Here is a 50,574-nt window from a genome sequence, read left to right as displayed (position 1 = left end):
CGGCATCAACTTTGCCTTGCCATAGAAGCGCTTCAGCTTGGTTAAGGCGCTTAATCGAGCCGCCGACTTTATGCAGATTTTCCACCAAGTGATACCAGTCGAGCACCTCGCGACGCGCGGGGTCCGTTCCCATCTGGGCGATCAGATTCCAGACCCCATCATGCCCGTCGCCTAGGCAAGTTAAAGGCGTTGCGAGAGGCTGTTGATTGACCCACTCGGCCAGCTCATCATTCTGTTGATAGCGGGCGACCATCGCCACTTCGCTGGCAACCGCTTTGTAGTCTTTCCACTGGCAGGGTTCGCCCAAAGGTGTCCGCAACCGCACCTTCCCCCCATCCACGCTCACTTCCTTTAGCTCAGCCAACTGAGGCTCGGCGAAGTCATGGGACTGCACTAGACGTTGCTGGGTCTTGGCCGGGACGCGCATCCCCGTCAAGTAGCTGACATCGTTGCAGGCTTGCGCGTAGGACACGTTGGCGCTGATGCGCAGACAGCAATTCTCTAAATGGGGACTAATCTGACGGTAAGCCCCAACCGATAAGTGTTTGGCCTGAGCGCTGGTCAACACTAACTCCCCTAGGGTGCTTTTGAGCTTTCGTTCTTTGCCGACTTGTGTGCCGCTAACTGAGCCGATAAAAAACGCCCCAGTTCTGGACTCACATGGGCTTGGATTTGCTCACGAACCCTCAGTTCAATAGCTTCGAGTGTCTGCATTGATGCCGGGTCACTGTCTTCATACAGGATTTTGGCAATCGCATCGAGGTGTAGTTGCAGTTGTGCTTTTTGCTCCGGGGTCATGGGGGCTACCAGGTGTCACGGTAGCTATATCCTCCATGCTCTAGCTTTATTCTGCAAACCTGACATGCTCCCTACCAGATCAGCCACCAGGGCAGATGTTCAAACAAGCCACCCAGCGAAATACCGAGCACAGAGAAAGTAACAGCAAGGGCAGCGGTATTTAGCGCAGTGATGGCTTGTCGTCTCGCTTTGCGATCGCCCATATGTGCCTAGATTAGTGCGAGCATTTGATTCGCGTTTTAATTCATACCCAAAATCAGCAATGCCAGCCTCAACACAGCAATGCCAGCCCCAACACCTAGTATGACAAACTAGGCGTTTGGTGCAGATAGGAGCGATCGCCTATCTGTCTGAGAATGAAGTCAGCCACGTCTGGCCGCGAGATTTTCAGCTTTGAGGTTTTGTCGCTGCCGGAAAAGCCATGGCGGTACTGACCCGTGCGATCGCCTGCGATAAAAGCCCCTGGCCGCACAATCGTCCAGTCTAAACCGCTCTGTCTCACCTGCTGCTCCTGCCGCTCATGATCGCTAAACACATGCCGCAAGATTAGCCCAAACATGATGTATTTCCAGTAAAAATTGAGGCTGTTCCAGCTATCGCCTGCTCCCAGCGTCGTTTGGCAAATGAGTCGTCGAATACCGGCTCGCTGCATTGCCTGAATGATGTTTTGAGTTCCCTGCGAGCGGACGGTTCCGGTGAGCTTTTGCCCAGAACCCAATGTGCAAACCACCGCATCTTGCCCCTGCACAGCTTGCTCCACAACGGCAAGATCTAGGACATCGCCCTGCCAGAATTTAAGATTGGCGTGCTGAAGATTCAGCTTGGCCGGATGACGCCCAAAAGCGGTAACGATATGCCCCTGCTCAAGCGCCTGCTCCACAACTTGACGACCGACGCTGCCAGTTGCTCCAAAAACCAGTAGCTTCATGATTGCCTTCTCCTTGATCTACAACACCCTCAGCTTAGGCAAGCGATCAATTCTCAACTATCTCGTTCTTGCGTTACTTGTACGATCTTGCAGCCAGTTGTTAATTCTTTTAGACTTAGGCGATCGCAGCTTTGACTATGATTGAGACAAGGCATATTTGGTTAGCCCTGTGCAAAATCCTGCTATCCCGCTGACTGAAACAGATTGCCCACCCCGCCCGTTTGACCCTGCGCAGCTTGGGGAGAACATTCGAGTTGCATACCTGCAAAATGCCGCTGGAGAAGGGCACTACCACGCCGAGGACGAGCATACGCTGTTCTTATCGCTAGCGCCGCGTCCGCTGCCCTATGTGCAAATTCAAGATGGCAAGACCTATACGGGGCTGTACCGCCGAGGCGACATACTGATCACGCCAGCGAATACACCGCTGTTTGTTCGCTGGGAAGGGGAAGAAAATTGCCTGCAGCTCCAGCTCAAGGCCGAGTTTTTGCAAAAGACTGCTAATGAAACCCTGAATCAGGGCAGCAATCGCTGTCAGCTATGGCCTGAATTTCAGGTTCGTAATGCCCAAATTGAAGCGATCGCGATGATGCTATTAGCAGAATCGCAACAGCCAGTCTGGGGAAACCAGCTTTATCTAAACTCCCTCGCCAATGTTTTAGCCGTCAGTCTTCTCCGGCATCATACGACGACAAAGCCGCCGTTGCCCCTGTATGAGGGCGGTTTGTCACCGCGCCAGTTGCAGCAAGTTTTAGACTATATTGAGGCTTATCTAGACCAGGATCTGAGGCTGGAGCAGCTAGCCCAACTGCTCGACATCAGCCAGTTCCATTTCAGTCGTCTCTTTAAACAGTCCCTCGGTTCATCTCCTCACCAGTATCTAATTCAGCAGCGAGTCGAGCGAGCCAAAAAATTATTGAAACAAACGGAGCAATCAATCACTGATATTGCCCTCATCTGTGGATTCAGCAGCCATAGCCATTTGAGCAAACAGTTTCGGCAAGTGACGGGGATGACCCCTAAAGCGTACCGAGCAAGCTAGGCCAACCATTCGGCTGAGAGGAGTATCCTAGCGAACTGCCGGAGGGATCTAAGCCAGCACGACAGTTGCTGTAGAGGTGGAGAGTTTGCTGCAGCCGTTGGACTTAGCTCGTCAATCCTGTCAAAAGTTAAAAATCTGGCAACTGCCAACATTAAAAGGTTTTAAGCTAGTCAGAATCGTAAGTTAATATCAGCCGCTTTAATAGCCGGGAACGCCTATGAAACTGTCTGCTCGAATCACCCAAGTCTCGCCGTCAATGACCTTGGCAATCTCTGCTAAAGCCAAAGCTATGAAAGCTGAAGGCTTGGATGTGTGTAGCTTCAGCGCGGGTGAACCCGACTTCCCTACCCCCGACCACATTTGTGCCGCTGCCAAGCAAGCTCTAGACGAGGGCAAAACTCGCTACGGCCCCGCTGCCGGGGAACCGGAACTGCGGCAGGCGATCGCCCAAAAACTGCAGACCGATAACGACCTTTGCTATGCCGCCGAGAATATCATCGTCACTAATGGCGGCAAACATTCTCTCTACAACCTAATCACGGTGCTGATTGACGCAGGCGACGAGGTAATTATCCCCGCTCCCTACTGGGTCAGCTATCCCGAAATGGTAAAGCTAGCCGGGGGCACGCCGGTGATCGTGCCCACCGATTTAGAGAGCGGCTTCAAGATTACGCCGGAGCAGCTCCGCAAAGCCATCACGCCCAAAACTCGCCTGTTTGTGATGAACTCACCTTCTAACCCGACGGGTATGGTCTATACGCCAGACGAGATTCGAGCGCTGGCTGAAGTCGTGGTGGAAGCTGACATTTGGGCGGTATCAGATGAAATCTACGAAAAGATTCTCTACGACGGGGCTGAGCATCTGAGTATTGGCGCGGCCAGTCCAGAAGCGTTTCAGCACAGCATTATTAGCAATGGGTTTGCCAAAGCCTATTCCATGACGGGCTGGCGTTTGGGTTATCTAGCTGGGCCTACGGAGCTAATTAAAGCCTGCAGCACGTTGCAAAGCCACAGCACCTCTAATGTGTGTACGTTTGCCCAGTATGGGGCGATCGCGGCTTTAAAGAGTTCACAAGCCTGCGTGGAGGAAATGCGGCAGGCTTTTGCCCAGCGGCGGCAGTATATTGTTGAGGCGATTCGGGCGATGCCGGGGCTGACCTGTCCCACACCGCAGGGGGCATTTTACGTGTTTGTGGATATTAGTCAGTTGGGCATGAAGTCTTTGGACTTTTGCAACGGTCTGCTAACCGAAAAGCATGTGGCGACTGTACCTGGCTTGGCTTTTGGCGCGGACGATTGTATTCGTATTTCCTATGCTACGGATCTAGATACGATTAAGCGGGGGATGGAGCGGATGGAGGCGTATATCAAGGCTAATCTGTAGGCTTTCGTGGGGTGGGTGACGGGGGCGGGTTTTGTTGATGAGTGGCGGTCGTAGCGATTGGTTACAGACTAAACCCGCCCTTACGGTGTGAGTTATGGCGATTAGTTATCGGCTAGCGTGTGCTTACGGTGTGGGTTTTGGTGAGCGGTTATTGGCTAGGCTCGTCTTGACGTTACTTTGAGCGTGGCGTTGAGCTGCGATCGCAAAGATTTCTTGCCATAAGCCATGTTTTGCGGCAGAGAGTACTTACCCAGCGAGCAGGCAATTGTTAATTCATGTTCTAACCGGATGGCAATGACTATAGCCCTTGGCAAATAGTTAATTTCTGCTGGTGGAGGAAAGCCAGTTGTAGTGGCTATGGGGAGAACTGGACCTCCGCAGAGAAGTTATACTAACCAAACGGCTCAGGATTTACGCACTTGACAAGATTTTGGCTAACTGCGAGATTTCCCGGCTGTCGCCATCCCCTCTATTCAAGGGGGCAAGAGAGATCCTGTCTCTACCATTGGTGTCTCCAATTTTGAACGGCGTAACTTCCACGGCTCTTTAAAAACGCACTTAGACCTCTCTTTAAATCCAGGAATTCAGACTTTTAATGACTGCCGCTCAGCTCAGTTCCCCGCCTGCCAGTTCCTCGCTGCATCGCTTTCGTCAAGCCGCGCAGGCGGGGCAGTTTTTGATTACGGCTGAGGTGATGCCGCCTAAAGGGGGGGATCCCAGTCACATGATTGAGATGGCCCGCTGCCTGCAGCCGCGAGTACATGGGGTCAATATTACCGATGGCAGTCGGGCAGTGATGCGGATGTCGTCTCTCGCGGCGGCGGCAATTCTGCTGCAGCAGGGAATTGAGCCAATCTGCCAGATGGCCTGCCGCGATCGCAATCGCATTGCCCTGCAGGCTGACCTCATGGGCGCCTATGCCTTGGGCATTCGTAACATCCTGGCCCTCACTGGCGACCCGGTCAAGGCAGGCGATCACCCCGAGGCTAAAAGCGTTTTCGATTTGGAGTCAGTGCGGCTGCTGAAGCTGATTTACCAGCTTAATCACGGCTTTGACATTAACGAAAAGCCCCTAACCGATCGGCCCACCGACCTGTTTGCCGGGGCGGCGGTAGACCCGCAGTCGCGGAGCTGGTCAGGGCTGCAGCGCCGATTTGAGCGCAAGCTGGAAGCCGGAGCGCAGTTTTTCCAAAGCCAGCTCATTTCCGACTTTGAGCGACTAGAGAAGTTTATGGATCAGGTAGCTGCAGGCTGCGATCGCCCGGTTTTGGCAGGTATTTTTCTGCTGAAGTCGGCTAAAAATGCCCAGTTTATCAATCGCTGCGTACCGGGAGTGCAGATTCCCCAAGCGACAATTGACCGCCTAGCTGCCGCTAGCGATCCGCTGCTAGAAGGGATGAAGATTGCCGCCGAACAGGTGCAGGCCGCCCGGCAGCTCTGTCAGGGCGTGCATCTAATGGCGGTGCGGCGAGAAGACCTAATTCCGCAAATTTTGGATTTAGCTGGAGTTGCCCCCATCAGAGCGATCGCTGAAACCGCGTCCTAACTAGGCGATCGCGTTGGGCCATCCCTTTCTATAATGGGAACTTGTCAAAATTCGTCAGGACTCTAATGGCCTCAGATCAATCGCGCTCGGCTGCCCAAAGTGCCTCTAGCCTAGAGGAAATTCGCGCTACCCGGCTGGAGAAAGCTCAGCAGCTCCGCGACCTGGGTTTTAATCCCTACCGCTACCGCTGGCAAACCACCCATACGGCCGCGGATTTGCAGACTAAGTTTGCCGATCTGCCCAATGGGGAAGAAGTGGATATAGAAGTGGCGATCGCCGGACGAATTTTGGCCCGCCGCGTCTTTGGCAAGCTAGCTTTTTTCAACCTGCAGGATGAAACCGGCACGATTCAGCTCTATCTCGATAAGAAAAAGATTCAGGCAGGTATGGCCGATACCGATGCCAGCGCCTTCACCCATCTCAAACAGCTCACTGACGTAGGCGACATTTTAGGCGTCAAAGGCAGCCTCCGCCGCACTGACAAAGGCGAACTCTCAGTTAGCGTTCAGGAATACGCCATTCTCACCAAAGCCCTGCTGCCGCTCCCTGACAAGTGGCACGGCCTCACCGACGTGGAAAAGCGTTACCGCCAGCGCTACGTCGATCTCATCGTCAATCCAGAGGTGCGCGAAACCTTTCGTCGCCGCGCTCTGATTACCACAGGCATTCGCCGCTACCTAGAACAGCGCGGCTTTTTGGAGATTGAAACGCCGGTGCTGCAGGGAGAAGCGGGCGGGGCGGAGGCGCGGCCCTTCGTGACCTATCACAACACCCTGGAGCGAGAGCTTTACCTGCGCATCGCCACCGAGCTGCACCTCAAGCGCATGATTGTCGGCGGCTTTGAAAAAGTATTTGAGATTGGCCGTATCTTTCGCAACGAGGGCATCTCCACCCGCCATAATCCTGAATTTACCAGCATCGAGTTCTATCAGGCTTACGCCGACTACCACGACTTTATGGCACTGACCGAAGCCATGATTGCGGAAGTGGCCCAGTCGGTGCTAGGCACAATGCAGATTACCTATCAGGGAGAAACCGTTGACCTGACGCCTCCTTGGCGCAAAGTAACCATGCACGAGCTGGTGCAGGAAAAGACCGGGCTAGATTTCGCCCAGTTTGAAACCCTAGATCAGGCTAAGACAGCGGCTGCCGCAGCCGGATTGACCCACTTAGAAGAAATAGACTCTATTGGCAAGCTGCTGAACGAGGCGTTTGAGCAAAAAGTAGAGGCGACGCTGATTCAGCCTACTTTTGTGATTGACTATCCGGTAGAAGTGTCCCCCTTAGCTAAGCCCCACCGCAGCCAGCCGGGCTTGGTTGAGCGTTTCGAGCTGTTCATTGTGGGCCGCGAAACTGCCAATGGCTTCTCAGAGCTGACCGATCCGGTCGATCAGCGGCAGCGCTTCGAGCTGCAGGCGGCCCGGAAGGCGGCTGGGGATTTGGAAGCGCCAGGCGTAGACGAAGATTTTCTCATGGCCCTAGAGTATGGGATGCCGCCCACCTGCGGCGAAGGCATCGGCATCGATCGCCTAGTGATGTTGCTCACCGATGCCGCGAGCATTCGCGATGTGATTGCCTTTCCGCTGCTGCGCCAGGAAAAAGCTGAGGTGGACGACTAGGAAGCTGTCAGCGATCGCGTAATTTTAATTTCCCGCTGCCGCATAGCTTGCTCAAACTGGGCCGTGGTCAGCGCCTGCTCCACTGGCCAAACGCCTGGCTGATCTAGTTCACCAGCGAGCATCATCTGCGCTACGCTGCCGGTGCCATAGCCTGCCGCAACCGCCGTATCTTCCTGCATCAGGGTTGAGACATAGTGAGTCGGCTGGCCGTCTTTTTGCCCTGCAATATCGGCGCGCATGGCAATGCCTGTGCCGCTAAAGCGATCGCTGAGCTGGGTCATCTGGTAGCTAGCTTTAGCTAACAGCTCAACTGTCTCTGGTCGGCGCAGCCAGTCTTTGGGCACGGCATGGGCCATCAGCCAGGTGAGATGGTTGTAAAAATTGGGCAGCGAACCGAACTTAGTGATCACGGTTTTGAGCGGAAAAGACTGGGGCAGCGTCATCGCTTCTACCGTGCTGAACCAGTAGACGCCGCAGCGGCCATAGGGAGCCGGAAAGTCTACCGTCTCGCGCTGGCTGTAGGGTTCAATCTCTTGCCACTGACCGTTCACCCAGGCCGGAAATAAATGCTGCAGCTCTAGAAACGTCGTGCGCATCACTGTGACGCCTGCCCCGCCTGAGCCAGCCACCACGTAGCTCAGCTTCACTTCATCAGCCTGATCAAGCTGCTCAACACCCTGACGCACCATACTGTTGGAGATGCCGGGGAACACGCCCGTACTGACAACTGCTGTGACGCCTGCCGCTGACGCCTGCGATCGCAGCGCTAGAGCTTCTCTGACATAAGGGGGATTATCGGCCACGTCTATATAGGGCTTGCCCAAGGCAATACAGAGCTGCAGCACCCGGTCGTCGCGATAGCTAAACGGCCCGGCACAGTGAATAGTTAAATCATGAGCCGCGATCGCCCCGCGCAGCGCCGCCTGATTGTCCAAATCAAGGCCAATGCTCTGCACCCGCTGGGGGCTTCGCTGCGCCAGATCTAACTGCGATCGCCCAGTGCGACCGCTGAGAGTCAGCTTGGCTTGGGTGTTTAAGAGCAGGTCTTGCGCCACGCTGCTGCCAATACGCCCTGTACCCCCCAAAATAAGAACGGATTGTGTCATTACGGCCCACCTAGCTAAGCGGACATCTTGTTGTCCCGTTGACTCAATAGTATAGGTAAGTTTACGGTCAAAAGCTGGGCTTTAACGTTAGAACGAAAGGGATGGCTATTTTGGCTCAATTTAATGGTTGCTGTGCCCCGCTGGGAATCGTCTGGGTTAACGCTTGCTAAATCCTGCATTTTAGGGTTCACTATCTTGGCGGTTGCTGGCTGCGATCGCCCGTCATCGCAGCTAGAAGCCCAAAGCGTTGTTCCTGTGGTACAGCCATTGCAGATGAGCCTAGAGAAGTCCACGCAGATGAACCAGCCCCTGCTATTTGATGCTGCCAGTGATTTTGAAAACGGCATGGCGGTTGTACGCCTGGGCGATCGCCTGGGCTATATTGACGCCACTGGCAGCCTGGTTATTAATGTCATTGACCCGAACATTACGCTGGTTTCAGCCTTTGCCGACAACCGGGCGATCGCTCAGGCCGGAGACTATTTTGGCTATATCGATCGCAGCGGTGACTGGGTGATTGATGTCCAGTTTCGGCAGGCCAAACCTTTTTCAGAAGGACTGGCGGCGGTGCAGGGCGGTACGAAATATGGCTACATTAACCCTCAGGGAGAGTGGCTGATTGAACCCCAGTTTGATTTAGCTGAGAACTTTTCGGAAGGGCTGGCGGTCGTGAAGCTGCAGAGCCAGTATGGCTATGTTGACCCCACCGGCAAGCTGGTGATTATGCCGCTGCTCCGGGATGCCTGGAGTTTTTCGGAGTCGCTAGCGGTGGCTAAAACAGGGGACAAATACGGCTATCTTGACCCGACAGGCGATATGGTGATTGAGCCGCAGTATGATGGCGCTTTCAGCTTTTCTGAGGGACTAGGACGGGTGCGGCAGGGAGATCAGTGGGGCTACGTTGATGCGGCAGGCGAAATGGCGATCGCCCCTGAGTTCGACTTTGCGGCTGATTTTGCCGAGGGCTACGCAGTGGTCTTGGTCAGTGGCAAGTGGGGTTATATCGACAAAACAGGTGAGCTGGTAATTGCGCCTCAGTTTGACTATGCGGCTGACTTCTCCGGCGATCGGGCTGTGATTCAGCAAGGGGGACGCTACGGCTACATTGACAAAACCGGCGAGATTGTAGTCGAGCCGAGCTTTGCCAGCGCCAGCAAATTTTCGGAGGGATTGGCGCGGGTGCAGGCGGGCGATCGCTGGGGCTACATCAATCCGGCAGGGAGTTTAATCACCGGCCAAACTAGCCGCTAGAGCGCTAGGATCCCCCCCTACCCCCCTAATTCAGGGGGCGACAGCCGCAAGGATCTTAGGAGCAGTTAAAGTCTTGTCAGGCGCGTAAGTCCTATTTAATTGAGTCTTTCGACTTAGCCCATCTGATCACAAAATCTTAGACCGATTTGTGAATGTCCTAGGCGTCGCGGCCAAACTGCTGCCAGTACTGATAGGCCGCATAGGCCATCGTTACAACACCCGTGACAATCGCTGACTCATCTACCTCAAACTGGGGATGGTGCAGGGGATAGTTGGGCTTGTTGGCAAAGCCGACCCCCAAGCGAAACATTGTCCCTGGTGCCTGGTCAAGATAAAGCGAAAAATCCTCAGCCCCTAGAGAAGGCTCCATCAAAATCTGGACGCGATCGCTGCCCCAAGCCTCCTGCGCCGCCATTTCCACAATTTGGGTCAGGGCCGGATCGTTCTGCACCGAAGGAACGCGCCGCTGATAGTTCACCTCATACTTAGCCCCAAACGGCTGACAGACAGCCGCTACAATCTGCTCAATCCAGTCGGGCAGTTCTTCGCTGGTTTCAGGATGCAGCGATCGCACCGTGCCCAGCAGCTTGACCTGATTGGCAATCACGTTGGGGGCCCGCCCCCCAGAAATTTGCCCAATCGTTAGCACCACCGGACGCAGCGGGTTGTGAGTCCGGCTGATGGCCTGCTGCAGCGTGGTGATTACCTGGGCCGCAATCCAGATGGCGTCAATCGCCTCATGGGGCCGGGCGCCATGCCCCGATTCCCCCAGAATGATAATTTCCAGATCGTCAGCGGCTGCCGTCAGTGCCCCATAGCGAATGCCCACATGACCGCCCAAAATAGTGGGGAACACATGCAGCCCCAAAATAGCGCTGACATCCGCCATCACATTATCTTCCAGCATCCAGCGGGCACCCTGGGCCGTTTCCTCCGCTGGCTGAAAGATAAAGCGTGTAGTGCCCGGCAGGGTTTCCCCTAGCTCTGCCAGCAGCATGGCCGTACCCAGGCCCACCGTTGTGTGTACGTCATGGCCGCAGGCGTGCATAATGCCGAGCTGACGGGAGGTGTGGGGCAGTTCGGTCTGCTCCGGAATGGGCAGAGCGTCCATATCGGTGCGTATCGCCAGCCTGGTCTGCTCTGGATTGGCCCCCTCGAGTTCTGCCACGACCCCTGTTTTGCCAACAAATTCCTGAACGTGGAGGCCGCAGGAAGAGACGACGCCAGAGACATAGGCTGCAGTCTGGTATTCTTGGCCGCTCAGTTCGGGGTGGCTGTGGAGATGACGGTAAATTTCAATTAGGCGAGGAGAAATCTTTTCAGCGATCGCTTTTATCCGGCTGAGCATGGAGAGTTATGAATCAGTTAAGGTTATTTTTATGATCATAAGGGCCAGCTATCGGGAGTTCCACGATCCCCCTATCTGACTGGGCTAAATTTCTTCTGAAGTCCCTTCCATGCCATCGGCAGCCGCGACGGCTTCAGCGCTTGTCAGCGGCAGCGGCTGGGGCAAAATGGTCACTGCGGTTTGCGATCGCAGCGGATTTTCCACCCACCGATCCAAAATATCTTTGATCAGCAGCTCCTGCAGCCAGATTTTGCTGACCACAGCGAGGGGCAAGGCCAGCAGCAGTCCCAAAAAGCCAAAGGCCGTAGCAAAGAAAATCTGCGCGGCTAGGGTTAAAGCAGGCAGGAGAGAAACCTGGTGTGCCATGACGGTGGGGGTCAGCCAGTAGCTTTCGATGTTTTGGATAACAATGTAGAGGCCAAAAACCGCGATCGCCTTCCAGGGGTCGGGGGAAAGCAGGGCCACCAAAATCGGCGAGCCGACGCTGAGCGTGGGGCCGATATTGGGAATAAAGTTTAGCAGTCCGGCTAGCAGCGCGTGGGCTAGAACCAGCTTGATGCCTAAAACTGATAGTCCCAAAAAGCTAAGGGCAAATACGAACACCGAGCTGATCAGAATTCCCCCCATCCAGTTGACTAAGGCAACCTCGCACTCATGCAGAATTTCGTCAGCCCGCCGCCGGTAGAAGGAGGGAATCAGCCGCAGTCCGGCCCCGCGATAGGCGCTGGGGTTGACCGCCAGCATGATTGAGAGAATCACCACTAGCAGCGTCTGCAGAAGAATCTGCAGCGTATTGTTGAAGAAAGAGAAGAAGTTGCGAAAAATTCCCAGTGTGGAGGCATTTTGAGCCGCTAACCAGTCTGTGACCATTGACAGGCTAGGCAGCTCAAAAGGTAGATTTCCCTGTAGCTGACGGATGAAGTTGGGCAGTCCCTCAAATCCGGCAATTAAGATCTCAATTAGCAAGCTGAACTGCTCGACGAAAGGCGGCACAATGCCCACAAAAAACAGGGCTGCCAGCACGAAGAAAGCGACAATCACAGCCGGTAAGGCAAACCGACGCGGCGTTCCTAGCTGCTCTACCCGCCGGGCCAGAGAATTAAGCGCGATCGCAATAATGACGGCAGTAAAGATCAGCAGCAGAATTTGCCGAATCTGCCACAAAATATAGAGAGAAATAATCAGGCAAATTAGCCCCAGCCACTGTCCCAGTTTCACGCAGGTTATCCTTTGGTTAAAGGCGAATCTGCCCAAGCAATCGCCATTATTAACGCTTCCACGGCAAAATCAGAGCCTTAATGGTTAATTCTACGCATCAATGGCAGCTTCAACCGCGTTTTGATCTGCCTAAAGATTGGCTATCGGTGGTGCTGCAGCAGAGCGGACTGGACCAGCCGCCTGAATACCTGGCTCAGCTTCTCTGGCAGCGCGGTTATCGCTCAGCCGAGCAGCTAGCGGGCTTTTTTAATCCCCAACAGTATCAGCCTGCTTCTCCTTTCGAGTTTGGCCCAGAGATGCCGCGAGCGGTTGAGCGGCTGCAGCAAGCCTATCAGCGGGCAGAGAAAGTAGCCATTTGGGGCGATTTTGACGCCGATGGCGTCACAGCAACGGCGGTTTTATGGGAAGGGTTGGGCCAGTTCTTTCCGTCTGAGCGGCTCACCTACGTGATTCCCAATCGGCTAAAGGAATCGCACGGGCTACAGGCGGAGGGACTAGAGCGGCTGGCTGCTGCGGGCTACACGTTAATTGTGACCTGTGACACGGGCAGCACTAACTTAGCGGAGCTAGACCTCTGCCAGCAACTAGGGCTAGACGTGATTATCACCGACCACCATACGCTTCCTGCGCAGCGACCGCCAGTTGAGGCCATCATCAATCCCCGCTATCTAGCCGCCGATCATCCCCTGGCTTCTCTCTCAGGCGTAGCGGTGGCCTACAAGCTGATAGAGGCGCTCTACCAAACCCTGCCCGCTGTCCCCCAGCAGCCTTTAGAGCAGCTCATCGATCTAGTAGCGATTGGCCTGATTGCTGACCTGGTTGAACTCAAAGGGGACTGTCGCTACCTAGCTCAAATGGGCATTCAAAAACTGCAGCAGCGATCGCAGCTAGCGCCTGACGAAACCGCCCATCGTCCCGGTGTTGTAGAGCTTTTATCGCTCTGCAAGCGCAGCGGCGATCGCCCCACAGATATCTCCTTTGGCATTGGCCCTCGCATCAACGCAGTCAGCCGCATTCATGGCGATGCCAGCTTTTGCGTCGAGCTGTTGACCAGTCATGACCCACAGCGCTGCCACCAGCTCGCCGTTGAAACCGAGCTAGCCAATACCCGCCGCAAAGCCCTACAGCGAGACTTACAGCAGCAGGTATCCCAGCAGCTTCAGCAGCTTGATCTCTCAACTACCCGCGTCATTGTGCTGGCGGATATGCAATGGCCCGTCGGCATCCTGGGTCTGGTAGCAGGCCAGATTGCCCAGCAGTATCACCGCCCCACCATTTTGCTCAGCCTTGATCCACCTAGCCCGGACGGTTCAACACCTCAGCTAGCTAGAGGCTCAGCCCGATCGCCTCAGCAGGTCGATCTCTATCAGCTTGTCCAGTCTCAGGCTCATTTACTCCGTAGCTTTGGCGGTCATCCCTACGCGGCGGGGCTGAGTTTACCCGCCGCCAACATTCCGCTGTTTACCGAAGCTATTAATCGTCAACTGCGAGAGCAGCAAAGTGCCACCGCGATCGCCGCCGCCGCCATTCTCACCGCTGACCTAGAAGTCACTGTGGCCGAACTGGGGCAGTCTCTTTTCAAACAGCTTAAGCAGCTAGAACCCTGCGGCATGGGCAATCCGGTGCCGCGCCTGCTGCTGCGCAACTGCTGGTTCAACAACGCCCGCAACTACAATATCCGCGATCAGCGAGGCGACAAAGTCCGCTACATCAAAACCGACTTCGACCTCTGCGACGCTACCGATAGTACTGGCTTTCCTGGTCACTGGTGGGAGCACTACCGCGATGATCTGCCAGCGGGTTCCTGCGATGTGATAGCTGAGCTGGATTTAAACCCCTATCAAAAACGCTATGAGGTACGACTACTAGCAGTTCGTCCTACAGCGGTTGTACAGGCGGCTGACGAGACGGCAAAGTGGCTGGTTGACCAGCGGACAGCGAACGCAGATACGCCAAGGTCAGCCCTTGTGCTGCAGCACTGCCCGACTCAGTGGCAGGATTTTCAGCCCTGGCTGCAGCAGGCCCTCCAGCAGCAGCAGGCTTTGACTTTGGCCTATACGCCTCCTGAGCAGCCTGCGCCCCAACAGATTGTAATGACCCTGCTGGGCATCGCCAAGTATCTTTACCGCCAGCAGCAAACAGCCACACGCCCTCAACTGCTGGAAAAGCTTGGCCTCAGCGATCGCACCCTCGCCCTAGCCTTAGACTGCCTGGAGCAGCTCGGCTTTAAGCTGGTGCGAACGGAGCAGGGGGTGAGCGTAATCGATTTACCCGCAGCGCTAGCAGTTTCTGAATCAGGGGCAATTGCCTCCCTGATTGCCGCTATTCAGGAGGAGCAGTTTCGCCGCCAGTATTTCTGCCAGGTACCCTTATCTACGCTGCAGGCCGTTGCCCACCACATGTTTGGCTAACTGCATTTGCTCAGCCTGGACGAGACTCAGACTCGCAGGGATCTTCCATTATGGGTGAAGCCTTGGCCACCGTATCGCGGGCAACGACTGTAGAGAGATCAAATGCTTTGGCGACCGGCACTGCTGTAGCGACTGCGGCTAGGGCCGACTGCTGGCTGATTTCTTCAGCCTGCTGTAGGCTAGGTGAGATTTGGAGCACCAGCTCAATGCGTTCGGCTTTATTCGTTGCCGCCTGCTTTAAGCAGCCTCTAGCGGCAACTAACACCGGATTTGCTTCTCGATGGATAACAACCTCATCTAGCTCATATTTTTTCAACACTGCCTGCAGACTGGCAACTACATCATCTGCAAAAGCCTTGCGTTGACCTGTATTGCAATCCATTTTGCCTCCTTTTATCGAATCAGCACGATAGCTGCTGCGGTTCTGACATCACTTACATCATCACGACCGGAACGACGGCCATCTCCCGGCAAGAAATAGATATCCGCGAAGGTAAAGCTCATAAACGGCTCAAGCTGGGAATTCAAGGCAGCCTGCAGTGGGCCAATGCCGCCGGGAATGCTGCTGTTGAGTCTGTCAGCAACTTCGCCACCGCAGACCCCTGCCGACTCCGTACGGTTCCACTCCCACTGATCCACATTCGCCCGCAGCCTGCCGCCACTGTCTAGAGAGACCAGGATGTAATAGTGAACAGTGACGCGGGTGTCGCCGCCAGGGGCGAAACAATACCAGGGTAAATCGATCCGTACCCGGAAGGAAAGGTCGATGAAGACTCGCCAGGCCGGATGACGTGCCGGTTCTCTCGAACCGAGGAAGGTGGCGCTATAGGGCACCATACCGGCGCGGATGCCGGTGATACGGCTGACGCCGCTGGGTAAGCTGCTGTCTACAATACTGCGGTTGGCTGGCGTATCTAGGGTTGATGTTAGCGGAATCACAATTTCGGAGTTGTTGCGTACCCGCGCCAGAGAAGCGCGGCGATCGCCAAAAGTCCAGGTGACCCAAGCCCATCCGCCGGTGCCAAACTCAATGCTGTTACAGTTGGCCGCCCCGGTGAAATCTCGCTCCTCAAAGATACAGCTCGTTAATGCTGGCATTCTTGCCTCCTTCATTCATAGAGATGAATGCTTGCAGGTGAACAGGCAATTTCTTCCGTGCCTAGACTGGCATGGTCAAAATAAGCAACCGGCTGAATTGATGCGTTTAGGCAAGCGGTGAGAAATTCAGCTCGGTTTGAGTTTTAAGCGTTAAAGGTGCGTCGGTTAAAAAATTTGAGTCTGAATAAGTTCTGGTAGAAGCTGCTCGCCCTGGCTTAGACTACGCTAGGGGCAAATAAAACCCACCAGGCCAAAACGGCTAAGATTAAAACGCAGACTTTGACAGCAATGTAGAGAAAGCTATCGGGAGCAATAAAGCTATGCATAGAATCCCTCCAAGCTTTTAATTTCTCAGGCTAGACGCCCTATCTCTATTTTCTTCATCACAGCGGGCCGCTCAGCCGAAATTTGACATTTTGTTAGGCTTATTCGCTAGCGGGTACAACTGTCCCCGGCTGACAGAAAGCCTTGTTACTATTGATGCAGACAAATAGTGTGACTCCGAAAAGCTTGAGCTGCTTAACGCTATGCTGACCCATCAGCCCATTACTCGCTGCATTATGGTGCTGAGCTTCGGCGCGGCGGCGTTGCTGGTAGCAACTGAGTGGGCCTCACCGCAGTGGCAGTCCTCAGCGCCCGTTGGCTCGCCTAAAACGCTGTGGCGCTACGAAGGCTTCAACCCTATGCCGCGTGTTTCAGCCAAAGCGAAAAATACGGAACTGGTGGTGAGTTTAGCAGAGCGGCGGCTTCAGCTCTATGTGGAAGATCAGCTCGCCGCCAGCTATGACATTGCGGTGGGTCAGGCTGATTGGCAAACGCCTACGGGCAGCTTCAAAGTACGGCAAAAGCAGGAACATCCGGCCTGGCAGCATCCTATTACCGGCGAGGTGATTCCGCCAGGGCCAGAAAATCCGCTAGGGGCTAGATGGCTAGGATTTTGGTCTGACGGCAGACACGCTATTGGCTTTCACGGCACTAATCAGGAAGAATTTATCGGTCAGGCGGTTTCTCACGGCTGCATCCGTCTGCGCGATCGCGATATTCGCAGTCTCTACGATCAGGTAGATATCGGCGCGACCGTGATTGTAAAGCCCTAGAAACGTCAAAATAAATCCGTCGATTTGAACAATCGACGGATTCACTGAGATTGCGATTGAGGCTGAGTCGGCCTAAAACTGCTCTAGGCAGTCTGAGGCACATGCTCGAACTTATAGGCGTGTTCCTTGAGCAGTTCACTTACCTGGGTCAGAACAGCGTCATCACCTGTGCTGTTTTTCTGAATTGAAGTCCGCTCAGGATAGAAGTCAGGCTGGTTCAGGTTGTGAGCAATCGCATCTTTGACGTGCTGAGAAATCAGGTTGAATAGCTCATCTTTGGCCTTGCCCCGCTGATAGTTAGCGCCTTCTTCCGTCGTGGCATAGAGGGGAGGCAGGCGGTTGAGCGCATAGGCCGCCACATCGCCTAAATCTAGGGTGCAGTCGCTAGCGGCTTCAATCTCAGCTACGCGAGCGATCGCTTCGGTCAGCACCAGCTCCTCCATCACGTTGATGAACTGCTTCCGAGGAACTGCAACCACCTCTCCGGTTAAAAGCGCTCCCATCAGACGATCGAGAGCCATGTACTCTTCAATCGAAAGCTCAGAAGCCGTATCACAAATACGGCCTACCTCCGCTTCCATAGCAGGCGTCAAATATCCATCCTGCAGAGCTTGCTCAACAATTTTTTCAATAGTCATTCGGCTTGAGAACTCCGTTGAACTAGGGGTATAGAAGCCGTAGCGCATCTAGGCTGAGACTCTAGGCTTTCATTGTTCTGGCTGTAGTGTGCCCACCTTGTACTACAGAGAAACTTTTTTCAGGGCAAATCGGGCCTATCTGGCAAAAACCAGTGTTGCTCAGCCAAACCGGGTATTAATCAATGCTCTGATCGCGCCACTGCGTCGGATCTACGGCTACGCCGTTGACGTATAAGCCCCAGTGCAGATGCGGCCCAGTTGAGGCCCCGGTAGAGCCAATGGCGCCAACAGGCTGTCCGGCCTGCACAAAATCCCCCTCTTGCACGTCAATGCGACTGAGGTGAATAAAAATGCTGAGTACGCCTTGGCCGTGATCAATGCCGATAGTATTGCCGTGCAGCTCAAAGCCATCCGCGACCCGTCCCACCAGTCGCACCTGCCCTGCTGCCGGAGCCACCACAGGGGTGCCCGTGGGAGCTGCATAGTCTACGCCGCGATGGTAATAGTCCTCAGCAAAAACGCCATTATAGTAGCGCCGCACGCCATAGGGAGTGCTGACGCGACCGCTGCTAGGCCGCTGCAGTGGCCCATTCCAGTACTTTTCGGGGCTAACTGTCTGTTTGAAGGTCCCCACTCGATCAAATTCATAGTCCGTGCCTTCAATCCCGGCGCGATCGGCAGGTAGCCAGATTCGCTGAGTCGGGAAACTGCGGTTGCGCAGCCAAACTGTGAGGTTGCGGGTCGGCTCTTGGCCAATTACCCGGACAATGTGCTCCCCGGAGCGATCGAGGGGGCTGGTGGGAATCAGCGCCCGGTAGCGATTGTTGCCAAGGGGAAAGCTGGCAAACTCCTGCTGGTCGTCTAGGGTAATCGTAGGCGGCTCGGTTGAGGCTGGATCTTCGGCCTGCACCACCACGGAGAAAGTTGTTCCCAGCTCTGGATCACCAGGATTGATGGCAACCTGATAGGCCTGGGCAGCCTGCTGCCCCAGAACAACCAGCAGGGTCAAGGTGCTGGCAAATAACAGCCAGAGTCCATAGCGCCAATACAGCGAAGTTCGCTGGCGAAATAGAAAACTCAGGCGAGGGTTGAAAGCGGGTTTCATAGTGCGTGAGGAAAACGAGTGAGTCTAAATAATGATGGCTGGCTTAGAGCAGCTTCAAATAGGCGATCGCGTGTCGCCACAGAATCAGCGTTTGCCCTTCATTGCCATCCACACAGAGGCAATGAGGATCCTGCCAGCGCAGGGTGCCGTTAATCACATCGCTGGTGACTAGCTTAATTTCAATTGCCTGTTTTTCTCGAATCAGGGATTGAAACTGATGAACGCTCGGCAGTCCGGTTTCTAGTTCAGTAGCCATAACTTTAAATGAAGCTAAAACGGTGTAAAAGGTTCAACTTTAATTTACCTGCCCAACCTGATTTAATTGATTACCTGTGGACTGGTTACAATAGTTGACATTTGCAAAGGGAGAGGGGCATGGCGGCGTTTACTAAGTATCACGGCTTGGGCAATGATTTTGTGCTGATTGATAATCGGCAGCAGTCAGAGCCGCTGCTAACTCCGGCAGAAGCTATCCGCCTGTGCGATCGCCACTTTGGCATTGGCGCAGACGGCGTTATTTTCGCCCTGCCCGGTACCGGCGACCACGACTACGCCATGCGCATTTTCAACTCTGACGGCTCAGAGCCAGAAATGTGCGGCAACGGCATTCGCTGCCTGGCGAAGTTTCTGATCGATCTAGAGACTGCATCGGGGCAGACACCGCAGTTGCCCAAACGCTATGCGGTTAACACCCTAGCCGGAACTATTGTGCCGCAGCTACAGGCCGACGGTCAGGTGACGGTGGATATGGGGCCACCCCGGCTGCTGGCCGCCGCGATTCCCACGACCCTGGCGGCGAGTGAGGAGAAAGTAGTTGATCAGGCGATCGCGGTGGCCGGACAAACCTGGCAGGTCACCTGTGTCAGCATGGGCAATCCCCACTGTATTACTTTCGTCGAGGATGTAACGGCAATAGATCTGGCTCAAGTTGGCCCCCAGTTTGAACATCACGCCGCTTTTCCAGAGCGGATCAACACTGAGTTTATTCAGGTGGTGCATCCAGGACATTTGAAAATGCGGGTGTGGGAGCGGGGCGCAGGCCCCACTCTGGCCTGCGGTACGGGAGCCTGTGCCTCCCTGGTAGCCGCAGTGCTCAACGGCAAAAGCGATCGCCAAGCGACAGTAGAGCTACCGGGTGGGCCGCTGCAGATTGAGTGGTCCGCCGCCGATAATCACGTCTACATGACCGGCCCAGCCGAAAAAGTGTTTACAGGCGAACTGGCATAGACTTTCCACCAATTATGACTATTGTTTTAACCAACGACGACGGCATTGACGCACCGGGAATTGCCGCCCTACAGGCAGCTCTGGGCGATCGCGCTACAGTGTGGGTCGCACCGAATCAGCCGCTATCGGGCTGTAGCCATCAAATTAATCGGGGCGGAGCCATCTCAATTGAACAGCGCGGCGGCGATCGCTATGCCATTGGTGGCACGCCGGCTGACTGTACTCGTGTGGCCCTGAGTCATCTGTGCCCGCAGGCCGAATTTGTCCTATCTGGCATCAATGCTGGCGGTAATTTAGGGGCTGATATCTACGTATCGGGGACGGTAGCAGCAGTTCGAGAAGCGGCGCTATTGCGAGTTCCAGGCATTGCACTGTCCCACTATATTCAGCGGGGGCGGCTGATTGACTGGGCAGCGGCGGCGCGGTTGACGGCCAAAGTGTTAGATAAGCTCCTGCAGCAGCCCTTACCAGCAGGGGCCTTTTGGAACGTCAATTTGCCCCATCTAGCCGCAAACGATCCCGATCCAGAAATGGTCTTTTGTCCCACCTGCACCCAGCCCCTGCCCACTGACTATGCTGTTGAGAACAATCAGTTTCGCTATGTGGGCCAGTACGGCCAGCGACAGCGAGATCCGGGAGCCGATGTCGAAGTCTGTTTCTCCGGCAAAGTCAGCATTACTCAGGTGCGTCTCTGGTAAAGCGATCCCCAAGTTTAGTGATTCACTGCCTGATTTCAGTAGAATAGCTAAGCAAGATAAAAGGACGTTTCCCTGAAGACGTAATGGCCCTCACCCAGATCAGTAATGCTTTGACGCTGTTCTTCAGCTTGCTGGTGGAAGCGATTCCCTTTCTCCTGTTGGGAGTCACTTTTTCTAGCGTGCTGCTGCTGTTTGTAGACGAGCAGCGTTTGGTCGCTGCCATGCCGCGCAATCCCTTGTTAGGTGCGCTGGCAGGCAGCCTAGTGGGCTTTTTGTTTCCGGTCTGTGAGTGCGGCAATGTGCCTGTGGCTCGGCGGCTGCTGCTGCAGCAGGCTCCGGCTTCGGTGGCGGTCGGTTTTCTGTTAGCGGCTCCCACTATCAATCCCATCGTCATCTGGGCGACCTGGACGGCCTTTCGCGATCAGCCAGAAATTGTGGTGCTGCGGGTGCTGTTTTCCCTAATTATTGCAACGCTGATTGGCTGGGTGTTCAGCGTGCAGAAAGATTTACGGCCCTTACTACAGCCCTCGCTAGCCCGTTTGATGCCAGAGCCTCAGCCAGAGTGGGGGGTGGAGGCGGCTTCACCCCTGCTGCAGTCGGGCACCTATATAATGCAAAAGCCAGGACAGACCGTTTCGCTGGCAGCGGCGACCTATGGCGTGCCCTTACCCAGTCTGGTGCGGAAGCCCTGGTCTGATAAGCTGCGGCTGCTGTTAGACAACATTATTCAAGAGTTCCGGGAGCTGGGAGCTGTTTTACTGCTGGGCAGCGCGATCGCCGCTTTTGTGCAGGTGGCGCTGCCCCGCGAAGTGGTTTTGAGCCTGGGCCAGGGGCCTGTAACCTCTATCGTGGCGATGATGGTGCTGGCTTGGGTAGTCTCTATCTGCTCGACGGTAGACTCCTTTTTTGCCCTGTCTTTTGCCTCTACTTTCACGAGCGGCTCGCTGCTGGCTTTTTTGGTCTTTGGCCCCATGATCGACCTGAAAAATATTAGCCTGCTGCTGACGGTGTTTCGCCCCCGGGCAATTTTGTACCTTTTTGGTCTGGCAGCGCAGCTCACCTTCGTGTTGACCCTACTGATTAACTTGTATTTGGGATAAAAAAGCGAGATGAGACGTCAGCGATCGCCCTACATTCCCTGGACAGAAATTCTAGACATTTTGGTACTGCTAGCCTGGGGCGCGGCTTTACTCAAGTACTGGCTTACGGGACAGCTCAGCATTCTGCTGCACCCGGACTATCGCTGGCTCTCCAACTCAGCGGCCATTGTGCTTTTGCTGATAGCCGCGATTCGCACTCTGCGCCTCATTCAGACGCTCTGGGGCCAGCGCCCCCAAGCGATCGCCAATCCCCGCCACTTCACCCTGCTGCCCCCCAGCGTCAGCAGCTTTATGCTGCTAGCGGTCGCCGTCTTTGGCCTCACCTATACCCCCCGCGCTTTTGCCAGCGATACAGCCCTGCAGCGCGGCATCACCGACACCTTGACCCTGACGCGATCGCAGCCGCAGCAGTTTCGCTTAGACAATAACCCCGCCGAACGCTCGGTGATTGACTGGGTGCGGACCATCAATGCCTACCCAGAACCCGACGCCTATAGCGATCAGGCGGTCAACGTCAGCGGCTTTGTGATCCACCCGCCTGACTGGCCCGATAACTATTTGATGGTGTCTCGCTTTGTGCTCACCTGCTGCGCCGCCGATGCCTATCCGGTGGGGCTGCCGGTAAAGCTAGTGGGCGATCGTACTGCCTATGAGCCCGACACCTGGATAGAAGTGCAAGGCACCATGATGACTGAAACCTTGGCAGAGCGGCGGCAGCTCGTGATCGACTCTGCCAGCCTGACTGAAATTCCAGAGCCGGATAATCCCTATGAGTACTAATCGCAGACGGCAGCTGCGTTTACTGCCAATCGATCGCGTAGCTATCAGCTTTATGGCGGCCCTAGCCGTGGCGGTGGTGCTTTTGCTGCTGATTGGCGATCGGGCCGCGGCGCGGGTGCGCTCTTTTTCTTGGGAAGGGCATCACATCGGTGCGGAAGACGTAGCCTTCGTGATGGCGTTTAGTCGGCCTATGGATCACGACAGCGTCGAGACTAATCTACGCATCACGCCGCCGCTGGCAGGCAAGTTTAGCTGGGCTGGCCGCCGCATGGCCTATACCCTTGCTGCCCCTATTCCCTATGGTGAGACCTTTGAGGTGGCGCTGCCCAATGCCCGCGATCGCTTCACGGCGACAACTGAGCCAGCCAAGTTTTTGGCATTTGAGGGGACGTTTCAGTCCCGCGATCGCGCCTTTGTCTACCTGGGGGTTGAAGGCGAAGAAAAGGGCCGCCTGGTGCTGTTTAACCTCAATCAGCCAGAGCAGCAAAAGCAGCTACTCACGCCCCCCAACCTGGTTGTTTTAGACTTTGAACCCTATCCCCTAGGCGATCGCCTGTTGTTTGCGGCAACTGATCTAGAAGCTTATCGGCAGGGTCAGCTCAACCAAAAACTTTACACCGTCACCACTGGCCTTCAGCCCAACGCCCCAGAACAGATAGGGGAAGCGGCTCAGCCTTTCTGGCAGCGCTGGTCGCCACTGGGCCAGTCGGCCCCACCCCCAGGCATCATTGAGCCTGTTCTAGACAATCAAACCTACCAGAACCTCAAATTTGATTTAGCGCCTAACGGTGAATTCATCGTGGTACAGCGGGTCAATCAGCAGGATCCCGCCGATTTCGGCCCTTGGATTGTACATGCCAACAGCTCACCGCAGCCGCTAGAAACCGAGCCGGGCGGAGACTTTTTGATTGCACCTGACAGCCAAACGCTGGTGATGCTGCAGGGAGAGGGCACTGCCGTCATTCCGCTGCCCGATGAGATAGGGGCAAAGCCACAAACGGCTGAACCGCTAGAATTTTTGGCTGACTATGGCCGGGTGATGGACATTGCCAGCGATGGCAGCGCTGCCGCAATGGTGAACTTCAACCAGAACAATCCTGAGCAGCGCTATACGGAATCGCTATTTTTGGTGACCAATCAGGGAGAGGAAAAAGAGCTGCTGACAGCAACAGGCTCCATCCTAGAGGCTAAGTTTGATCCCACTAACCGCATCCTCTATTGTCTTGCCAGTGAGCTAATTGAAGCTGAGGAGTACGTTGAGCAGCCTGTACTTACCTCCGTCAACGTTGAGACGGGGGAAATTCGCGATCTCCTAGCTTTACCCCCCCAGCGTAATATCAGCATCAGCTTGGCCCCGGATGGTCTAGCACTGCTATTTGATCAAGTCGTTTCGGTGGAGGCTTCCACCCCCAGCGACCTCCGCGCCGATGACGGCAGCGCTATCAGTACCAGCCGCATCTGGCTGCTGCCGCTGTTTAAAACTCCGATAGAGCGAACTGAGGGAATGCCAACTCAGGCTATTCAACCCCAAGAACTTCCGTTCGCCGGTCTGCGGCCTACCTGGCTGCCCTAAAGCTGCGGCAGCGCCAATTTAAATTGGCTGCAAATTGAATAAGCTTTTTGCCTACAGAAGTATATAGCGAATAGATGAGACATGCGGTTACCACAGCATGTTTACAATGTCATCTGCTCTCCAGCAGATCTATGGAAAAGATTGACAACATTTCCTTGTCAATTTGCTTGATTTTCTGTCTAATCTTCTAGGGCTTAAGCCCGTAAAGTTTTCGTCAAGAATTCAGCTATTTCCTGAAAATACTGAATGAATTGGTTCCTGAACGTTGTCCTTTGAATCTAGACATTATCCAATCGAGTGTGTGGTGTAAGGAGCCGAAACGAGTGTTTGAAAATAAGTATTGGCTATCAGGGCTGGCAGCTTCCTTGCTGCTGACGAGTGGCAATGCCGCTGTGGCAGCTATTCCAGAGAATGCTTTAGCAACGGAAGCCGATAGCAGCGCGTCTGAACTCGCAGCTGATTTATCAGTGGAATTGTTGACAGAACCGCTGACAGAGCCGTTAGCAGAGCCGCTACCAACAGCCCCTGTGCAGATAGCGCAGGCAACATCCGTCAGCAATTTGTCCGATGTTCGCCCTACGGATTGGGCTTACCAGGCTTTACGAACCCTCATCGAAGAATATCGCTGCCTGCAGGGCTACCCGGATAATACGTTTCGGGGCAATCAAACGGTGACCCGCTATGAGTTCGCCGCCAGTTTGACCGCCTGCTTAGATGCCATTGTGGCGATCGCGCCTCAAGATGGGCCGATGGTCGATCGCTTAGAGCGCGAGTTTGAGCCGGAACTGATTCGGCGGGTGGAAGTGCTAGAGGCTAGGGTAGAGGAGCTAGAAGAAAATCAGTTTTCAGATAATACCCGCCTGTTTGGTCAGGTAATTGTTGGTGTGCAGGGCCGCAGCAGTAACGAGGCAGATTTCTTCCCGGTAGACGGCGTGCGCGACACGGAAGATCCCGGTGACAGCGTTAACCTAATTACCAACGCTCAGCTCAGCCTGCTCACACAGCTCAATCCCCGCACGCTTTTGCTGACGGGCTTACAGGTGGGCCAAGGCAGCACCGCCCCCAGCTTGACTAACAACGTCCGGCTGGGCTACGAGGGGGATACCGATAATACTTTTAAGCTTAGCGACCTCACAGTTCGCCATTTGGTCAGCGATCGCCTTGCTGTCATCGTTGGGGCTGAGGGCGTCAACCCGGTCAACGTGTTTCGAGGTGCTAACCGGATCGAGAGCGCTGGCTCTGGCCCGCTCTCAGCCTTCGCCCAGCGCAACCCCATTATTAATATTGGCGGCGGGCGCGGTGGACTGGGGTTTGACTGGCAGATAGCCGACCGCCTCAGCCTGCAGGGGGTCTATTCTTCCAGCGGTCCCTCTGACCCAGAAGGAGGACTGTTTGGTGGCGATAACTCAGACACGACGTTTGGCGTTCAGTTCGCCGCCTCGCCCACGGACAACTTAGATATTGCGCTGCACTATATCAACTCTTATTCCACCATTGGTAATCTCAGAACCAACGTAGGGGACACCCAGCTTACCGCCGGAGATCCCACCCAGACTAACGCCATTGGCGCGACGGCTTCTTGGCAAATTTCGCCGGCAATTACTCTAGGCGGTTGGGGCGGCTACACCCGTTCTGAATCTCCTGATGAGCCAGGGGATGTGGAGACGACTAACTGGATGGTTTTTCTTAACTTCCCTGATCTGTTTGGCGAAGGCCATCTGGGCGGCATCTACCTGGGACAGCCACCGCGCATTGCCAGCAGCAATCTGAGGCAGGGCCAAAACATTCCTGACCTGCTAGCAGGCGGACTAGGAGATCCAGGGGATCAGCCCGGTAGCACCACGCACTTAGAAGTGTTTTATCGCTATCAGCTTACGGACAATATCAGCATTACCCCCGGCATCATCGCTATTTTTGAGCCAGCTAATACGCCAGACAGCGAAACTATCACTATCGGGGCTGTCCGCACGACGCTACGATTCTAAGTTTGTCCGTTTGCTCTGTTCATGACTATCTAAACTCAATTTCAGGAGTCTCAATCATGGGTAGCATCTACCAAAAAGCTGCATTAATGGCAGGCATAGGCGGTCTTGTAGTTTGGGCCAGCGGCTTAGAGGCCAAGGCCCAAATTGAGGTAACCGGCGGAGAACTTACCATTGACGGTGCTGAGGTCTTTCAGCCAGATTCAGGCGATCGCGTTCGGGTTGATTCACCGACAACAGTCATCGGCAACGAAACCAACGCAATCATCTATGACGGTAATTACCAGCTAGATCAGATTCAAATCGAAACCAATCAGGGGCCAATTCCCACAACTGCCATTTTTCAGCCAACGACCCTGCCGCAATTTGACGGTAATAGTGCTCCAATCACAGGCAACAATATCAACAACGGTAACTTTAGCGGCCAGTTTCAAGGAACGCTTTCATTCCGGAGCTTGACACCAAACGGGGGAGCCCTTTTCCGCAACATTCCAACCACGCTAAACTTCACCGTCACCGAAGCTACTAATCCAACAGAGCTAGGTGCAGTGACTGAGTTTCGGGCTGAAAATTTTGTCTTGACGGAAATCGGTAATGCTGAATCGGCTAATGCTGTTGGCGTAGTTGGACGGCAAACAGCAGTCAAGCTAGTGCAGTATGATTTGGGGAATTTAGACGGTTCTGCCCCTAACGGTGAGGCCACAGCAGAAAATCGCCAAGTCCTCAACCTATTTGTTCCAGCTGCCAGATATGACGTTGCTCGTGAAGGCGTTGGCTTCGGTTATGAGAGCCTTACGCTTGGCTTTGATGATGGTCAAATCTTTACGCCCCCAGGGTTTAATATTGACGGCAGCACCATCTTTGATAATGGTGTCATTGATGATAGTTTTGGCGTTTTAAACACGACGACGACTATCATTGATGGCTTTACCAGCAGCGAAATTGTGACAGTTACCTTTGGTGGTAGACGCCAGGCTAGACCTGTTTTGCCAACTACTATTTTTATCGTCAGGAGGGTTTTTGTTTTTCAAAACGTGCGGGGCGGGGTTTGGTTTGATCCACCTACCGCAGATGGTTTTGAATACACAATGACGCCGCGAGATGTGCCTGTGGGTCTTGCTAGCCGCGTTTTTCCAGGTATGACCGGGGTTGAGCAGGCTGAGGATGCCCTGTTTACCGCGATCAGCGGCTTTCCCCAAGATATCGACGCCGACGATCGCTTTACGGTTATTGTCGATGATCAGGTATTGGGCGAATTTGGCCCTGGCGATACGCTTAACTTCAGTGATTATGCTGAAGTCCTAGGCGATCGCCTCATTGAAGGTGAAGGTGTGCGCCAGTTCATCATTACTGATATTGAACCCTCCGTAGACTCAGAAGATCCGCGAGCTTTCCCACTGAAGATTGACTTCAGCACTCCCACCGCCAGCTTTGAAATGCGGGCTATGGAGGCAACAGCCTCAGTTCCCGAACCGGCTCAGGTCAGCTTGGAGCCGGATTCTGAGCAGTAGCTGACTCATTAGACTCACCGCTCAATAGTACGCTTGTGCCCTGTCTGCACCTTGGACGGGGCTTTTTGTCAGCGGTAAAACTGTTCTAGGTTTTCGATGTCCACAGGCTTTGTAACATTTTGAAAACAATCTCCGGGTTTATAGCGACTACGGAGGTTCTAAGGGAACCGAAGTTATCAGTAGAATGTCAGTTATCCCATACCAGTACTTAGGAGCATTAATGATGAGTATCCCCCAGAAAGCTGCCCTGATTTTAGGCGTCAGCGGCACTCTAATAGCCGTTTCGATGCCAGTGGCCCAAGCCCAGCTACAGGTCACGGGCGGGGGCGCTACTATTAACGATGCTCAGGTATTTCAGCCTGATACGGGCGATCGCGTCGATGCCGCCAATCCAACAACAGTCATTGGCACGGACAATCGCTCTGTCATTTACGAAGGTGAGTTTCTGCCCAGCAGCATCCTGATTGAAACGAATCAGGGACCCATTCCTTCCACTGCCATCTTTCGTCCTACAACGTTTCCGGTTTTCGACACCTCAGTTACGAATCCCGGTAGCCCCCTAAATGTATCAAATATTGCCGATGGCACCCGTAGCGGCGAGTTTCAGGGCACCTTATCCTTTCGTAGCTTGAATGCTACCGGGGGCGCTTCCTTCTTCAATATCCCGACTACGCTCAACTTCAGCGTGACGGCAGCAACGGGCGGGACAGAGCTAGGAGCCGTCACCGAGTACCGGGCCGAAAATTTTATTCTGCAGGAAACCGGAGTTGCTACTTCAGGCAGCTCTTTCGGCGTTGTGCAGCGGCGGACGCCAGTTGATTTGGTCCAGTACGCTAACGGCGATTTGAGCAGTACCTCGCCTGAGAATCAGACTGTTTTTAATAGGTCCGTGGCAGCAGCAGCCTATGACGTGGCTCGCGAAGGTATCGGTTTTGGTTATGACAGTTTGGAACTAGGTTTTGACAGCGGTGTCATTCTGACCCCTCCGGGTTTCGACATTGACGGCAACACGCTAATTACCGATGGCGTGTTTGAAGGGGAAATAGAAACCACCCGCTCAACTGTCACCTTCATCAGCTATTTCAACGAAAACGACATCATTGAGATTATTGGCAATTTAGACGAAGTAGAGTACGGCAATGAAGTAGAGCCGCCTGACGGCTATGACGACGATGTCGCCGATAATTCTGACGATAGCGACGACAGCGATAGCGATAGCGACGATAGCGACAGCGACGATAGCGACAGCGACAGCGATAGCGAATCAGACACAGAGGAAGAAACATCAGAAGAGTCTGATAGCGACAGCGGCGAAGAAACCGACAACAATAACGAGTCTGGTAGCGAGGACAGCGAAGAGACGACAGACGATAGTGAAGAAACATCAGAAGAGTCTGGCAGCGGTGACGATGATACCGATGACAGTGAAGAGTCTGACGATACGGAAGAAACCGATGAGGAGACGACAGACTCAGGCGATCGCCGGGAAGAGCGGCGGCGGCGGGCGCGGCTACGGCGCTCAGTGCAGATTGGCGCTGTGCAGGTACGGCCCATTTTTCCGCGCTTCGTCTTCATTGGGGTCTTCGTGTTCCAAAATGTGCCTTCAGGCCGCTGGTTTGATCCCCCGGCTACCGATGGCTTTGAGTATGAAATGATTCCGCGTGATGTGCCTGTAGGGCTAGCTAGCCGCATTTTCCCCGGCATGACGGGTGTAGGCCAAGCGGACGACTCTTTGTTTACCGCGATCAGCGGCTTCCCCCAAAACGTCGATGCAGATGACCGCTTTACCGTCTCGGTTGAAGGACAGGTGTTAGGCGAGTTTGGCCCTGGAGATACCGTCAACTTTAGCGACTATGCTGAGCTGCTAGGCGATCGCCTAGTTGATGGCACAGGCGTACGCAAATTCGTAGTGGCTGACATCAATCCCTCAGTAGACGCGGCTAATCCGGTCGCCTTCCCACTCAAAGTTGACTTCAGCACCGCGACAGCCAGTTTTGAAATGCGGGCTATGGAAGCAACGGCGACGGCGCCAGTCTCTCAGGTCAGCCTAGAAACCGGAGATGCCGAGTAGGCGATCGCGATACAGATGAGTTGACTTAAAAAGCCCCCGGCTGTCGCTGCCCCTCTCACGGGAGACAACGACGGCACGGGGGCTTTGGCTGGTTGGGCAGTGGACTGCCCCGGTTTGATTAATAGGGTGATGACTACGCCGCTAGCAGCCTAGCCTGCCGCCCCTGACTTAGCTAGCTCCTTCTCAGGTAGCTCAGTGTGCTCGCTAACAATCTGCCGAAATTCTTCGCCGCTCAGCGTCTCTTTCTCTAACAGCAGGTCAACCAGGCGATCGATTAGGGTGCGATTTTGCTCTAGCAGTTCACAGGCTTTGTCATAGCAGGCTTTGACCAAGTTGCGAACCTGATTATCGATTTGGGCTGCCATCTCTTCGGAAAATTCAGAGCGGGGCATCAAATCGCGGCCCAAAAAGACCTCACCGCTGGAGTTCTCCAAAGCAAAAGACCCCAGCTCAGACATGCCAAACTTGGTCACCATTTGCCGAGCAATATTCGTCACCTGCTGAATGTCGTTGCTAGCTCCCTGCGTCACCTCATCTTCGCCAAAGACAATCTTTTCCGACGCTCGTCCTCCCAGCGTCAGCGTAATCATATCCACCAGTTCGGCGTAGGACATCAAACCGTCATCACCGCGATCTTCTTTAGGCAAGTAGCTAGCAAAGCCGCCCACCCCACCGGAACGGGGAATAATCGTCACTTTATCGAGCGGGCTAGAGTGCTGCAGCAGCGTCATCAGCAAGGCGTGACCGACTTCATGATAGGCAATCAGCCGCTTTTTCTTGCTGTCGAGCAGTGGCGTCAGGGTGAGGCCAATGGTGATGCGATCGATCGCGTCGGTAATTTCTAACGTTGTAATCGTTTCCTTGCGGCGTCTGGCGGTCAAAATGGCCGCTTCGTTTAGCAAGTTGGCCAGCTGAGCGCCAGAGAAGCCAGGGGTGCGACGGGCGATCGCCTCTAACGAGACTTCTGAATCCAGCTTCTTATTGCGGGCATGGACTTCTAAAATGCCTAGTCGCCCTTTGTAGGTGGGCAAGTCCACAATAATTTGGCGATCGAAGCGGCCCGGACGCAGCAAAGCCGAATCTAAAACATCGGGGCGGTTAGTAGCGGCAATGACGATGACGCCGCTGTTGCCCTCAAAGCCATCCATTTCGGTCAGCAACTGGTTGAGGGTCTGTTCGCGCTCGTCGTTGCCGCCGCCAATGCCAGCGCCCCGCTGTCGCCCCACGGCGTCAATCTCATCAATAAAGACAATGCAGGGGGCGTTTTCCTTGGCTTTCTTGAACAGGTCGCGGACGCGGGAGGCACCAACCCCGACAAACATTTCTACGAACTCAGAACCGGAGATACTGAAGAAGGGTACTGCCGCTTCCCCCGCGATCGCCTTGGCCAGCAGCGTTTTACCCGTGCCGGGGGCCCCAATCAGCAGCACCCCTTTGGGAATCCGCGCCCCAACCGCCGTAAAGCGCTCCGGCTGTTTCAGAAACGTGACAACTTCCTGCAATTCTTCCTTAGCCTCTTCAATACCGGCCACATCGTCAAACAGCACGCCGGTTTTGGCTTCCATCTGAAAGCGAGCCTTGGAGCGGCCAAAATTCATGGCGTTGCCGGAAGCGTTGGCCGAGCGCCGCAGAATCATCAGCAGGCCAATCACTAAAATGAGGGCCAGCAAAGAATTCGTCGCTAACCAGGCCAAGGCGCTATTGTCAGACGCCTCCACCACCTCAAAATCAACCCGGTTGTCCCGCAGGCGATCGATTAGCTCAGGATTGCGATCGCCGGAAAACAGCATCACCTTTTCTGGGGCCGCATCTTCTGGCTGACCGGCTAGCTCGACTAAGGCTGTGCGGCGAGTCGGGTCAATTTCCACCCGCTCCACTTCACCCTGTTCAATTTTGTCCAGCAAGCCGCTATAGGTTAGCTCCTCTGACTGCGGATCGGCTTCTTGAGCCAGCGCTGGTGGCAACCCGGCAAACCCCTGCAGCAGCAGCCAGCTTGCCGTCAAAAATCCGGTTGCTGTCGAACCTAGCTTGACTTTGGCGAGTTTAGACGAAGACCTACCCAAGCGTTGCGTCATGATTACGAATGCCTTTTATCAATCTAGCGGTGGCGCAGTTATGAAATCACACCTATATCTTGTCTATCCTAGCTCTCAAAAACGTATCAGTGAGCCAGCCCCGCCAGAATTCTCGCTCCACTTGGCCTCAAAGGACTGGCCGAAAATGCAGGGCATTTGTAGATTAATCGCAGATCGACTAAAATAAACTCATAACGAGTACGATATAGCGCAAAAATTAAATCTACTTCCTGGAGCTAATAGATCATGGTCAAAATTGTCGGTATTGGCGGTAGTTTACGAGCCGCTTCCTATAGCCAGCAGGCACTCAGAATTGCCGCTCAGCGAATTGAGGCTTTGGGTGGAGAGGTAGAAATCCTCGATCTGCGAGAAATGACCTTGCCCTTCTGCGACGGTTCTAAAGCGTATGCTGACTATCCAGACGTGAAGCGGCTACAGGATACAGTCCGGCAGGCAGACGGGCTGATTTTAGCGACTCCTGAATATCACGGCAGCGTCAGCGGCGTGATCAAAAATGCCTTGGACTTGATGAGCTTTGATGAGCTTTCAGATAAAGTCACTGGGCTGATTAGCGTTCTGGGCGGACAGCCCAACAGCAACGCCCTCAATGATTTAAGAATTATCATGCGATGGGTGCACGGTTGGGTGATTCCAGAACAAATTGCCATTGGTCAGGCGTGGCAAGCCTTTGACGAAAACGGCCAGCTTGTAGATCAAAAGCTCTCTGAGCGCTTCGATCGCTTTGCTGAAAGCCTGCTCCTAAATACGCAAAAGCTCTCACAGGCGTCTCCGGTGGAAAACCGGCAAGCCGCTTAGTTGATACAATTGGCAGGACATTTTTAATTAGCCAATTAGCCGCTCATGATCACCGTTGCCCTGCCCAAAGGGGCTTTGCTGAAAGACAGTATTGCTCTGTTTCAATCTCTTGGCTTAGACTTCAGCGGCTTTTTGGACAAGACCAATCGCCAACTGCAGATTAGTGACGCAACGGGTACCGCCCAAGCACTTCTGGTACGGGCGCAAGATGTGCCAGTTTATGTGGAATATGGTCAGGCTCAGGTGGGCGTAGTGGGCTATGACGTCCTGCGGGAAAAGCATCCCAATGTGGCTCACCTAGCCGATCTGGGCTTTGGCGACTGTCGGCTATCGGTGGCGGTAAAAGCCAGCAGTCCCTACCGCTCAGCTTTAGACCTGCCGGCCCACAGCCGCGTCGCCTCCAAGTTCGTCAACTGTGCCAGAGAGTACTTTCAAAGCATTGACTTGCCCGTAGAAATTGTGCCGCTGTACGGCTCGGTAGAGCTAGGCCCGATCACGGGCATGTCTGAGGCGATTGTGGACTTGGTTTCAACCGGCACCACGCTGCGGGAAAACAATTTAATTGAGCTAGAAGTGCTCTACCAGAGTACGGCCCGTCTTATTGTCCACCCGCTGAGCTATCGGCTCAACTCAGACGGATTGCAGCAGCTTGTTGAAAAAATTCGCCAGCAAACCGCGATCGCGGCGGTTTAGGCCAGCCAAGTGAGTTTGGGTCGGCAGCCGCCAATTATGCAGGTAGCCAAGCGAATACAAGTTGCATAGACCAGTCGCTACCGCCCCCAAACACGGGGAATACAGACAGAACGTTTTAGGTACCAAGGTCGCAGCACCTGCCAAAGGGAAACAAACCAGGCCCGTGCTGCCTGACTCGATCGCCCCCGATAGCGACAAAGTACGCCGTCCATCAGGGTAGTCACGCCCACGTCACCTGCTGAAGGTGTTGGGCAGTCCCGCAAAGCCGCTAGCTGTGCCTCGGTTGGGATGTATCCCAGCAGAACCAAGCTGCCAATGACTGGATGACCGTTGAGGCCGTGGGGACTGCGCAACACCTCTGAACCGCCTGCTAAAAACTGCCGATCGAGCCATAGAGGGTGACCTTGTCGCCAAACCTCTAAGTGCGATCGCCAGTGACCGCTTAAAAACTGCTCGCCACGGGCACTGCGGCCAAAGCGAGTAATGTCCCATCCCAGCCAAACAGCCCCAGGGGCTAGCTCAATCCGGGTAGATTGCTGATACTGCGCTCCGTTGAAGATGATTGTTTCTTGGGGAAACCATTCCAGACAGGTTTGAGGCGCTAAATTTAGCTGTACCTGCTGCTGCACCACTAGCCCATCGCTGCGATAGACCTTATTGGCCGCCGCCGTCGTTACTAGGGCCTGACTCTCTGGCTGCAGCCGCAAATCTAGCGATAGGCGATCGCCCCCCACCATTCCCCCCGCCGTATGCACAATAACGCTGTGGCAGACTTCGCCCTCTGGATAAAAAGGCCGCTGGAGCCTCAGCGGTGCCGCTGTCTGCACCTGCGTCGGCCTAGTCTTGTCAGCCTGACGAGCAAAGCTGAGTTGTAGCTGTCCATGCCAGCCCGTCGTTTCAGACAATATCGTGGGAGGTACAGACATCTCTGCAGTCATCAACCAAAACTCCCCATCAGTCGTAGGATGGGCAAAGCCAAGCGTGCCCATCAAAACGATGCCCATCAAAACGAGTCGTTATTGCCAAACAATATTTCTCAGACTCAGTCAGGCCCATCAAAACCAGCCATCTAAACCACCTCAAACGACGTCACCAGCTTAAATTCTGCCGAATCAGCGCTGTGATTTCCCGGACGCGAAGAAAACAGCGTCTGCATCCCGGCCTGAGCCGCCGCTCGCAGCTCCGCCACCACGTCTGAAATAAATAGAATGCGCTCCGGCACTAGGCCCATCTGCGCCGCAATCTTGCGGTAGCTCTCGGCTTCCTTCTTTGGCCCAGTGCGCGTATCAAAGTGACCGCTCAGATAAGGACTCAGATCGCCCACCTGGGTATGCTCAAATATTTGCTTCTGCGCTTGCACGCTGCCCGACGAGAAAATGTACAGCCGCTTACCCATCTGCGTCCAGCGCTTGAAAGCCGGTTTAATATCCGCGAATATCTGCGACTGCAGCTTACCTGTGGCGTAGCCCTCAGCCCAGATCTTTCCCTGCAAAGATTTTAGTCCTGTAGACTTGCGATCGCGGTCAATCAAATAGTGAATATAGGGCATTGCTGCCGTAGGCGCATTCCCCGTCCAGGCCGGAACCAATTCACCGCGATCGCTCTTATATTCCTGTCTCAGCAAAGCCAGATCCTCCTGCACAGCCGCTTCGCTGCCGTGGGCTTTGAGATAGGCTTCAGCGCGATCGCGGGCAAAGGGAAACAGCGTTTCAAATACGAAAGGGACAGGCGTGGTGGTCCCTTCAATGTCTAGCAGAATGGCGTCTACGGCATCGGTCGGATAGTAGGTCATATGTCTAAGCGCTGAAGCAGAGGGGCTGATATTGCTGCTCTTTCTGGCTGTGGGTGTAGTGGGGTGTCCAGCCATTGGGATCTTGGAATAGGCGAATGGCTCGAATGCGGCGATCGCGGCAGAGATCGAACCAGTGATGGGTACCGCGCGGTACCAGTAGCAGATCGCCGGGGCCAACTTCAACCCGAATTACGGGGCCGTTTTCAGGGTTGATGTGGAACAGTCCCCGCCCTTCGAGGGTAAAGCGAACTTCGTCTTCATCGTGCCAATGTTCTTGGCTGAATTTAGCCAGCATGGCGTCGAGATTGGGGGTGTCAGGGGTGATATCAATCACGTCGGCGGTTGTATAGCCACCTGATTCTTTGAGGACGGCAATTTCGTCGTCATAGGCGGCTAGCACTTCGGCGGCAGTTGCTGATGCCGCTAGGGGCTGATCCGGCTGCCAGCGAGCATAGCCAATATTGAGGGTGTCTAGATAGTTTTTAATATCTAACGATTCAGTCAGAGTGCGGTTTTCAGTTGGAATAGTCAGCGTTGCCATGATAAGGGGGGCAGGTCTGTATAAGATTGATCGTCTTTATAGAGTTTATCGGTTAGATACGTTCTTACGCGGGGATTGGTCTTAGTCGGGACAGTTGGGCAGTCGGGGCAGGTTTTGTATGGAGCTTATCGCCTCTTGAGAGGCCGCTAGCTAAACCTACCCTTACAGGGATCTTACGGTGATTGGTCGGGGCAGGTTTTGGAGAGGGGCGATTGCTTATTGAGGGTTGATTAGCCAAACCTGCCCTTACGGGGAGTGATCGTCTGTTGAGCGTCTATCGGCTAGATATGTGATTACGACGGGATTTGACTACTCAGGGCGATCTCGCGATAGGTTATTTCCAACAAAAACTCCCAGGTTTCTAAGTGACGCCTTGCCTCAAACAAAGTCTCCCCCCAGGCGTAGAGGCCGTGGCCTGCTAGCAAAAAGCCGTAGGGGGCTGTCGTCAGCAAGGGCTGAATTTGCTGGCTCAGATAGGCCATATCCTGATGGTTAGCGAAAATAGGCAGGGCTACGCTGGCGGTATGGGTGGTGATGCCGCTCAGTCCCTTCAGCATTTCGTAGCCCGCGATCGCAATTTTGCCCTCAGCTTCAAAATGCCGCGACAGCAGCGTATTGAACACGGAATGGGCGTGTAAAACGGCTCCGGCCCCCGTGGCCTGCACAATGGCTAAATGCAGCAGGGTTTCAGCCGAGGCTTTGCCTGTCCCCGCAACGACCTGCCCCCGTTCGCTAATCTCGATCAGATCCTGCGATCGCACCAGTCCCTTGTCTACGCCGCTGGGAGACATCAAGAGTCTCAGGGGCTGTCGCTCTAGCACCGCGCTAAAGTTGCCGCCGGTGCCAGCCGCCCAGCCCTTAGCGTGAATATCGCCAATCACCCAGGACAGAGATTCTCGCAGATCGGTTGAATTGAGCATGACAAATTTCTCAGGGCGATCGCAGCCGGAAAATTAGCATAGCAAATTGAGCTAGCCCTGAACCTGAGCGGCGCAAAAAGCTAGACTGTTAAACTGCACTGGATAAGCTGCTTTCTTATGCCTCCTTTTCGCAGTATTGAATGGACAGGTCAGACGCTGCGGCTGCTAGATCAGCGGCGGCTGCCCCACGAGACGGTCTATGCCGAGTTCCACACCTACGAGGCCGTGGCAGCGGCGATTCGAGACATGGTAGTGCGGGGTGCCCCGGCCATTGGGGTGACGGCGGCTTTTGGTTTAGTGCTGGCCGCGCAGCAGAGCAAGGCGGCGACCGTAGAGGCCATGCAGGCTGAGCTACGCCAAGCGGCGGCCCATCTGCAGCAGGCCCGACCGACCGCCGTAAATCTTTCTTGGGCGCTGAAGCGAATGCTGCAGCAGGTAGAAGCCGTGCTGACTCCTGCTGTAGAGGATGTGCGGCGAGTGCTGGAGCAGGCAGCTCAGCAGCTCTATAGCGAAGATGTGGAAATTAATCGCCAAATTGGTCTTCAGGCCCAGTCGCTGATTCCCTCCCCGGCTGAGATTATGCACCACTGCAATACCGGAGCGCTGGCAACCGTAGACTACGGTACGGCATTAGGGGCAATTCGGATTGCGCATGAACAAGGCAAACAGGTTCACGCCTTTTTAGACGAAACCCGGCCCCGGCTGCAGGGGGCGAGCCTTTCAGCTTATGAACTACAGGCGTACGGCATTCCCCATACGGTAATTGTTGACTCGGCCTCTGGCTACCTAATGCGTACCCGCTCGATTGATCTATGCATTGTCGGCTGCGATCGCGTGGCGGCAAACGGCGACGTGGCTAATAAGATTGGCACCTACAATCTGGCGATTGTGGCTAAAGCGCATCAGGTCCCGTTCTATGTGGCCTGTCCGCTCAGCTCGGTGGATATTGCCCTCGCCAGTGGCGATCAAATTGAGATTGAGCAGCGCAGCCCTGAAGAGATCACCCAGATAGGCGATCGCACCATTACTCCCACCGGAACCGCTGTGTTCAATCCGGCTTTTGACATTACCCCCGCCGCCTATATCAGCGCCCTGATCACCGAAAAAGGCGTGATTCTGCCCCCCTTTGAACCGAAGCTGCGTCAGCTCTTGGAAGTGTAAGAGGCCCCCTGCTCGCCCAGCAGGACGGCAATGCCGCGTGTAGCCTCAAACTCGCCGCACAGCACCACCAGTGCCACCGTCATCGGCACCCCCAAAATCGCGCCGGGAATCCCCCAAACCCAGCCCCAAAACACAATTGAGAACAGGGCGACAAAGGGAGAAAGCTGAAGCGAACTGCCCTGCAGCTTTGGATCTACAAAGTTACCCAAAATCACCTGAATCGTTGCCAGTCCCACCAGCGTGATGATGCCGCGAGCCGCCCCGTCGAAGATAGACGCTACCAGCGTCGGCGGAATCACGGCAATAATTGAGCCGAGGGTGGGCACAAAATTCAGCACAAAGGCAATCAGTCCCCAGACAAAGGCTAAATCGACGCCTAGAATTAGGCACCACAGCCAGGTGAGAATCCCAGTGAGCAAGCTGGTAAAGGTCATCACCCACAGATAGCGCCGCAGCTTACCGCTGATGCTAGCCGTCGCATCCATAATTTTTGCACTTACCGCCGCTGGGAAGCCTCGCTGCACCTTTTTGCGATACGCTTCCACCTCCAGCAGCAACAGGGCCAAAAGCGACACTACCAGCACAAACAGGCTCAAAGCCGAAAGCAGGGACCGAATGCCGCCAATGGCTCTGCCGGTGAGCTGCCCCGATGACCCCTGGGACTGGAGCGGATTATCTGAGACGGGCAGACCGTACTGCCTAGCCAGCTCAACGACTGTACTAAGTAGCTGCTGCAGGCGATCGCTATACTCCGGCAGCTTCGGCTGAATCAGGTCAACGCTGATTTCCAGCGCCCCCACGGCAATGCCCAATACTCCCGCCAGTAAAAGCAAGATAATAATCAGAGTCAGCCAGCGCGGCAGGCGGCGATTGAGCGATCGCTGTAGGGGATGCACCAGCACAGCAATAAAAAAGGCGAAGGCCAGCGGCATGGTCACCGGACGAGTCGCCTTCAGTGCCCAAACCACCAGCACCGTCGCAATTACCGCTAGTAAAATCTGGGTTGTTTTGGGCGAAACAGACATGAGTAATCGCAGTAACAGCTCAGTCGAGTCTTTGAGGCGGATTCACCTCAAGCTGCAGCGATTTTAAGCGAAAGGTTAGCCAGGGGGAATCTAACTGTAGGCTGGCAAAAGGACTCGCGGCAGGCACCTGAATTTGCACAGCGCTCAGCCACTGTAGCTGGAACCGGGCGATCGCGGTAAACCACAGCCGCTGTTTTAGCTGCTGACCAAAGGCGGCTACGGGTAGCTGCAGCGGCAGTCGCGGAGGCGCAGCCTGAGCTGTCAACTCACAAAGGGCGATCGCTGACTGCTCCGCCCCCACCTGCAGCGGCTCCGCCTCCCAGGTAAAAGTTGCTACCTCTTTAGGTAAGCCCCAAATCTGGCGACCGCCAGCCACAGAAGCTAGATTGTCTACATAGATGTGAGAGATCCAGAAGCCTAGCTTACCGGCGTAGCGTACCAGACCGGAAATCACAATCAATTCCTGGTAGGTCAGCGTTGAGCCAGTTACATACTGGGCAAAATACAGTCCTCCCAGGGTCTTCCCCGGCCAGATCTGCACGATGTCAAACTGGTCAGGAATAAAAAAGCGCGATCGCGCTAGACTCACTGGCTGCAGGGTCTGAATGGCTGTTCCAATTAGCTGCCAGGGGGCAGGGGGATAGGTTTGCGAAAATTCCCCGACCATAATTTTTACAGCTCTTCAATATAGACAAAAATTAATACTTTGCAGCGATCTCTAGCAATATCTATCTTACTCAGCCTGGAAATATGTCTGGAGAGAGTGACATGTTTTTAAAAGTCTATCTTCGGCGTGATTAGATTTATTGGAATTGATGAATACACTAGTGGCAAGATAAACATTTTTTTACAAAACGCAACTTCAGTATGCTGAACCCCAAAACTGAGCAGCTTCAGGTCGTCGAGGATCTGCTGGTAGCTGTCGAAACCAGTCAATCTTCCAGTCAGGACATAGTTTTGGTCAGCGCTAAAGCCTGTTTGGATTTAGCTGACTACGATCTCAATACAGCTGAGCTGTACAAGCTAAAGCAAATTCTCAAAGATTTGAATACCCAGCTAGCCGAATCCCTGCAGCGAGAGCATCCGGCTGCTTCAGTGGTTTTAGAAATTTGCTCCAAGTCTTAACCAGAAAGACCTAATATTTGAGGGATGCATTTGCGATCGCGCAATGCACCAAAGTCCTGCAAAATGCTGCGATACGGCTGTGCCCAACAGTTCCCTACAGTGTCGTTTGTGGATGCTTGCTTCTCAGCCGCGCTACGGGTCTTAATTACATTTCTACCTGTTTGTAGATTGCAGCGAGTGAAAAGAACAGCATGATCAAGCTGCGGATCTGTGTTCTCTCGTCGGTTACCTTCTTTTGCAGCAAAAACGCCTCAGCTACGCTCAGCTCCTCAACATCAGTCTAGGTTTCTGGGGCATTCAGATCAGCTCTGGTCTACAAACCGCTAATACCAGCGCTATTTTTGAATGTTTAGGTGCGTCTGTCAGTCAAATTCCGCTGCTGTGGCTGGGAGCACCCGTCTTAGGTTTATTAGTCCAGCCCGTCGTTGGGCGCATGAGTGACAAAACTTGGAATCGCCTAGGGCGGCGACAGCCCTATTTTTTAGTAGGGGCAGTTCTGAGCGCGATGACACTGCTGCTGCTACCTAACGCCTCGGCTCTATGGATGGCGGCGATACTGCACTGGACCCTGGAAGCAACCACCAATATTGCTGTAGCTCCGGCAAGGGCGTTTGTAGGAGATATGCTGCCGCGATCGCAGCGCACTTTGGGCTACGCGCTGCAGAGTCTCTGTGTTGGTTCCGGAGCCGTGATTGCGGCGGCGCTGCCCTGGATTTTAAGTACCTTTTTTGACGTGTCTAGCGCCGCAGAGCAGGCGGCAGTGCCGCTGACGATTCGGATCTCTTACGGCTTAGGTGCGGCTATGTGTTTGAGCGGTACGCTGTGGACATTTTTCTCGGTCAAAGAACCGCCTCCGGCTGAGTTTGAGACGGGGACTTTGCAGGAATCAGAGGGAGTTGGCTCCACGCTCAAGTCCATTTTTCAAGCCGTGACTTCTATGCCATTGCTAATGCGGCGGCTGGCCTGGGTGCAGGTATTTACCTGGTTTGGGATGTACTGCATTTTTCTGTATTTCCCCACGGCGGTAGCTCAGAATATCTTGGGCGCGACCAACGAAGATTCCCTCAGGTATGCTCACGGCATTGAGTGGGCAGGCGTTTGCATCGCTTTTTACAACCTGGTTTGCCTGCTCTTTTCGCTGCTGCTGCCGCTGCTGAGTCGGCGACTGGGCCGCGTGCTGCTCCACACTCTCTGCCTGCTCTGTGGCGCAGCGGGCCTGGTTTCCCTCTTGCTGATTCACAATCAGTACCACATTCTGATAGCCATGACCGGGGTAGGCATTGCCTGGGCTAGCATTTTGTCAATTCCCTACGCCCTGCTGATGGACAATCTCTCAGACAGCGACAGCGGCATTTACATGGGAATTTTCAACGGATTTGTGGTGCTGCCCCAAATTATTATGTCGCTGGGGCTGGGCTGGATCATGGCTCATCTGCTCCAGGGCGATCGCCTCTTGGCCCTGACTTTGGGCGGCTGCTGTATGGTGATTGCCGCTCTGCTGATGCAGCGAGTCACCGAAGAGGCAATAGACACAACAACCGAAGCCGTCCAGGAAGCCTCCTAGCGCCGCTGGCGTTTTTCTGTCAACACCTGTAGCCCCAACATCAGCGCCGCCACGGTACCCGCGACCTGTAGCTCGCCCTGAGCAATCCGCTGCGAAATTTCACTCAGGGGAATCAAAACCAGGGCGATCGCCTCTGTAATGTCTAGCTGCTGCTGCCCCACCGGGTAAGCCGCCTCAGCCAAAAACAGGTGAATCTGGTTTGTGTCTTTCACCGGATTGTCGTAGAGGGTGCCGAGGGGGGTGAGATGGTCAGCACTGTAGCCAGTTTCCTCCTGCAGTTCCCGCAGTGCCGCCGCCGTGGGCGACTCTTGCTGCGGATCAAACGTGCCCGCAGGCAGCTCCGTCAGCAGTTTTTGCACCCCATGACGATACTGCCGCACAAACAGGACGCGCTCATCCGGCAGCAACGGCAGCACCATCGCTACGTCCGGGCGCACGTTAACAAAATAGTCATCAATTAGCTTGCCGTCAGGCAGCTCTACTGTGTCCTGCCGCACCCGACACCAGCGATGATTCAAGGCCCAGCGCGATCGCAGGCGTTTCCAGGGCTGTAGTTGGGGCATGGGGCTATGGGACGGTTCCAAATTTCGTTAGATTAGAGGAGAGTCAAACGTATATACAAACTTTTTATGGCCGAGCAGTCAGAACAACCTGGAAATATTCTGTTAGTGGATGATGAACCCGGCCTGCGCGAAGCGGTTCAGGCTTACTTAGAAGATAGCGGCTTCAATGTAGAGGTCGCCAGCAACGCCAAGGAAGGCTGGGAAAAGCTGCAGCAGTCCACTCCAGACGTGCTGATTTCGGACGTGATGATGCCCCAGGTAGACGGCTTTGAGTTTTTGAAGCAGGTGCGTGAAGATGTACGCTTTCAGTCGCTGCCAGTGGTGTTCCTCACGGCGCGGGGCATGACCAGCGATCGCATTCAGGGCTATAACGCCGGGGTCGATGCCTATATTCCGAAACCCTTCGATCCGGAAGAACTGGTAGCTGTCGTTAGCAATCTCAAGGGTCGCCGCACTACTCAGTCTCAGGCCAGTGGGGACGTGCCGGATATTGCCGCGATGGCCCGCCAGATTGAGGAAATCAAAGCGCTGCTGACCCAGCGCGGCTCTATCGCTCAAACTCCAGCCCCCATCCGCATCGATTTGACGCCACGGGAACAGAGCGTTTTAGACCTGGTAGCAGAAGGTCTGATGAACAAAGAAATTGCCCGCCGCCTGGAAACCAGCGTCCGCAATGTCGAGAAATACGTCAGTCGCCTATTCAGCAAGACCGGCACTAACAGCCGCACTGAGCTAGTGCGCTATGCCCTGGAACATGGACTAGTAACGACCTAGCTGGGAATTTTCGTAGGGCAGGGTGGTCTGTACCAGCAGGGTTGATAGGGGCTGATTGCGATAGGCCCGGTAGAGAACTATGAAGCTACCTGAGAGGACCACCGCGCTCAAAGGCGCTATGACAGGGAGCCAAATCTGCTGGCTAAACAGCAGCCAGCTTGTCCCCACAATCACTCCGACCACGGCAATTTCGGTCAGTCCCAAAACTAGCGGATGCCTCAGCCACCAGGCCAAGCTGCCAGCCGCGATCGCCCAAACGCCCATCCAGGCAATTTCTGCCCATTCCGGCCAGTAACGAGTGAGGGGGCGATCGCTCGCAGCAGCGCTCAGGATTTGGCTGGTCATCTGGGCGTGCAGAATCACCCCTGGCATCTGCACGTTCTCCCGCTGAGCTGAACTGTAGGGCGTATAAAACAAGTCCTTGGCGCTGCTGGCGGTCATGCCGATCAGCACCGCTTTATCTTGGACTAAGTCTGGCTCAAACGCCTGGTTGAGGACCTGCGTTAGCGACAGTCGTGGGGCAACCTCAACGGCAGCGCGATAGTTCAGCAGGATTTGATAGCCACGGTCGTCAACGGTTTGATAGCCGCCAGCGCTAGCGCGCAGCGGATAGAAAGTAGCCGCCCCTAACTGCATGTAATCGGTATTGACCGGACTGGGTTCAGGTAGGATGCCGTCCTTTGCTAAATACTGCAAGGCCAACCGCAGCCCCAGGGAGTAAAGTACCGAGGCGTTTGGGTCGTCACTGGCGCTAGCGAATAGCAAGTTGCGGCGTACCGTATTGTCGCGATCCAACGGAAAATCATTGAAGCCGACCCGCTCAGGCGGCACCGTTGGCGGTGGCGGAATCGACTCAGCGGCTTCATTGCCGAGCTTGGTAATAGCGATGGTATTGTCGGCGGCCAGAGCCTGCAGCAGTTCGGCCTGACCGGGAGGCTGAGAGATTTCGCGGTGCAGATCTAGGCCAATGGTTCTAGGCTGATGCTGCTGCAAAATATTGATGGCCTGGGCGATCGCCTGATCTGAAGGGGTCGATCGCTGCAGCCGGCGTAAATCAGCTTCGGTAATCTCGACAATGAGCAGCCGTGGATCCGGTGCTAGGCGAGACTGGCGCTGCACCATCAGGTCGTAAAATTTGAGCTCCAGCGGCTGCCAGCCCCCAAGCTGACGGACACCCAGGACTAACCCACAGGCCACCAGACTGGCAATGGCGACGCTGCGCATCCCTTTGAACAAGCGGCGCGGCAGCGGTTCTGAACTTTCTAGCCAGGGGGCGGTGTTGTGGCTGAGGCTGGCCGCTTCTTGGGCCAGGCTATCTAAGCGATCGAGATCTCGCAGCACGTCCTCAGCCGTCTGGTAGCGATAGTAGGTCGAATAGCGCACCATTTTGCTGAGCAGCACTTTCAGCCCATCACTGATGGCGGTTTGATCTTGCCAGATGGCCTCTGCCGTTTGGGGATGCTCCAGCAGATCGGCTGGCAGCTTGCCCGTTAAGCCCTGAATCACAGTCATGCCCAGGGCATAGAGATCGCTGTTGTAGCGGGGTTTACCCACGAGCTGCTCGTGGGGCGTATAGCCCTGGGTGCCGATACCCACCGTAACCGTACTCTGCTGACCAGAGACGAGCTGAGTGCGAATTTCTTTAACCGCGCCGAAGTCGATCAGGACGGGCTTGCCGTCGCGGCGGCGGCGAATTAGATTTTCTGGCTTAATGTCACGGTGAATGACGTGATTTTTATGGACAAACTGCAGCGTCTCTAACACGTCGCGCAGTAGCTCAATCGCGTGCGCTTCGCTGAGGCGATCGCTTTGCTTAAACTCGACGCTGAGGGGCACGCCATCAATAAAATCCTGGACTAGATAAAACTCATTACCTTCTTCAAACGAATCCAGCAGCTGAGGAATGCGGTCGTGCTGACCCAAGCGCCGCAGGGTTTTAACTTCAGTGTCAAACAGCCGCCGCGCCACCTGTAAAAACTGCTGATCATGGCTAGCCGGCTGAAGCTGCTTCACTACGCACGGAGGCTGCTGAGGCTGCTGTAAATCTTGAGCCACATAGGTCTGCCCGAACCCACCCGCCCCCAGGGTTCGCACAATTTGATAGCGCCCAGCTAACAGCGTCTTTGGCATACCTCGTGCTGTGTTCACACCTACCCTGATCTCGATTCTGGCATATGCCACCCGCTTCTTCTCAGACCGTAGGCGATCGCCCCCTTGCTGTCAGCCTACGCCAATCCGCTACAGTCTATAGCAAACGCTGCATAGGAATCTGCTCGTGATCACCGGAACCACTCAACTCCTGGGCGTCATCGGTCAGCCCGTCGAACATTCCCTCTCCCCTGTGATGCACAACGCCGCGATCGCCCATCTCGGCGCTGACTTTGTCTATCTGCCGCTGCCGGTATCCCGCGATCGCCTGCCAGAAGCGATCGCAGGCTTTGAGGCCATCGGTCTGCGGGGGTTCAACATCACCATTCCGCACAAGCAAACGATTATGTCCTTGCTGACAGAGATATCTGACGTGGCCCAGGCCGTGGGGGCGGTGAATACGGTCTGGCGTACGGAGTCTGGCTGGAGCGGCACCAACACCGACATTGTCGGTTTCTTGGCCCCGCTGCGATCGCTACAGCGCTCCTGGCGGCGGGCCGTGATTTTAGGTAACGGCGGGGCTGCTAGGGCGGTTGTGGCTGGCTGCAGTCAGCTTGGCTGCGAGGAAATTCAGGTGGTCGGTCGTAGTCCTGAAAAACTAGAGCAGTTTCAGGCAAGCTGGCAGGATGCGGTGAAGCAGCCGCCTCTGGCCGTCTATTCCTGGTCGGCTTTGCCAAAACTTTTGCCTGAAGCGGACTTAGTGGTTAACGCCACGCCTTTGGGTATGCACCCTCAAACTGACGCCTCGCCTTTGGACGCAGTTCTCGCTGACTGTTTGAGGCCACAGGCGATCGCCTATGACCTGATTTATACGCCTAGTCCGACCCGGTTTCTCCAGCAGGCAGCCCAACAAGGGGTCCATACTATCGATGGCCTGGAAATGCTGGTGCAGCAGGGGGCGGCGGCGCTCGAAATTTGGCTACAGCAGCCCGCTCCCGTTGACATTATGCGGCGATCGCTGTGGCAAGCCCTGGGGCTACCCGTACTCTAGCGTTCATCGGTCTAATTTCTGGCGGCGACCCCCCAGACACCATCGCCAGCCAGTGCCCAGCGCTACCGGCAGCTAGCCCCAGACCGCAGTTGTGATCCTGAAATTTTAATTTGATGCCGTAGTTTATAAAGTCTGCTAGTATTACCTACAAAGTTGTTGCTAAGTCAAAAGCTTCGGGCGGATTTGAGCCGCCAGCCAGTGACAACTTAATCAGATAGCGGCTGAAACAGGGTAAGGCGCGCTGTCTGACGTATTGAGACTTTTCATAAGCGAGATAGCTGGGTATCTACCAAGTTTGGTTGTTCTAAAAGGACGTTAGCAGTCCCCAGATCTATGCTTGATCCTGCTTCGCTGCTGCTTAGCTGTACCCAATGCACTCAGCCCCCTGCTAAAACTGACGCCGCTGCCAATCAGCCGATTTGCAGCGTTGAGCAGACTGAAACCAGTTCACCCAAACCGATTGCGGGCTGTCCCTCTCCTGAAATTGCCCTGTCGCCGGACTGGTCTGGGGCTTATGCAATTCGCTCAGCCGTCCAGGTGCTAGCGGCTAACCCGGTGCTGAAATTTACCGCTAAGGTGGCGGTTAATCCTCCAGTCACAGAAACGGAACCCCAGCAGCCTGCCTTGTCTGCCTCGACAGCAGCTGCCCCAGCCCAGCCTCAGCCGCGCTTGCGATTGGGCAGCCGGGGCGCTGAGGTGCGCCAGTTGCAGACCCAACTGCAGCAGCTTGGCTATCGTCCTGGCCCGGTAGACGGACGCTATGAGCAGCTTACCCATACGGCTGTGCTTGCTTTTCAGCGCGATCGCGGCCTCAAGGCCGATGGTATCGTCGGTGCTAACACCTGGGCCGCTCTGACAAAAGCCCCGCCTCGCCAGACAAACCAGCCACCCCAGACGACTCCGGCGTTAACTGAGGCGCGACCGCAGACCCCCGATGACGCAGATAATACTACAGAGGCGATCGCTCCTACAGAAGTTCCCCAGCCAGCCAGCCCTGACCCCGTAGCCGCTCCGTTGACCGTGACGGCGGCCCCGCTTTCTCCTGTCGTGCCGACCTCCGAGCCCTCGCCGCTGTTGGCAGTCCCCGCAACGAGTGAGCTAGAGGAAGACAGCGCCAAAGAACGCTGGATTTTGGTTTGGGGAATTATTCACATCGGCGGCTGGATTTTGATTGCCCAGCAGACCTCAAGCAGCGTGATTCGCCTCAGCCGCTTTAGCAGAAATTTTCCCAAACTGCGCCCCGCCAGCCTGCTGCCGCAGCTCAAGCTTAAGCAGCCGCCTAAAACGCCGCCGCGATCGCGCCGCTCCAGCGCGAACCGCATTCTTAGCGTTAACTTGCCTAGCGGCGAAGCCCTTTCTAGTCGGGACGGCGAAACCCCCGTAGCAACGCTGCTAACCAATGACCTATACACCGGAGCGTCATACCGTTACTCGCTGATTGACGATGCCAGCCAGCGCTTTGTATTGAGGGAAGATGAGCTGCTGCTGCTCAATCACCGCTTTAGCGAAGCCGATCTTGACACCCAGTATGAAGTAGTTGTGCGGCGGATTGACAGCGCTGGCGGATTTGTGGATCAGCGCTTTGAGATTCATCTGAAGCGATCGCAGCCTGCCAATCGCCAGCGCTTTTCGCCACTCCTGGCTGGCTAAGCTGAAGCAAAGCTTGCTAGATGCTTAAGATTGTGCCTAGATTGCCAAACGGTGGGTCTGAGCTACTTTAATCTGTAAATCAGATGTTACTTGTCTGGCTGGTTCTCTCCTATGCTGACTCAAATCGTCCGTCCAATGGTGCGTACCCAAATCCGGCTTTTAGCTGGCAGCCACGCAACGCGCCCCGTTTTGATTAAAACGATTTCCCAGTGGCTAGGATTTTTAGGGGTTGAGGCCAAAGTTACCCAGCTAGCCGCTAACTCGCACCAGATCCAAGTTAGCCTTACGGTGGGCAAGCCGGAGGCCTGTGACCTGACTGATTGGCAAAAGATTCTGCAGCATATCCGTTCAGAAACGGACGAACAAAGCGAGCTGCAGGCGATCGCCAACTTTAGTCCCAAGCAGCAGTCGCAGCTACAAAGATTGCTGGCTTATGTGATTCAAGTCGGCAGCCCTGATGGCACTGTTGACTGGCCGACGGTTGATGCTCAGCTCCAGGCGATGGGATTTGAAGCCTCTTTAAGACAGGGGATTGAGGTGGCGCTGAAAGTGCCGCAGTCCTTAGATTTGCTGATGGAAACGCTAGATGATGATGTGGCGGCGATCGCCCTGCCCAAAGCCGTCAGTATTGCGCTAATCGATCGCAAAGTAACGCCTTCTGAAGATCGGGCCTTATCGGCCCTGATTGCGGCACTTTAGATCAGATACAAGGCAATACGAGGTTCCTCTTCAAGCCGGTGATTTCTGCGGCGATTGCCAGCGAATATGCCCCTTACTTTGGATGACAATCACCTGCCACCGCCCAGTTTTGGGATCGCGCTGGGAAATAAAAGGATTTGTTTTAAGCGGGGCGCAGCAAGGCTTTGCCATCACAGACTCCGAAAAATAAGCTAATCAACAACGCGGATGCGACCCTGCTGCAACCACTCATGAACTTTTCTCACCAGATCGGTTTGGCGAGCACTCAAGGCGACCCGGCTGCCTAGCAGACGCATCAGTAACCACTGATGCTGACGGGTAATCTTACGAGAGAGACGAATTTCATCAACTAGCTGTTCGAGGGCAGAAACAGAAATTGCGGTTTGAGCGTACATATCGGGGTAGAGCATGAATCTTGGGGGATATTGTTAGTATCCATGACCTGCCTCAAAATTTCCGTGATGCTAGGGCGCTGTCACTGTGACAATAACGCCGCTTCAATGTGACGGTTGAGGCAGTTTTGGCGTGACGAACACAAGCGTTAATCGTGACTGAGATCACAACTCAATCAATATGGGTTTTCCTTTTTACTCTGAGCAAGGTAAGTTTGTCGTCAACTGCGAGGCGATCGCGGGCGATCGCCAGCGGCTATGGCTCAGTCTGGCTAAAACCCAGGCTGCTCTGCGCTGGTGTGATGTCCTCGCTGGCTGGCAGCAGACAGCCGAGTTCCGCCAGGTGTTCACCCAGGCTTTAGCCCACATGCCCTATGAGGCTTTTTTCTGGGAAACGCCACCCCTGAGCGAGGCAACGCTGCAGCAGCCCTTTGAATGCTGCCTGATTGACAGCCCTCAACTGGCCAAAGTGACAGCCGATCCCCAAGCCTTTGCTGACTATCTCCACGCGGAGCGCTGCGATGAAGTGCAGGCGTTTCCCAATTTGAAAGGGGACACGCTGCTGGTCGTCCCCTGCCGGGGCAGTCAGCAGCAGCAATATGCCCATCTAGCTGCCTTCGTGCGATCGGCCCCAATGCCCCAAACGCACGCGCTTTGGCAAGTGGTGGGGCGCAGCGTGGCGCGGCTGCTCAATGAGTACGGCCAGCAGCCCTTATGGGTTAGCACTTCCGGTTTGGGGGTTTACTGGCTGCATGTGCGACTCGATGCTTTTCCCAAGTATTACCGCCACCCGCCCTATCAGCAAATGCCCTGAACGAGCGGCAGGCGGGCCAGCCTTATCTAGCCCACCCCTGGCTGAGGCTAAGCCGGAATTACCTGAACCATTAGCGCGCGTCTATCTAAAGACTGCACTTTCCCGGCTTCACCCAAATCTTGGACAATCCGATCGAGCAGTTCTGCCGCCCGATCGCGGTGCTGGTGTTCCCGTCCGCGCAGGCGAATCAAAAACTTAACTGAGTCACCCTTGCCGAGCCACTGCACAGCCTTATCAATGCGGAGCTGATAGTCAGACTCGCCAATGTTGGGACGCAGCTTGACCTCTTTTACAGTGGGCTTGGAGCTTTGGCGCTGCCGCTTTTTCTGCTGATACTGGTGCTTGCCATAGTCCAAAATTTTAGCAACTGGAGAATCTTTACCCTGAGAAACAACCACAAGGTCAAGTCCAACCTCTTCAGCCAGATGCAAAGCCTCGCGGGTATCTACCAGACCACGATTGTTATTTTCATGGTCGATTAGCAGAACTTTAGGAGACTTAATTTGACGATTGATTAGCTGTTGCTTAGCTATGGCTACTACCTCTTAAGCTCGACAATGCATTTTTAAAAATAATATTAGCCTACCCTAGAACGGATGCAACCCCACCCCAGGGTATTCAAAGATAAGCTAAATTGAGGCGATCGCTCAAGATCTGACAGCGTGTTCATCTGGCACGATCTGAGAGCCATAGCGCCTGGCGTAAACTTGCGTAAACTCCGCCCCAAAAAACAAAATCTGGGCTGAGTAGTAGATCCAGGCCAGCAAAATCACAATTGAACCCGCCGCGCCGTAGGTGGAGCCAAAGCTGCTGTTGCCCAAGTAGAGGCCAATGAGAAACTTGCCCAGCGTAAACAGAATAGCCGTAATCAGCGCTCCAGTTGTGACATCTCGCCAGGTCACTTTGACATCAGGCAGATACTTGAAAATCATGGCAAAGAGCAGCGTAATCACCCCGATCGAGAGGGCTATGTTGATTAACTGCCACAGCCAGCTCAGATTGCCAATCCAGCTATTGAGAAAGGCACTCAGAGCAGACAGAGCGGCGCTGAGCACCAGCGAAACTAGCAGCAAAAAGCCAATCACTAGAATCATGGCAAAGGAGAGAAAGCGCTTGCGAATCAGGTTCATCAGCCCTTCCGTCGGCTTAGCCTTCACGTTCCAGACCTGATTGAGCGAAGCCTGGAGCTGGACAAAAACCCCAGAAGCGCCAAACAGCAGAATGCCTAGGCTGATTAGAGTAGCAATCAGGCCGCTGTTGGATCCCGGTCGATTGGCATTCTCAATAGCGGTTTCAATTA

Annotated in this window: 49 protein-coding genes and 1 pseudogene (1 of these 50 running past the window's edge); 25 read left to right on the top strand and 25 right to left on the bottom strand. The window is 54.7% G+C overall.

Annotated elements, in window-relative coordinates:
* The 3 genes and pseudogenes from QJQ48_RS05065 to QJQ48_RS05055 form a co-directional block, all read right to left on the bottom strand.
* Positions 1-565 (bottom strand): annotated as a pseudogene (locus tag QJQ48_RS05065) (ISKra4 family transposase); the annotation flags it as partial.
* Between the two features lie 11 nt (positions 566-576).
* A complete protein-coding gene (locus QJQ48_RS05060) occupies positions 577-798 on the bottom strand; it encodes a hypothetical protein (RefSeq protein WP_346290108.1) in 222 nt (73 codons plus the stop codon).
* Positions 799-1,096: 298 nt separating this feature from the next.
* Entirely contained in the window at positions 1,097-1,726 is a 630-nt protein-coding gene (locus QJQ48_RS05055; protein WP_346290107.1) for an NAD(P)-dependent oxidoreductase, read from the bottom strand.
* A gap of 190 nt (positions 1,727-1,916) precedes the next feature.
* On the opposite strand from QJQ48_RS05055, the gene QJQ48_RS05050 reads away from it, so the two are divergent.
* Together QJQ48_RS05050 and QJQ48_RS05045 are read left to right on the top strand one after the other, a co-directional pair.
* Positions 1,917-2,768 (top strand): helix-turn-helix domain-containing protein, encoded by an 852-nt coding sequence (locus QJQ48_RS05050; RefSeq protein ID WP_346290119.1) that lies wholly within the window; start codon positions 1,917-1,919, stop codon positions 2,766-2,768.
* Between the two features lie 217 nt (positions 2,769-2,985).
* Positions 2,986-4,152 carry a pyridoxal phosphate-dependent aminotransferase gene (locus tag QJQ48_RS05045; protein ID WP_346290106.1) on the top strand — a complete coding sequence of 389 codons (1,167 nt, stop codon included), beginning with the start codon at positions 2,986-2,988 and terminating at the stop codon, positions 4,150-4,152.
* A gap of 155 nt (positions 4,153-4,307) precedes the next feature.
* Here QJQ48_RS05045 and QJQ48_RS05040 read toward each other — a convergent pair whose 3' ends face one another.
* Positions 4,308-4,466, bottom strand: a complete 159-nt coding sequence (locus tag QJQ48_RS05040) for a hypothetical protein (RefSeq protein WP_346290105.1) — start codon at positions 4,464-4,466, stop codon at positions 4,308-4,310.
* A 281-nt stretch (positions 4,467-4,747) separates the two neighbouring features.
* Between QJQ48_RS05040 and QJQ48_RS05035 the strand changes: the two genes are divergently transcribed.
* Positions 4,748-5,698: a methylenetetrahydrofolate reductase gene (locus QJQ48_RS05035; protein WP_346290104.1), complete on the top strand. Its 951-nt coding sequence runs from the start codon at positions 4,748-4,750 to the stop codon at positions 5,696-5,698.
* Between the two features lie 65 nt (positions 5,699-5,763).
* Positions 5,764-7,317: a lysine--tRNA ligase gene (lysS, locus tag QJQ48_RS05030; RefSeq protein ID WP_346290103.1), complete on the top strand. Its 1,554-nt coding sequence runs from the start codon at positions 5,764-5,766 to the stop codon at positions 7,315-7,317.
* Here lysS and QJQ48_RS05025 read toward each other — a convergent pair.
* Complete coding sequence (locus tag QJQ48_RS05025; RefSeq protein ID WP_346290102.1) at positions 7,314-8,423, bottom strand: saccharopine dehydrogenase family protein; 1,110 nt, start codon at positions 8,421-8,423, stop codon at positions 7,314-7,316. The two genes, lysS and QJQ48_RS05025, sit on opposite strands and share 4 nt — an antisense overlap.
* A 123-nt stretch (positions 8,424-8,546) precedes the next feature.
* Here QJQ48_RS05025 and QJQ48_RS05020 point away from each other — a divergent pair, with 123 nt between their 5' ends.
* Positions 8,547-9,674, top strand: a complete 1,128-nt coding sequence (locus QJQ48_RS05020; RefSeq protein ID WP_346290101.1) for a WG repeat-containing protein — start codon at positions 8,547-8,549, stop codon at positions 9,672-9,674.
* A 157-nt stretch (positions 9,675-9,831) separates the two neighbouring features.
* On the opposite strand, the gene QJQ48_RS05015 is transcribed toward QJQ48_RS05020, so the two are convergent.
* Together QJQ48_RS05015 and QJQ48_RS05010 are read right to left on the bottom strand one after the other, a co-directional pair.
* On the bottom strand, positions 9,832-11,022 hold the full coding sequence (locus tag QJQ48_RS05015) for a M20 family metallopeptidase (protein WP_346290100.1): 1,191 nt from the start codon (positions 11,020-11,022) through the stop codon (positions 9,832-9,834).
* A gap of 84 nt (positions 11,023-11,106) precedes the next feature.
* Positions 11,107-12,240 carry an AI-2E family transporter gene (locus QJQ48_RS05010; protein WP_346290099.1) on the bottom strand — a complete coding sequence of 378 codons (1,134 nt, stop codon included), beginning with the start codon at positions 12,238-12,240 and terminating at the stop codon, positions 11,107-11,109.
* Between the two features lie 80 nt (positions 12,241-12,320).
* Here QJQ48_RS05010 and recJ point away from each other — a divergent pair, with 80 nt between their 5' ends.
* Positions 12,321-14,651 carry a single-stranded-DNA-specific exonuclease RecJ gene (gene recJ, locus QJQ48_RS05005; protein ID WP_346290098.1) on the top strand — a complete coding sequence of 777 codons (2,331 nt, stop codon included), beginning with the start codon at positions 12,321-12,323 and terminating at the stop codon, positions 14,649-14,651.
* A 10-nt stretch (positions 14,652-14,661) separates the two neighbouring features.
* On the opposite strand, the gene QJQ48_RS05000 is transcribed toward recJ, so the two are convergent.
* Complete coding sequence (locus tag QJQ48_RS05000) at positions 14,662-15,033, bottom strand: hypothetical protein (protein ID WP_346290097.1); 372 nt, start codon at positions 15,031-15,033, stop codon at positions 14,662-14,664.
* 11 nt (positions 15,034-15,044) lie between these two features.
* Positions 15,045-15,749, bottom strand: coding sequence for a hypothetical protein (locus tag QJQ48_RS04995; RefSeq protein WP_346290096.1), 705 nt, complete (start codon positions 15,747-15,749; stop codon positions 15,045-15,047).
* Positions 15,750-16,276: 527 nt separating this feature from the next.
* Between QJQ48_RS04995 and QJQ48_RS04990 the strand changes: the two genes are divergently transcribed.
* Positions 16,277-16,846: a L,D-transpeptidase family protein gene (locus tag QJQ48_RS04990; RefSeq protein WP_346290095.1), complete on the top strand. Its 570-nt coding sequence runs from the start codon at positions 16,277-16,279 to the stop codon at positions 16,844-16,846.
* Between the two features lie 83 nt (positions 16,847-16,929).
* On the opposite strand, the gene QJQ48_RS04985 is transcribed toward QJQ48_RS04990, so the two are convergent.
* The 3 genes from QJQ48_RS04985 to QJQ48_RS04975 form a co-directional block, all read right to left on the bottom strand.
* A complete protein-coding gene (locus tag QJQ48_RS04985; RefSeq protein ID WP_346290094.1) occupies positions 16,930-17,484 on the bottom strand; it encodes a late competence development ComFB family protein in 555 nt (184 codons plus the stop codon).
* Positions 17,485-17,659: 175 nt separating this feature from the next.
* The gene (locus QJQ48_RS04980; protein ID WP_346290093.1) at positions 17,660-18,589 is read right to left on the bottom strand and encodes a M23 family metallopeptidase; all 930 of its coding nucleotides are present in this window, start codon (positions 18,587-18,589) and stop codon (positions 17,660-17,662) included.
* 43 nt (positions 18,590-18,632) lie between these two features.
* On the bottom strand, positions 18,633-18,845 hold the full coding sequence (locus QJQ48_RS04975) for an Hfq-related RNA-binding protein (protein ID WP_346290092.1): 213 nt from the start codon (positions 18,843-18,845) through the stop codon (positions 18,633-18,635).
* A 119-nt stretch (positions 18,846-18,964) separates the two neighbouring features.
* On the opposite strand from QJQ48_RS04975, the gene dapF reads away from it, so the two are divergent.
* The 8 genes from dapF to QJQ48_RS04935 all read left to right on the top strand — a co-directional run bounded on the left by dapF (position 18,965) and on the right by QJQ48_RS04935 (position 29,531).
* Entirely contained in the window at positions 18,965-19,816 is an 852-nt protein-coding gene (dapF, locus tag QJQ48_RS04970) for a diaminopimelate epimerase (RefSeq protein WP_346290091.1), read from the top strand.
* Between the two features lie 14 nt (positions 19,817-19,830).
* On the top strand, positions 19,831-20,514 hold the full coding sequence (gene surE, locus QJQ48_RS04965) for a 5'/3'-nucleotidase SurE (RefSeq protein WP_346290090.1): 684 nt from the start codon (positions 19,831-19,833) through the stop codon (positions 20,512-20,514).
* 83 nt (positions 20,515-20,597) lie between these two features.
* Entirely contained in the window at positions 20,598-21,614 is a 1,017-nt protein-coding gene (locus QJQ48_RS04960) for a permease (protein WP_346290089.1), read from the top strand.
* 9 nt (positions 21,615-21,623) lie between these two features.
* Positions 21,624-22,394: a TIGR03943 family putative permease subunit gene (locus tag QJQ48_RS04955; RefSeq protein ID WP_346290088.1), complete on the top strand. Its 771-nt coding sequence runs from the start codon at positions 21,624-21,626 to the stop codon at positions 22,392-22,394.
* The gene (locus QJQ48_RS04950) at positions 22,384-23,967 is read left to right on the top strand and encodes a hypothetical protein (RefSeq protein WP_346290087.1); all 1,584 of its coding nucleotides are present in this window, start codon (positions 22,384-22,386) and stop codon (positions 23,965-23,967) included. The genes QJQ48_RS04955 and QJQ48_RS04950 overlap by 11 nt, the downstream gene beginning before the upstream one ends.
* 323 nt (positions 23,968-24,290) lie before the next feature.
* Complete coding sequence (locus tag QJQ48_RS04945; RefSeq protein ID WP_346290086.1) at positions 24,291-25,952, top strand: iron uptake porin; 1,662 nt, start codon at positions 24,291-24,293, stop codon at positions 25,950-25,952.
* 56 nt (positions 25,953-26,008) lie between these two features.
* Positions 26,009-27,460 (top strand): hypothetical protein, encoded by a 1,452-nt coding sequence (locus tag QJQ48_RS04940; RefSeq protein ID WP_346290085.1) that lies wholly within the window; start codon positions 26,009-26,011, stop codon positions 27,458-27,460.
* Positions 27,461-27,683: 223 nt separating this feature from the next.
* A complete protein-coding gene (locus QJQ48_RS04935; RefSeq protein WP_346290084.1) occupies positions 27,684-29,531 on the top strand; it encodes a hypothetical protein in 1,848 nt (615 codons plus the stop codon).
* A 149-nt stretch (positions 29,532-29,680) separates the two neighbouring features.
* Here the strand turns inward: QJQ48_RS04935 and ftsH are convergent, their stop codons facing one another.
* Positions 29,681-31,606: an ATP-dependent zinc metalloprotease FtsH gene (gene ftsH, locus QJQ48_RS04930; protein ID WP_346290083.1), complete on the bottom strand. Its 1,926-nt coding sequence runs from the start codon at positions 31,604-31,606 to the stop codon at positions 29,681-29,683.
* A 246-nt stretch (positions 31,607-31,852) separates the two neighbouring features.
* Between ftsH and QJQ48_RS04925 the strand changes: the two genes are divergently transcribed.
* A complete protein-coding gene (locus QJQ48_RS04925) occupies positions 31,853-32,422 on the top strand; it encodes an NADPH-dependent FMN reductase (RefSeq protein ID WP_346290082.1) in 570 nt (189 codons plus the stop codon).
* Positions 32,423-32,467: 45 nt separating this feature from the next.
* On the top strand, positions 32,468-33,115 hold the full coding sequence (gene hisG, locus QJQ48_RS04920; protein WP_346290081.1) for an ATP phosphoribosyltransferase: 648 nt from the start codon (positions 32,468-32,470) through the stop codon (positions 33,113-33,115).
* A 77-nt stretch (positions 33,116-33,192) separates the two neighbouring features.
* Here hisG and QJQ48_RS04915 read toward each other — a convergent pair whose 3' ends face one another.
* The 4 genes from QJQ48_RS04915 to mtnB form a co-directional block, all read right to left on the bottom strand.
* Positions 33,193-34,041 (bottom strand): urease accessory protein UreD, encoded by an 849-nt coding sequence (locus QJQ48_RS04915; RefSeq protein WP_428843025.1) that lies wholly within the window; start codon positions 34,039-34,041, stop codon positions 33,193-33,195.
* A gap of 143 nt (positions 34,042-34,184) precedes the next feature.
* Positions 34,185-34,907, bottom strand: a complete 723-nt coding sequence (gene mtnC / locus QJQ48_RS04910; protein WP_346290079.1) for an acireductone synthase — start codon at positions 34,905-34,907, stop codon at positions 34,185-34,187.
* Positions 34,908-34,911: 4 nt separating this feature from the next.
* Entirely contained in the window at positions 34,912-35,448 is a 537-nt protein-coding gene (locus tag QJQ48_RS04905) for a 1,2-dihydroxy-3-keto-5-methylthiopentene dioxygenase (RefSeq protein WP_346290078.1), read from the bottom strand.
* Between the two features lie 293 nt (positions 35,449-35,741).
* Positions 35,742-36,368, bottom strand: coding sequence for a methylthioribulose 1-phosphate dehydratase (mtnB, locus tag QJQ48_RS04900; protein WP_346290077.1), 627 nt, complete (start codon positions 36,366-36,368; stop codon positions 35,742-35,744).
* Positions 36,369-36,485: 117 nt separating this feature from the next.
* Here mtnB and mtnA point away from each other — a divergent pair, with 117 nt between their 5' ends.
* Positions 36,486-37,529, top strand: a complete 1,044-nt coding sequence (gene mtnA / locus QJQ48_RS04895; RefSeq protein ID WP_346290076.1) for an S-methyl-5-thioribose-1-phosphate isomerase — start codon at positions 36,486-36,488, stop codon at positions 37,527-37,529.
* Here mtnA and QJQ48_RS04890 read toward each other — a convergent pair.
* Positions 37,511-38,554, bottom strand: a complete 1,044-nt coding sequence (locus QJQ48_RS04890; protein ID WP_346290075.1) for an AI-2E family transporter — start codon at positions 38,552-38,554, stop codon at positions 37,511-37,513. The genes mtnA and QJQ48_RS04890 overlap by 19 nt on opposite strands.
* 19 nt (positions 38,555-38,573) lie before the next feature.
* The gene (locus QJQ48_RS04885; RefSeq protein ID WP_346290074.1) at positions 38,574-39,221 is read right to left on the bottom strand and encodes an acetoacetate decarboxylase family protein; all 648 of its coding nucleotides are present in this window, start codon (positions 39,219-39,221) and stop codon (positions 38,574-38,576) included.
* Between the two features lie 200 nt (positions 39,222-39,421).
* On the opposite strand from QJQ48_RS04885, the gene QJQ48_RS04880 reads away from it, so the two are divergent.
* On the top strand, positions 39,422-39,679 hold the full coding sequence (locus QJQ48_RS04880; RefSeq protein WP_346290073.1) for a hypothetical protein: 258 nt from the start codon (positions 39,422-39,424) through the stop codon (positions 39,677-39,679).
* A 235-nt stretch (positions 39,680-39,914) separates the two neighbouring features.
* Positions 39,915-41,243, top strand: a complete 1,329-nt coding sequence (locus tag QJQ48_RS04875; RefSeq protein ID WP_346290072.1) for an MFS transporter — start codon at positions 39,915-39,917, stop codon at positions 41,241-41,243.
* Here the strand turns inward: QJQ48_RS04875 and QJQ48_RS04870 are convergent.
* Positions 41,240-41,806: an NUDIX hydrolase gene (locus tag QJQ48_RS04870; RefSeq protein WP_346290071.1), complete on the bottom strand. Its 567-nt coding sequence runs from the start codon at positions 41,804-41,806 to the stop codon at positions 41,240-41,242. The genes QJQ48_RS04875 and QJQ48_RS04870 overlap by 4 nt on opposite strands.
* A gap of 66 nt (positions 41,807-41,872) precedes the next feature.
* On the opposite strand from QJQ48_RS04870, the gene QJQ48_RS04865 reads away from it, so the two are divergent.
* The gene (locus QJQ48_RS04865; RefSeq protein WP_346290070.1) at positions 41,873-42,580 is read left to right on the top strand and encodes a response regulator; all 708 of its coding nucleotides are present in this window, start codon (positions 41,873-41,875) and stop codon (positions 42,578-42,580) included.
* On the opposite strand, the gene QJQ48_RS04860 is transcribed toward QJQ48_RS04865, so the two are convergent.
* Positions 42,566-44,710 (bottom strand): CHASE2 domain-containing protein, encoded by a 2,145-nt coding sequence (locus QJQ48_RS04860; protein ID WP_346290069.1) that lies wholly within the window; start codon positions 44,708-44,710, stop codon positions 42,566-42,568. The genes QJQ48_RS04865 and QJQ48_RS04860 overlap by 15 nt on opposite strands.
* A 139-nt stretch (positions 44,711-44,849) precedes the next feature.
* Between QJQ48_RS04860 and QJQ48_RS04855 the strand changes: the two genes are divergently transcribed.
* The 3 genes from QJQ48_RS04855 (at position 44,850) to QJQ48_RS04845 (ending at position 48,068) form a co-directional block, all read left to right on the top strand.
* Positions 44,850-45,719, top strand: coding sequence for a shikimate dehydrogenase (locus QJQ48_RS04855; protein WP_346290118.1), 870 nt, complete (start codon positions 44,850-44,852; stop codon positions 45,717-45,719).
* Between the two features lie 333 nt (positions 45,720-46,052).
* Positions 46,053-47,369 carry a peptidoglycan-binding domain-containing protein gene (locus QJQ48_RS04850; RefSeq protein ID WP_346290068.1) on the top strand — a complete coding sequence of 439 codons (1,317 nt, stop codon included), beginning with the start codon at positions 46,053-46,055 and terminating at the stop codon, positions 47,367-47,369.
* 111 nt (positions 47,370-47,480) lie between these two features.
* Complete coding sequence (locus QJQ48_RS04845) at positions 47,481-48,068, top strand: hypothetical protein (RefSeq protein ID WP_346290067.1); 588 nt, start codon at positions 47,481-47,483, stop codon at positions 48,066-48,068.
* Between the two features lie 30 nt (positions 48,069-48,098).
* Here QJQ48_RS04845 and QJQ48_RS04840 read toward each other — a convergent pair whose 3' ends face one another.
* Positions 48,099-48,239 (bottom strand): hypothetical protein, encoded by a 141-nt coding sequence (locus tag QJQ48_RS04840; protein WP_346290066.1) that lies wholly within the window; start codon positions 48,237-48,239, stop codon positions 48,099-48,101.
* Between the two features lie 20 nt (positions 48,240-48,259).
* A complete protein-coding gene (locus tag QJQ48_RS04835) occupies positions 48,260-48,478 on the bottom strand; it encodes a hypothetical protein (RefSeq protein WP_346290065.1) in 219 nt (72 codons plus the stop codon).
* 163 nt (positions 48,479-48,641) lie between these two features.
* Between QJQ48_RS04835 and QJQ48_RS04830 the strand changes: the two genes are divergently transcribed.
* The gene (locus QJQ48_RS04830) at positions 48,642-49,274 is read left to right on the top strand and encodes a DUF6940 family protein (protein WP_346290064.1); all 633 of its coding nucleotides are present in this window, start codon (positions 48,642-48,644) and stop codon (positions 49,272-49,274) included.
* 47 nt (positions 49,275-49,321) lie between these two features.
* On the opposite strand, the gene infC is transcribed toward QJQ48_RS04830, so the two are convergent.
* Both infC and QJQ48_RS04820 read right to left on the bottom strand, forming a co-directional pair.
* Complete coding sequence (gene infC / locus QJQ48_RS04825; RefSeq protein WP_346290117.1) at positions 49,322-49,789, bottom strand: translation initiation factor IF-3; 468 nt, start codon at positions 49,787-49,789, stop codon at positions 49,322-49,324.
* A 132-nt stretch (positions 49,790-49,921) separates the two neighbouring features.
* Positions 49,922-50,574, bottom strand: partial view of a YihY/virulence factor BrkB family protein gene (locus QJQ48_RS04820; RefSeq protein ID WP_346290063.1) — the 3' portion only. The gene runs 226 nt beyond the window's last position; only the last 653 of its 879 coding nucleotides appear in the window; the start codon falls outside the window, past its right edge; the stop codon is at positions 49,922-49,924.

Source organism: Sphaerothrix gracilis Ecp01 (genome assembly GCF_030405905.1).
Taxonomy (GTDB): domain Bacteria; phylum Cyanobacteriota; class Cyanobacteriia; order Phormidesmidales; family Phormidesmidaceae; genus Sphaerothrix; species Sphaerothrix gracilis.
The sequence above is the reverse complement of the archived record's forward strand: the minus strand, read 5'-3'. Positions and strand labels throughout refer to the sequence as shown.

Coding starts and splice junctions, on each gene's coding strand:
- QJQ48_RS05060 (WP_346290108.1), bottom strand. CDS start 798: ATGACCCCGGAGCAAAAAGCACAACTGCAACTACACCTCGATGCGATT.
- QJQ48_RS05055 (WP_346290107.1), bottom strand. CDS start 1,726: ATGAAGCTACTGGTTTTTGGAGCAACTGGCAGCGTCGGTCGTCAAGTT.
- QJQ48_RS05045 (WP_346290106.1), top strand. CDS start 2,986: ATGAAACTGTCTGCTCGAATCACCCAAGTCTCGCCGTCAATGACCTTG.
- QJQ48_RS05035 (WP_346290104.1), top strand. CDS start 4,748: ATGACTGCCGCTCAGCTCAGTTCCCCGCCTGCCAGTTCCTCGCTGCAT.
- lysS (WP_346290103.1), top strand. CDS start 5,764: ATGGCCTCAGATCAATCGCGCTCGGCTGCCCAAAGTGCCTCTAGCCTA.
- QJQ48_RS05025 (WP_346290102.1), bottom strand. CDS start 8,423: ATGACACAATCCGTTCTTATTTTGGGGGGTACAGGGCGTATTGGCAGC.
- QJQ48_RS05020 (WP_346290101.1), top strand. CDS start 8,547: ATGGTTGCTGTGCCCCGCTGGGAATCGTCTGGGTTAACGCTTGCTAAA.
- QJQ48_RS05015 (WP_346290100.1), bottom strand. CDS start 11,022: ATGCTCAGCCGGATAAAAGCGATCGCTGAAAAGATTTCTCCTCGCCTA.
- recJ (WP_346290098.1), top strand. CDS start 12,321: ATGGTTAATTCTACGCATCAATGGCAGCTTCAACCGCGTTTTGATCTG.
- QJQ48_RS05000 (WP_346290097.1), bottom strand. CDS start 15,033: ATGGATTGCAATACAGGTCAACGCAAGGCTTTTGCAGATGATGTAGTT.
- QJQ48_RS04995 (WP_346290096.1), bottom strand. CDS start 15,749: ATGCCAGCATTAACGAGCTGTATCTTTGAGGAGCGAGATTTCACCGGG.
- QJQ48_RS04990 (WP_346290095.1), top strand. CDS start 16,277: ATGCTGACCCATCAGCCCATTACTCGCTGCATTATGGTGCTGAGCTTC.
- QJQ48_RS04985 (WP_346290094.1), bottom strand. CDS start 17,484: ATGACTATTGAAAAAATTGTTGAGCAAGCTCTGCAGGATGGATATTTG.
- QJQ48_RS04980 (WP_346290093.1), bottom strand. CDS start 18,589: ATGAAACCCGCTTTCAACCCTCGCCTGAGTTTTCTATTTCGCCAGCGA.
- QJQ48_RS04975 (WP_346290092.1), bottom strand. CDS start 18,845: ATGGCTACTGAACTAGAAACCGGACTGCCGAGCGTTCATCAGTTTCAA.
- dapF (WP_346290091.1), top strand. CDS start 18,965: ATGGCGGCGTTTACTAAGTATCACGGCTTGGGCAATGATTTTGTGCTG.
- surE (WP_346290090.1), top strand. CDS start 19,831: ATGACTATTGTTTTAACCAACGACGACGGCATTGACGCACCGGGAATT.
- QJQ48_RS04960 (WP_346290089.1), top strand. CDS start 20,598: ATGGCCCTCACCCAGATCAGTAATGCTTTGACGCTGTTCTTCAGCTTG.
- QJQ48_RS04955 (WP_346290088.1), top strand. CDS start 21,624: ATGAGACGTCAGCGATCGCCCTACATTCCCTGGACAGAAATTCTAGAC.
- QJQ48_RS04950 (WP_346290087.1), top strand. CDS start 22,384: ATGAGTACTAATCGCAGACGGCAGCTGCGTTTACTGCCAATCGATCGC.
- QJQ48_RS04940 (WP_346290085.1), top strand. CDS start 26,009: ATGGGTAGCATCTACCAAAAAGCTGCATTAATGGCAGGCATAGGCGGT.
- QJQ48_RS04935 (WP_346290084.1), top strand. CDS start 27,684: ATGAGTATCCCCCAGAAAGCTGCCCTGATTTTAGGCGTCAGCGGCACT.
- ftsH (WP_346290083.1), bottom strand. CDS start 31,606: ATGACGCAACGCTTGGGTAGGTCTTCGTCTAAACTCGCCAAAGTCAAG.
- QJQ48_RS04925 (WP_346290082.1), top strand. CDS start 31,853: ATGGTCAAAATTGTCGGTATTGGCGGTAGTTTACGAGCCGCTTCCTAT.
- hisG (WP_346290081.1), top strand. CDS start 32,468: ATGATCACCGTTGCCCTGCCCAAAGGGGCTTTGCTGAAAGACAGTATT.
- QJQ48_RS04915 (WP_428843025.1), bottom strand. CDS start 34,041: ATGTCTGTACCTCCCACGATATTGTCTGAAACGACGGGCTGGCATGGA.
- mtnC (WP_346290079.1), bottom strand. CDS start 34,907: ATGACCTACTATCCGACCGATGCCGTAGACGCCATTCTGCTAGACATT.
- QJQ48_RS04905 (WP_346290078.1), bottom strand. CDS start 35,448: ATGGCAACGCTGACTATTCCAACTGAAAACCGCACTCTGACTGAATCG.
- mtnB (WP_346290077.1), bottom strand. CDS start 36,368: ATGCTCAATTCAACCGATCTGCGAGAATCTCTGTCCTGGGTGATTGGC.
- mtnA (WP_346290076.1), top strand. CDS start 36,486: ATGCCTCCTTTTCGCAGTATTGAATGGACAGGTCAGACGCTGCGGCTG.
- QJQ48_RS04890 (WP_346290075.1), bottom strand. CDS start 38,554: ATGTCTGTTTCGCCCAAAACAACCCAGATTTTACTAGCGGTAATTGCG.
- QJQ48_RS04885 (WP_346290074.1), bottom strand. CDS start 39,221: ATGGTCGGGGAATTTTCGCAAACCTATCCCCCTGCCCCCTGGCAGCTA.
- QJQ48_RS04880 (WP_346290073.1), top strand. CDS start 39,422: ATGCTGAACCCCAAAACTGAGCAGCTTCAGGTCGTCGAGGATCTGCTG.
- QJQ48_RS04870 (WP_346290071.1), bottom strand. CDS start 41,806: ATGCCCCAACTACAGCCCTGGAAACGCCTGCGATCGCGCTGGGCCTTG.
- QJQ48_RS04865 (WP_346290070.1), top strand. CDS start 41,873: ATGGCCGAGCAGTCAGAACAACCTGGAAATATTCTGTTAGTGGATGAT.
- QJQ48_RS04860 (WP_346290069.1), bottom strand. CDS start 44,710: ATGCCAAAGACGCTGTTAGCTGGGCGCTATCAAATTGTGCGAACCCTG.
- QJQ48_RS04850 (WP_346290068.1), top strand. CDS start 46,053: ATGCTTGATCCTGCTTCGCTGCTGCTTAGCTGTACCCAATGCACTCAG.
- QJQ48_RS04845 (WP_346290067.1), top strand. CDS start 47,481: ATGCTGACTCAAATCGTCCGTCCAATGGTGCGTACCCAAATCCGGCTT.
- QJQ48_RS04840 (WP_346290066.1), bottom strand. CDS start 48,239: ATGGCAAAGCCTTGCTGCGCCCCGCTTAAAACAAATCCTTTTATTTCC.
- QJQ48_RS04835 (WP_346290065.1), bottom strand. CDS start 48,478: ATGCTCTACCCCGATATGTACGCTCAAACCGCAATTTCTGTTTCTGCC.
- QJQ48_RS04830 (WP_346290064.1), top strand. CDS start 48,642: ATGGGTTTTCCTTTTTACTCTGAGCAAGGTAAGTTTGTCGTCAACTGC.